The 57063-nt window shown below is 71.4% G+C and carries 54 protein-coding genes and 2 pseudogenes (2 of these 56 only partly in view); 32 read left to right on the top strand and 24 right to left on the bottom strand.

Translation table 11 applies throughout. The features are described 5' to 3' along the window. The 4 genes and pseudogenes from OV079_RS39325 to OV079_RS39310 form a co-directional block, all read right to left on the bottom strand. Positions 1-172, bottom strand: a pseudogene (locus OV079_RS39325) (DNA-methyltransferase) (its annotated part extends 620 nt beyond the left edge of the window); the annotation flags it as partial. Then, positions 63-839 carry an L-threonylcarbamoyladenylate synthase gene (locus tag OV079_RS39320; protein WP_267774792.1) on the bottom strand — a complete coding sequence of 259 codons (777 nt, stop codon included), beginning with the start codon at positions 837-839 and terminating at the stop codon, positions 63-65. The gene OV079_RS39320 and the pseudogene OV079_RS39325, both read right to left, overlap by 110 nt. A 39-nt stretch (positions 840-878) precedes the next feature. After that, positions 879-1913, bottom strand: a complete 1035-nt coding sequence (gene fbaA / locus OV079_RS39315; protein WP_267774791.1) for a class II fructose-bisphosphate aldolase — start codon at positions 1911-1913, stop codon at positions 879-881. A gap of 100 nt (positions 1914-2013) precedes the next feature. Beyond that, positions 2014-2931: a hypothetical protein gene (locus OV079_RS39310; RefSeq protein ID WP_267774790.1), complete on the bottom strand. Its 918-nt coding sequence runs from the start codon at positions 2929-2931 to the stop codon at positions 2014-2016. 107 nt (positions 2932-3038) lie between these two features. On the opposite strand from OV079_RS39310, the gene OV079_RS39305 reads away from it, so the two are divergent. The 12 genes and pseudogenes from OV079_RS39305 to OV079_RS39250 all read left to right on the top strand — a co-directional run bounded on the left by OV079_RS39305 (position 3039) and on the right by OV079_RS39250 (position 18687). Next, positions 3039-3200, top strand: coding sequence for a hypothetical protein (locus tag OV079_RS39305; RefSeq protein ID WP_267774789.1), 162 nt, complete (start codon positions 3039-3041; stop codon positions 3198-3200). Positions 3201-3749: 549 nt separating this feature from the next. Continuing rightward, the gene (locus OV079_RS39300) at positions 3750-5171 is read left to right on the top strand and encodes a hypothetical protein (RefSeq protein WP_267774788.1); all 1422 of its coding nucleotides are present in this window, start codon (positions 3750-3752) and stop codon (positions 5169-5171) included. A 93-nt stretch (positions 5172-5264) separates the two neighbouring features. Next, a complete protein-coding gene (locus tag OV079_RS39295; RefSeq protein WP_267774786.1) occupies positions 5265-6557 on the top strand; it encodes a receptor L domain-containing protein in 1293 nt (430 codons plus the stop codon). Beyond that, entirely contained in the window at positions 6554-7639 is a 1086-nt protein-coding gene (locus OV079_RS39290) for a hypothetical protein (RefSeq protein ID WP_267774785.1), read from the top strand. Before OV079_RS39295 ends, OV079_RS39290 begins: the two co-directional genes overlap by 4 nt. 66 nt (positions 7640-7705) lie before the next feature. Then, positions 7706-9130 (top strand): aminopeptidase P family protein, encoded by a 1425-nt coding sequence (locus OV079_RS39285; protein ID WP_267774784.1) that lies wholly within the window; start codon positions 7706-7708, stop codon positions 9128-9130. A gap of 206 nt (positions 9131-9336) precedes the next feature. Further along, positions 9337-10827: an Ig domain-containing protein gene (locus OV079_RS39280; protein WP_267774783.1), complete on the top strand. Its 1491-nt coding sequence runs from the start codon at positions 9337-9339 to the stop codon at positions 10825-10827. 91 nt (positions 10828-10918) lie between these two features. Beyond that, a complete protein-coding gene (locus OV079_RS39275) occupies positions 10919-12742 on the top strand; it encodes a class I SAM-dependent methyltransferase (RefSeq protein ID WP_267774782.1) in 1824 nt (607 codons plus the stop codon). After that, positions 12739-12936, top strand: coding sequence for a hypothetical protein (locus OV079_RS39270; RefSeq protein WP_267774781.1), 198 nt, complete (start codon positions 12739-12741; stop codon positions 12934-12936). Before OV079_RS39275 ends, OV079_RS39270 begins: the two co-directional genes overlap by 4 nt. Further along, the gene (locus tag OV079_RS39265) at positions 12933-14087 is read left to right on the top strand and encodes an FAD:protein FMN transferase (RefSeq protein WP_267774780.1); all 1155 of its coding nucleotides are present in this window, start codon (positions 12933-12935) and stop codon (positions 14085-14087) included. Before OV079_RS39270 ends, OV079_RS39265 begins: the two co-directional genes overlap by 4 nt. A 628-nt stretch (positions 14088-14715) precedes the next feature. Beyond that, positions 14716-16626, top strand: a complete 1911-nt coding sequence (locus tag OV079_RS39260) for a serine/threonine-protein kinase (RefSeq protein WP_267774778.1) — start codon at positions 14716-14718, stop codon at positions 16624-16626. Continuing rightward, positions 16521-16862, top strand: a complete 342-nt coding sequence (locus OV079_RS39255) for a tetratricopeptide repeat protein (protein ID WP_338089128.1) — start codon at positions 16521-16523, stop codon at positions 16860-16862. Before OV079_RS39260 ends, OV079_RS39255 begins: the two co-directional genes overlap by 106 nt. Continuing rightward, a pseudogene (locus OV079_RS39250) lies at positions 16859-18687 on the top strand (ATP-binding protein). Before OV079_RS39255 ends, OV079_RS39250 begins: the two are co-directional and overlap by 4 nt. On the opposite strand, the gene OV079_RS39240 reads toward OV079_RS39250, so the two are convergent. Next, positions 18684-18980, bottom strand: a complete 297-nt coding sequence (locus OV079_RS39240) for a hypothetical protein (protein WP_267774774.1) — start codon at positions 18978-18980, stop codon at positions 18684-18686. The pseudogene OV079_RS39250 and the gene OV079_RS39240 sit on opposite strands and share 4 nt — an antisense overlap. A gap of 119 nt (positions 18981-19099) precedes the next feature. On the opposite strand from OV079_RS39240, the gene OV079_RS39235 reads away from it, so the two are divergent. The 6 genes from OV079_RS39235 (at position 19100) to OV079_RS39210 (ending at position 27198) form a co-directional block, all read left to right on the top strand. Next, positions 19100-19252, top strand: a complete 153-nt coding sequence (locus tag OV079_RS39235; protein ID WP_267774773.1) for a hypothetical protein — start codon at positions 19100-19102, stop codon at positions 19250-19252. Between the two features lie 6 nt (positions 19253-19258). Beyond that, positions 19259-19714, top strand: a complete 456-nt coding sequence (locus OV079_RS39230) for a retropepsin-like aspartic protease (RefSeq protein ID WP_267774772.1) — start codon at positions 19259-19261, stop codon at positions 19712-19714. A gap of 13 nt (positions 19715-19727) precedes the next feature. Further along, a complete protein-coding gene (locus OV079_RS39225; RefSeq protein WP_267774771.1) occupies positions 19728-21977 on the top strand; it encodes a tetratricopeptide repeat protein in 2250 nt (749 codons plus the stop codon). A 271-nt stretch (positions 21978-22248) separates the two neighbouring features. Next, positions 22249-24717 carry an FG-GAP-like repeat-containing protein gene (locus OV079_RS39220; RefSeq protein WP_267774770.1) on the top strand — a complete coding sequence of 823 codons (2469 nt, stop codon included), beginning with the start codon at positions 22249-22251 and terminating at the stop codon, positions 24715-24717. Positions 24718-25111: 394 nt separating this feature from the next. After that, positions 25112-25789: an FG-GAP repeat domain-containing protein gene (locus OV079_RS39215; RefSeq protein WP_267774769.1), complete on the top strand. Its 678-nt coding sequence runs from the start codon at positions 25112-25114 to the stop codon at positions 25787-25789. Then, positions 25675-27198: an FG-GAP repeat domain-containing protein gene (locus OV079_RS39210; protein WP_267774768.1), complete on the top strand. Its 1524-nt coding sequence runs from the start codon at positions 25675-25677 to the stop codon at positions 27196-27198. The genes OV079_RS39215 and OV079_RS39210 overlap by 115 nt, the downstream gene beginning before the upstream one ends. Here the strand turns inward: OV079_RS39210 and OV079_RS39205 are convergent, their stop codons facing one another. From OV079_RS39205 to OV079_RS39185, 5 genes are all read right to left on the bottom strand, one after another. Further along, complete coding sequence (locus OV079_RS39205) at positions 27199-27363, bottom strand: hypothetical protein (protein WP_267774767.1); 165 nt, start codon at positions 27361-27363, stop codon at positions 27199-27201. It abuts the gene before it with no gap. 29 nt (positions 27364-27392) lie between these two features. Then, complete coding sequence (locus tag OV079_RS39200) at positions 27393-27707, bottom strand: hypothetical protein (protein WP_267774766.1); 315 nt, start codon at positions 27705-27707, stop codon at positions 27393-27395. 50 nt (positions 27708-27757) lie between these two features. After that, the gene (locus OV079_RS39195; protein ID WP_267774765.1) at positions 27758-28021 is read right to left on the bottom strand and encodes a hypothetical protein; all 264 of its coding nucleotides are present in this window, start codon (positions 28019-28021) and stop codon (positions 27758-27760) included. Positions 28022-28177: 156 nt separating this feature from the next. Next, entirely contained in the window at positions 28178-29278 is a 1101-nt protein-coding gene (locus tag OV079_RS39190) for a hypothetical protein (protein ID WP_267774764.1), read from the bottom strand. Continuing rightward, the gene (locus OV079_RS39185; protein ID WP_267774763.1) at positions 29275-30339 is read right to left on the bottom strand and encodes an eCIS core domain-containing protein; all 1065 of its coding nucleotides are present in this window, start codon (positions 30337-30339) and stop codon (positions 29275-29277) included. The genes OV079_RS39190 and OV079_RS39185 overlap by 4 nt, the downstream gene beginning before the upstream one ends. Positions 30340-31416: 1077 nt before the next feature. Between OV079_RS39185 and OV079_RS39180 the strand changes: the two genes are divergently transcribed. Continuing rightward, the gene (locus OV079_RS39180) at positions 31417-32382 is read left to right on the top strand and encodes a DUF2156 domain-containing protein (protein WP_267774762.1); all 966 of its coding nucleotides are present in this window, start codon (positions 31417-31419) and stop codon (positions 32380-32382) included. Positions 32383-32599: 217 nt separating this feature from the next. Here OV079_RS39180 and OV079_RS39175 read toward each other — a convergent pair whose 3' ends face one another. Then, positions 32600-33616, bottom strand: coding sequence for an AraC family transcriptional regulator (locus OV079_RS39175; RefSeq protein ID WP_267774760.1), 1017 nt, complete (start codon positions 33614-33616; stop codon positions 32600-32602). 91 nt (positions 33617-33707) lie between these two features. On the opposite strand from OV079_RS39175, the gene OV079_RS39170 reads away from it, so the two are divergent. Then, on the top strand, positions 33708-34865 hold the full coding sequence (locus tag OV079_RS39170) for an FAD-dependent oxidoreductase (protein ID WP_267774759.1): 1158 nt from the start codon (positions 33708-33710) through the stop codon (positions 34863-34865). Between the two features lie 92 nt (positions 34866-34957). Here the strand turns inward: OV079_RS39170 and OV079_RS39165 are convergent, their stop codons facing one another. Both OV079_RS39165 and OV079_RS39160 read right to left on the bottom strand, forming a co-directional pair. Further along, on the bottom strand, positions 34958-35533 hold the full coding sequence (locus OV079_RS39165; protein ID WP_267774758.1) for a hypothetical protein: 576 nt from the start codon (positions 35531-35533) through the stop codon (positions 34958-34960). Beyond that, positions 35514-35795, bottom strand: a complete 282-nt coding sequence (locus OV079_RS39160) for a hypothetical protein (protein WP_267774757.1) — start codon at positions 35793-35795, stop codon at positions 35514-35516. The genes OV079_RS39165 and OV079_RS39160 overlap by 20 nt, the downstream gene beginning before the upstream one ends. Positions 35796-36011: 216 nt before the next feature. On the opposite strand from OV079_RS39160, the gene OV079_RS39155 reads away from it, so the two are divergent. From OV079_RS39155 to OV079_RS39130, 6 genes are all read left to right on the top strand, one after another. After that, positions 36012-37037: an aldo/keto reductase gene (locus OV079_RS39155; RefSeq protein WP_267774756.1), complete on the top strand. Its 1026-nt coding sequence runs from the start codon at positions 36012-36014 to the stop codon at positions 37035-37037. 63 nt (positions 37038-37100) lie between these two features. Then, a complete protein-coding gene (locus tag OV079_RS39150; RefSeq protein ID WP_267774755.1) occupies positions 37101-37547 on the top strand; it encodes a hypothetical protein in 447 nt (148 codons plus the stop codon). Between the two features lie 125 nt (positions 37548-37672). Continuing rightward, positions 37673-39250 (top strand): bifunctional 3-(3-hydroxy-phenyl)propionate/3-hydroxycinnamic acid hydroxylase, encoded by a 1578-nt coding sequence (locus OV079_RS39145; protein ID WP_267774753.1) that lies wholly within the window; start codon positions 37673-37675, stop codon positions 39248-39250. A gap of 94 nt (positions 39251-39344) precedes the next feature. Beyond that, positions 39345-39635: a hypothetical protein gene (locus tag OV079_RS39140; protein ID WP_267774752.1), complete on the top strand. Its 291-nt coding sequence runs from the start codon at positions 39345-39347 to the stop codon at positions 39633-39635. Then, positions 39622-39990, top strand: a complete 369-nt coding sequence (locus tag OV079_RS39135; protein ID WP_267774751.1) for a hypothetical protein — start codon at positions 39622-39624, stop codon at positions 39988-39990. The genes OV079_RS39140 and OV079_RS39135 overlap by 14 nt, the downstream gene beginning before the upstream one ends. A 450-nt stretch (positions 39991-40440) precedes the next feature. Beyond that, entirely contained in the window at positions 40441-40920 is a 480-nt protein-coding gene (locus OV079_RS39130) for a hypothetical protein (RefSeq protein WP_267774750.1), read from the top strand. Between the two features lie 376 nt (positions 40921-41296). Here the strand turns inward: OV079_RS39130 and OV079_RS39125 are convergent, their stop codons facing one another. Beyond that, the gene (locus OV079_RS39125; RefSeq protein WP_420829576.1) at positions 41297-41881 is read right to left on the bottom strand and encodes a class I SAM-dependent methyltransferase; all 585 of its coding nucleotides are present in this window, start codon (positions 41879-41881) and stop codon (positions 41297-41299) included. A 133-nt stretch (positions 41882-42014) separates the two neighbouring features. On the opposite strand from OV079_RS39125, the gene OV079_RS39120 reads away from it, so the two are divergent. Further along, the gene (locus OV079_RS39120; RefSeq protein ID WP_267774748.1) at positions 42015-42623 is read left to right on the top strand and encodes a hypothetical protein; all 609 of its coding nucleotides are present in this window, start codon (positions 42015-42017) and stop codon (positions 42621-42623) included. 170 nt (positions 42624-42793) lie between these two features. On the opposite strand, the gene OV079_RS39115 is transcribed toward OV079_RS39120, so the two are convergent. Both OV079_RS39115 and OV079_RS39110 read right to left on the bottom strand, forming a co-directional pair. Further along, positions 42794-43597 (bottom strand): hypothetical protein, encoded by an 804-nt coding sequence (locus OV079_RS39115; protein WP_267774747.1) that lies wholly within the window; start codon positions 43595-43597, stop codon positions 42794-42796. A 195-nt stretch (positions 43598-43792) separates the two neighbouring features. Then, complete coding sequence (locus tag OV079_RS39110; RefSeq protein WP_267774746.1) at positions 43793-44512, bottom strand: hypothetical protein; 720 nt, start codon at positions 44510-44512, stop codon at positions 43793-43795. An 87-nt stretch (positions 44513-44599) separates the two neighbouring features. On the opposite strand from OV079_RS39110, the gene OV079_RS39105 reads away from it, so the two are divergent. Beyond that, positions 44600-44986: a VOC family protein gene (locus OV079_RS39105; RefSeq protein WP_267774745.1), complete on the top strand. Its 387-nt coding sequence runs from the start codon at positions 44600-44602 to the stop codon at positions 44984-44986. 64 nt (positions 44987-45050) lie between these two features. On the opposite strand, the gene OV079_RS39100 is transcribed toward OV079_RS39105, so the two are convergent. Beyond that, a complete protein-coding gene (locus OV079_RS39100) occupies positions 45051-45257 on the bottom strand; it encodes a hypothetical protein (protein ID WP_267706004.1) in 207 nt (68 codons plus the stop codon). Positions 45258-45600: 343 nt separating this feature from the next. Between OV079_RS39100 and OV079_RS39095 the strand changes: the two genes are divergently transcribed. The 4 genes from OV079_RS39095 to OV079_RS39080 all read left to right on the top strand — a co-directional run bounded on the left by OV079_RS39095 (position 45601) and on the right by OV079_RS39080 (position 50285). After that, entirely contained in the window at positions 45601-47253 is a 1653-nt protein-coding gene (locus OV079_RS39095) for a DUF1592 domain-containing protein (RefSeq protein ID WP_267774743.1), read from the top strand. Positions 47254-47255: 2 nt separating this feature from the next. Continuing rightward, positions 47256-48617 (top strand): DUF1552 domain-containing protein, encoded by a 1362-nt coding sequence (locus tag OV079_RS39090; protein WP_267774742.1) that lies wholly within the window; start codon positions 47256-47258, stop codon positions 48615-48617. A 599-nt stretch (positions 48618-49216) separates the two neighbouring features. Beyond that, on the top strand, positions 49217-49654 hold the full coding sequence (locus OV079_RS39085) for an SMI1/KNR4 family protein (RefSeq protein WP_267774741.1): 438 nt from the start codon (positions 49217-49219) through the stop codon (positions 49652-49654). A gap of 187 nt (positions 49655-49841) precedes the next feature. Continuing rightward, positions 49842-50285, top strand: a complete 444-nt coding sequence (locus tag OV079_RS39080; protein WP_267774740.1) for an RNA recognition motif domain-containing protein — start codon at positions 49842-49844, stop codon at positions 50283-50285. A gap of 184 nt (positions 50286-50469) precedes the next feature. On the opposite strand, the gene OV079_RS39075 is transcribed toward OV079_RS39080, so the two are convergent. The 7 genes from OV079_RS39075 to OV079_RS39045 all read right to left on the bottom strand — a co-directional run. Next, entirely contained in the window at positions 50470-51645 is a 1176-nt protein-coding gene (locus OV079_RS39075) for a hypothetical protein (protein ID WP_267774739.1), read from the bottom strand. Positions 51646-51792: 147 nt separating this feature from the next. Then, positions 51793-53064 carry a lamin tail domain-containing protein gene (locus OV079_RS39070; RefSeq protein ID WP_267774738.1) on the bottom strand — a complete coding sequence of 424 codons (1272 nt, stop codon included), beginning with the start codon at positions 53062-53064 and terminating at the stop codon, positions 51793-51795. A gap of 131 nt (positions 53065-53195) precedes the next feature. Continuing rightward, complete coding sequence (locus tag OV079_RS39065; protein ID WP_267774737.1) at positions 53196-55733, bottom strand: TolC family protein; 2538 nt, start codon at positions 55731-55733, stop codon at positions 53196-53198. A 3-nt stretch (positions 55734-55736) separates the two neighbouring features. Further along, a complete protein-coding gene (locus OV079_RS39060) occupies positions 55737-55937 on the bottom strand; it encodes a hypothetical protein (protein ID WP_267774736.1) in 201 nt (66 codons plus the stop codon). Then, positions 55937-56128 (bottom strand): hypothetical protein, encoded by a 192-nt coding sequence (locus tag OV079_RS39055; protein ID WP_267774735.1) that lies wholly within the window; start codon positions 56126-56128, stop codon positions 55937-55939. The genes OV079_RS39060 and OV079_RS39055 overlap by 1 nt, the downstream gene beginning before the upstream one ends. After that, positions 56125-56418 carry a hypothetical protein gene (locus tag OV079_RS39050; RefSeq protein WP_267774734.1) on the bottom strand — a complete coding sequence of 98 codons (294 nt, stop codon included), beginning with the start codon at positions 56416-56418 and terminating at the stop codon, positions 56125-56127. Before OV079_RS39050 ends, OV079_RS39055 begins: the two co-directional genes overlap by 4 nt. After that, positions 56415-57063, bottom strand: the 3' portion of a protein-coding gene (locus OV079_RS39045; protein ID WP_267774733.1) for a polyphosphate polymerase domain-containing protein. It continues 125 nt past the right edge of the window; 649 of the gene's 774 nt are visible here — the last part of the coding sequence; its start codon lies off the right edge, out of view; the stop codon is at positions 56415-56417. Before OV079_RS39045 ends, OV079_RS39050 begins: the two co-directional genes overlap by 4 nt.

The raw sequence follows: 57063 nt of genomic DNA, 5'->3' as shown, positions 1-57063 counted from the left end.
GCTCGCCGAGCTTGATCGTGCGGTAGCGCTGGCCCTTGAAGCCGGTGCGGTCGCCGTCGGCGTCACGCACGGTCCGCAGCTGCGCCCGCCGCTGGGTCTGGCCGGTGTTGAACGGCGGGTCGATGTAGATGAGCGAGAAGCCGCCGGCCGGCAGGCCGGGCAGCAGGTCCATGTTGTCGGCGAGCACGATTCGCGCCCGCGGCCGCGGCGGCGCCGCCTCGTCGCTCACGGACGGTAGTCCCCTTGCCCTCGCGCAACACCTCGATGTCGTCGCCGATCATCCGCAGCACCGTCGACGGGTCGGGCCACTGCGGGCCGACGTCGACCGTCACCGCCACCTCGCGGGCGTAGCGGTTCTCGAGCTCCTCGGCGTCCTCGAGCTCGGGCGTCGCGTCCTCGCCCGGCGTGACCGAGCCGGTCAGCAGCGGCTCGCCGAGCTCGCCGATCAACATGCGGCACACCAGGTGGTCGGGCACGCGCAGGCCGACCTCGTGGTGGCGGTTGTGCATGCTCTTCGGCACCTCGGACGTCGCCGCCAGCACCAGGGTGTACGGCCCCGGCAGCAGGCGGCGGACCAGGCGGAAGTGCGTGTTGCCGAGCACGCCGAAGCGGCCGACGTCGGTCAGCCCCGCCACGATCATCGTCAACGGCTTGTGCGAGCGCTCGTCGAGCCCCTTGAGCTTGCGGATCGCCGCGATGCCCTTGGGGCTCGACATGGCGCAGCCGAACGCGTACCCGGTGTCAGTCGGGTAGACGATCACCTGCCCCTTCTTCAGGGCGTCGACCGCGGGCTGCAGCTTGCGCGGGTTCGGGCGCTCGGCGTCGACGTGTACCCGCATGATCGTTTCGTGCAGCTTTCGTGGAGGGTCGAGTGGAGTCTAGCGCTTGAACAGCGAGGTGCCGGTCGAGCGCAGGTCGGCGCAGGCCTGCTTGACGCGCGCCTGCATGCTCTTCTCGGCGGCCTTGAGGTACGAGCGCGGGTCGTATTGCTTCTTGTTGCCGACCTCGCCGTCGATCTTCAGCACGCCGTCGTAGTTCTTCAGCATGTGGTCGGCGATGGGCCGGGTATAGGTGTACTGGGTGTCGGTGTCGATGTTCATCTTGACGACGCCGTACTCGAGGGTCTCGTGGATCTCGCTCAGCTCGCTGCCGGAGCCGCCGTGGAACACGAGGTCGAAGCGCGCGGCCTCGCCGAATTCGCGCGCGACCGCCTGCTGTCCGTCGCGAAGGATAGTCGGCTTGAGCTTGACGTTGCCCGGCTTGTACACGCCGTGCACGTTGCCGAAGGTGGCGGCGAACATGTAGCGCCCGCCCTTGATCTCGCGCAGCGCCCGCGCCACCGCGACCATGTCCTCGGGGGTGGTGTAGAGCTTCGACGCCGGCGCGTGCTCGTTGTTGACCCCGTCCTCCTCGCCACCGACCACGCCGGCCTCGACCTCGAGGATGATGTCGAGCTCGGCGCACTCCTGGAGCAGCTCACGCGCGACCTTCATGTTCTCGCCGAGCGGCAGCTCGGAGCCGTCGAACATGTGCGACGAGAACAGGTTGGGCAGCCCGGCCGCGCGCCGGCGGCGGGTCTCGGCCAGCAGCGGGCGCATGAACTTGTCGAGCTTGTCGGCCGGGCAGTGGTCGGTGTGGATCGCCACGTAGTGCGGGTGACGCTCGGCGACGCGGTGGATGAACTCCGCCAGCGCGATGGCGCCGAAGGCCATGTCCTTCACGCCCTGTCCCGAAGCGAACTCGCCGCCGCCGGTGCTCACCTGCAGGATGCCGTCGCTCTTGGCCTCGCTGAACGCCGCCAGCGCGGCGTTGATGGTGCTCGACGAGGTGATGTTGATGGCCGGGTAGGCGAACTTGTTCGCCCTGGCGTTGTCGAGCATGCGGCAGTAGGTGGCGTAGTCGGCGACGGGCATGGTTCCTCCGGGCTTGGCGCGGCCAAGGGGTAACACACCTCTCGCGCGGCGGCACCGCGAAAACCGCCGCGGCCGCTCGCCCGCGCCCGTGAGCGGCCCTTCACGCCGCCGGCGAGGGCGTGGCGCCGGCCCGCCGGGCCCGCCACGCACGCCACGCCGGCAGGACCACGGCGACCGCGTAGAGCGCGAGGATGATCGACACCGGGTCGTACGGCGTGCGCAGGCGCGGGTCGCCGAAGAAGATCGCGGCGATGATCATGGCCCCCACCAGGCAGGCCGCCAGCACGGCCAGCGCCGGATCGCGCCGGACCCCGCGCAGCGCCAGGCCGACGCCGACCAGCGACGGCAGCAGCACCACCGTGTTGAAGAAGTAGCGGTAGACCTCGGCGACCACCAGCGTGTGCTTGTGGCCCTTGCTGGTCTCGGGCCACTGCCCGGCGACGAACCACTGCAGCATCATGTTGACGAAGCTGTAGCGCACCTGCTCCAAGAGACCGGTGGCCGCGTAGCACTTGGCGCGGATGTCCTTGTGGATGAACGGGTCGCCGATGTAGCCGACGAAGCGGATGCTGTCGCCCTTGAGGGCCGGGCGCAGCGCCAGCGGCGACCACTCGGGCACCCAGTTCTTGAGCGTGCGGAAGCCGGGCAGGGTCACGCGCCGGCCATTGGTCTGGTCGTCCTTGCGCTCGGCCGTCCGCCACTCGCGCTCGGTGCGGTACGCCTGGGTGTTGATGTTGTGGCACCGCCCGGCGGTGAGGTTCATGTTGGCGTTCTCGGCGATCCCGCCCCAATAGCCGGTGTGGTAGTGGAAGCGCCACAGGCTGAAGCCGAGCGCGAGCACCAGCGGCGCGCCGACGCCGACGATGTGGTGCCACTTGATGTGCTGCAGCCGGCGCACGTTGACCAGCCAGATCAGCAGCACGAACACGTAGAACACCGCCGCTTGCGGCCGCAGCATGAACGCGATCGCCGAGGCCACGCCCGCCGGCCAGGCGCGCCGACCCTCCTGGAAGCACACCACCAGCCAGTACAGCGACAGCAGCTGCGCGCAAGAACGGCGTCTCCGAGAGGAAGAAGCCGGTCGTCGACAGGTTCGGGAACCACAGCAGCGCCGCGATCCCGGCCGTGCGCGCCTGCCAGCGCTCGCGCAGCACCCGGCACGCCAGCAGGTACGCCAGCGGCACCGACGCGGCGCCGAGGAGGCCCCACAGCAGCGCCCCCGAGAGCATCGGCGGCGCGGTGCCGAACAGCCGCAGCGGCGCCGCCAGCAGCATGTGCGTGCCGTAGGCCTGCCACGCCAGCGTCCGCGTCGGCGCCGGGATGCCCTTGTCCGCCAGCGCCACCGCCCGCTCCATGTACAGCCGCATGTCGCTGTACAGGTATTCCCCCGGCGGATGCACCCACAGCACCCAGACCAGGCGCGACAGCAGCGCCAGGCCGATCAAGATCCACAACAGACGCCGTTCCGGGGTTGGCCCACGCGCGCGAGGGTACTGGCCCGCGCGGCCGAAGAGAAGAGGCCCAATCCGCGCGAGGAAGGCGAGAGTTATCTCATGACATCGAGATCGTGGGACACACCATTGCAGCGCGGCCTCCAACTCGGATTGTGCATTGCCAACTCTGGTCGGCGTAAATGCTCACGACAATGAGTGACTATCTTCATGACCGGGGTCGCTTCCCAACGCCGGTCTCGGTGCCCCAACTCGAGTTGAGCCTGGTCCTCACAATCGAGGGTGCGCTGAAATGGGTTGAAGACGAGGTCGACGGGTGCTTTACCTGCAGCGCGGGCGAGACGCTATCTCGCCGCGACCGAATCGTAGAAGGAGCCCCGTAGTCATGCAATCCCGTATCATCCATCGTTCCCTCGTCTCGATCCTCGTCCTGGCCTGCACGCTCGCGGGCTGCGGCGACAGCGTGGGGTCGACCGACACCAGCACGCCCAGCGAGACGGGCGGAGGCGCCGATCCCGTGTGGCCGGGCTACGTCGTGGAATGCACGCCCGACGTCTCGGGTGACCAGCTCGTCTGCATCACGCAGGACGACTGGGACTGCTCCGCGCGCGGCCATTACGTGCGCGAGTCGATCTGCGCCGACCTGTGGGGCGGCACACCGGCGGATTACGACGGCAAGCCGCAGCTCTCCGGAGCGCCGTTCCAGGGCGTCGTCGACTGCGCCAACCTGCCGGCCCCGGCGGCCGACGACCCCGACACCGAGGATGACGAGTCGGTGCCGGAGATCCGCGACGGCTGGTTCATGTCGGGGTGCGACGACTGCCGTGCGTGTGGCAACCAGGTGGCCGGCTGGCTCAACGACAACATGCCCAAGGACGCGTGGAACGAGCTGTCGTGGTGCCCGGCCAAGAACGGGCTGAACGACTACGAGGTGCTGGAGCAGTGGTGCGAGGGCGGGACGGATCCGACCGGCGGCCCCGAGGAGCCGCCGTCCACCGGCATCTGGATCTGCAACGGCTCCCCGACGATCTGCGGGGTGATGACCGACACCTTCCCGCCGACGACGGAGCAGGAGCGCTGCATGCCTCCGGGGCTCGTCCCGGATTGCGTCACCGCCGACTCGGAGCAGACCGCGGCGAACAGTTGCTACGAGCTGTGCGTATTCAAGAACCAGGGCCACCAGACCGAGGCCGACAACAGCGAGACGAAGATCTGGAGCCCCACGTTCCCGTGCGGCGACCTCTACAACTTCACCCCGACCGAGGCCACCCATCCCCTCACGATGTGCTCGGGCAGCGGCCCGATGTGGCTGGAAGATCCGCTGTCCTTCGCCGCATCCGCCGAGCTCACGATCGGCGGCGGCTCGGCCAGCACCAACGAGTTGAACGGGGTCCTCGACTTCTCCCTCGCCGCTTGCCCGCCCGGGGTCCTGGTCTGCGACGTCTCGCTCAACGACATCCGCGCCGGCTCCGCCGAGGTGCACGGCCTCTACACCACGAGGGACGCGAACGGGGCGACGACCTCGGTGCCGTTCGCCGTCTCGGACCTCGAGGTCCGGCTGCTGCAGCCGGTGCTCGGTGAGCTGAATCAGCGGACCGGGCTGGTCACCTTCTCCGACGCCGATCTGTTCGCCACCGTCTCGACGGGCGGCGTCACCCTCGACGGCATGCCGCTGAGCGCCGGCGTCGACGGTGCGGTGGTCGTGGTCGACGGCGCCCGCGGTACCTGGAACGGCCAGCAACTCCAGCTCGACCTCAACTGGTCGTCGCAGGGTATGTCGCTCTGGCTGCGTATCACCGGGAGCTGACGCGGACTCGCCCGGTCCGTCGCACCTGCGAGGGCGCGCCGGACCGAGCGCGCGTCACTTGCGCGCAACCCGATTGGACGGGACCTTTTGACTATGCTACGCGAGATCGGGCACGTGACGCACTACCGGGCAACATGGGCGCTGAGCTCCTGCGTCGCCGTCCTCGTGGGTTGCGCGCCCGACGATGCTGCCTGCATCGAGGGCGCGCAACTATGGCAATCGCCTCCCACCGGTCTCCTCTGCGTGCGCGGCGATCTGGTCGTGCAGGGACGAGCGCCGGAAGAACTGACGGTGTTGGCGCGCGTCGAGGCGATCGAGGGCTCCCTGATCGTTCACGACAACCCGGCGCTCGCGGAGCTGCCGGCCTGGCCGGCGCTGGTGAGCATCGGCGGCTCGCTCTCGATCTCGCACAACCCCGCCCTCACCGCCGTGCGTGGCTTCCCTGTCCTCGAGGACCTGTCCGGAGGGCTCTACGTGGCGGAGAATCCGGCGCTGGTCGAGCTGCAGTTGGGCGAGGGCGTGACGGCCGTCGAGACGGCGTTCATCACCCTCAATCCGTCGCTGCTCGAGCTCCAGGGTCTTTCGGAACTGACCGAGATCGCGGGCGACTTCCGCGTCACCCACAACGCCGGCCTGCTCGCCCTCGAGCTCCCCGCGCTCCGCGAGGTCGGCGGCGACCTCCTGGTGACAGAGAACCCGAGCCTGCGCTCCGCCGAGCTGCCGGCGCTCCGAGCGGCCCAGACCCTCTCGCTCGTCAGCAACGCCTCGCTCGAATCCCTGGACGGGTTCTCGGCCCTGGAAACCGTGAGAGCCGCGCTGATCGAAGACAACGACGCCCTCGAGGAGATCCACTGGACCGCGCCCGGCACTTCGTGGCTCACGATCACGGACAACGCGGGCCTCGAGCGGATCGACGGCGCCCCGTCCGCGCTGGCCGCTGACGGTCGTCTGCACATCGCGCTCAACCCCGCGTTGCAGACGGTGACGGGGTTCGGCGCGGTCGAATCGCTCGCCGGCCTGACGCTGGAAGAAAACGAGGCGCTGCCCGAGCTTGTCGCCTTCTCCGCGCTGGCGCGCATCGGCGACCTGGCGGTCGTCCGCAACGCGGCCTTCACCGGTTCGGACGCGTGGTTTCCGGCGCTCGCCGAAGTGTCGGGAAATTTTTCCTTGTATGGCAATGCATCTTTACCACCGTCCATGGTCGACTCACTGCTCGCGCGCATCACCGTAGGGGCCGAAATCCGCGTCGGCGACAACCTTGGCGAGGACACCGAACTGGACCCGTGCCCCTGGCCGGAGGACGGCATTTGCGACGCGGCGATGGGCTGGCTCGGCCGCGGCACCGAACTCTGCGTCATCGACCCGGAAGATTGTGGCAACGTATGACCCAGCGCCGACACGCCTCTCTCGCGCTACAGCTCATCGCTGTCTGGGTGCTCGCTTGCACTCCCGAGCCCGGCGCATCCCACGATCAGCACGTCGAGCTCTCGCTCGAGAACGACGCGCGGGAAGTTTGCGCGGGAAGCATTCCGCACCTCGATCGCTATATCGAGCGTATTTTCAGTTTCTTCGGAGTTGCCGCACCAGCTTATCTGAACGTGCCCGTTCTGGTTGTCGGCACCGAGTCTCCTTGCGCCGACTTGTATGCGTCGTCGTCTTGTTACGTCGCCGCCGAAGAGACTGTCTATCTCGCAGATCTCGACCTGGAGGGACGGAGGACGCTCGGGGTGGTGCGGCACGAACTCGGTCATGCGGTGATCGATCGGCTCTGGGGTCAGAGCGCCCCCTTCTTCAACGAGGGCCTCGCCGAGTCGCTGTCGCAGACCCTCGACCGCGCCACGCCGCCGCCGCCCGCGCCCGTGGGCGACATGCTGGACCGGATCCCCGCCGAGGTCGACTACGGCGCGGCCGCCTACTTCGTCCGATTCCTCGTCGACACACGCGGCCTGGAGCGCTTCAAGCAGGTGTTCCAGCGATCTCTCGGGCGCTCGCGCGCGGAGATCGAGGCGCTGATGGCGAGCATCTACGGCGCGAGCTTCCAGGCGCTCGAGGCCGAGTATCTGTCGGGGCCGGCGCGCTGTCAGTATCAGCTCGACGTCTGCGAGCCGGAGTCTGCCATCGCGGTGGGAGACCGCTTCCACCTCACGCGCGCCGCCTCGTGCGACGATCCCGACTTCTACGGCAGCGCGGGCGAGGACGACCTCGACATCGCCGCGCAGCAGACGATCGAGGTAAGAACCGGGGGGACCTATCGCCTGGAGATCGCCTACGACGTGCCGCCGCTCTCGACGGAATATCCGCGCTCTCAGGTCGTGATGACTCGCTGCGGAGATTGTGAGGAGCAGTCGATTCGCACCTTCCGGCAGGCCGATGAGGAATTGCAGCTCGAGGCCGGCGTTTATGCCCTCGAGATGGTCATGCCATTCGACACCGTGGTGACGATAAACCTCCAGCGCGTCGGCCCGTGACGCCACGCGCACATCGCGCACCGACGGCCCTCATGAACTTCTGCCACCTGCGGTAAGCTCCGGCGCATGTCCGTCCTCGTCCCGCCGCAGCCGGCCGCGGTCTACGCCTCTCGTCGCTCGCGACTGTCGCGCGCCCTCGCCGGCGAGCCCGCGATCTTCTTCGCCGGCGACCTCGTGCCGCGCAACTACGCGGCCAACGTCTACCCGTACCGCGCGCACAGCCACTTCCTCTACTTCACCGGCGTGCACTGGCCGGGGGCGGTGCTGGTCGGCAGCGGGGACGGGTGGGAGATCTTCGCCGCGCCGCCAGCGCCGGACGATCCATTGTGGATCGGTCCGAGCGCCACCTGGGACGAGCTGCAGGCAGCCACCGGGGTGCGGAAGATCCGCCCGCTCGCCGAGCTGCGGACCGCGCTCGACTCCTTGCGCGGCGTCGCCACGCTGCCGGCGATCCACCCGCGCACGCGGGCGCGGCAGGCCTCGCTGCTCGGGCGGCCGTGGGGCGCGCACGACGAGTCCGAGGCCGGGGCCGTCGCGCTCACCGGCAAGGACGCCGAGCTCGCCGACGCGGTGATCTCGTTGCGCCTGCAACATGATGCGCCGGCGCTCGAGCTGCTGCGGCAGTCCGCGGAGGCCGCGCGCGCCGGTCACCTCGCGGGCATGGCGGCGACGCGGCCGGGGCGGCACGAGAGCGACGTGCGGGCCGCGATCGAGGCGGAGTTCGCGGCCCGCGGCATGACCCCGGCCTACGGCAGCATCGTCACCGTCCACGGCGAGGTGTTGCACAACGAGCACAGTCATCACCCGCTGCGGACCGGCGATCTCCTGCTGGCCGACTGCGGCGCCGACTGTCACGGCTGGGCCAGCGACGTGACTCGCACCTGGCCGGTCGCGGGCGCGTGGAGCCCGACCCAGCGGGCGCTCTACGACGTGGTGCTGCAGGCCAACCAGGACGCGACGGCCCTGGTGCGTCCGGGGGTCCGGTACCGCGACATCCACCTCCGCGCCTGCCTCACTCTGGCCCGCGGCCTGGTCGACCTGGGGATCTTCCACGGCGAGCCCGAGGGTTTGGTCGAGCGGGGTGCGCACGCCCTGTTCTTCCCGCACGGCGTCGGGCATCTCCTCGGGCTCGACGTCCACGACATGGAAGATCTCGGCGACCGCGCCGGCTACGCCCCCGGTCGGGCCCGCAGCGGCCAGTTCGGCACCTGCTACCTCCGCCTCGACCGCGACCTGGCGCCCGGCATGCTCGTCACCATCGAGCCGGGGCTCTACCTGGTCCCGGCGATCCTCGGCGACAGGGCCCTGTGCGGCCCCTTCGAGGCCGATCTGGACCGGGAGCGCCTGACCGCCTACGCCGACGTCCGCGGGATCCGGATCGAGGACGACGTCCTGTGCACCGAGGCCAGCCCGGACGTCCTCACGGCCGCCATCCCCCGCGACGCCGACGCGGTCGCGGCCCTGGTCGGCGCCTCGCGGGACGCGAACTGAACCGCCGCCTGGGCCCCTGTTCGGCCGTCCAGCCCCGAATCGGCCGCCTGCGCGCGGCCGCCCGCTTCCGCCCCTCCCGCCGGGGCGCCCCTGCAGCCGCGTCCGCCCGGCGGATGCGCGGTTTGTTTGCCCTGGCGCGTAGTCAGCGCTAACTCCTCGTGTTACTTTGCCCCGGCGCCCCTCGCAGGCGTCCCTAGGAGTCGACGATGCACCTCCGCCCCCTCGTCCTTACCACCGCCTTCGTCACCAGCGCCCTCGTCGGGTGTTCGCGCGACGAGTTCGCCCCGTGGGGCTTCGCCGAGGACGTCTCGCTCGAGTGTGCCAACCCGGCGCGCGGGCAGGTCGGCGTCCCCTACTCGTACACGCCGGCGGTGGACGGCGTGGCGCCCTTCAAGTTCTCGGTCGACCCGTCCACCCCGCTGCCTGACGGCCTGATGATCGACGAGGCCACCGGCACGATCTCCGGCACCCCCACCGCCGAGGGCATGTATCCGCTCAAGGTCGTCGTCGTCGACGGGCGCGACGTGGAGCGGGTCATCACTTGCGGCGACATCATCATCGACGCGGGCGCCGGCATCGACTGCCGCGACGAGAGCGTCGCCCCCGGCGACATCCCCGACGGCTTCGTCGGCCTCGTCTACAACTACGAGGCCAAGGGCGTCGGCGGGCGCCCGCCGTACACCAACTGGACCGACAACGGCACCCTGCCCGCGGGCCTCACGATCGACCCCACGAGCGGCGTCATCTCGGGCACGCCCGAGGTCACCGGCATCTCGAACGTCGAGCTGACGACCACCGACGCCGACGGTCAGGTGATCGTGAGCGAGTGCGGCGTCCTCGAGATCCGCGACCCGATCCAGGTCGACACCGACTCGCTGCTGGCCGCCTATCCCGACGGCTGCATCACCTACGGCGAGGACCTCGACGGCCTGATCGCCAAGGGCATCGTCATCCCGGTCAAGGACGCCACCGTCCCGCCGACCTGCTCGCTGGTGGCCGGCCGCGGCAACGGCAGCCGCAACTTCGACGGCAACGCCGACACCCCCGACAGCTTCCCGCCGGGCATCGCGGTCAGCGCCGACACCTGCGAGCTCTCGGGCACCATCGACACCAAGCTCCGCTACGGCGCCTACGCGTGGATCACCACCATCGAGCAGTCGGGCACCAAGGCCTACCTGCCGTACTGCGCCCCGCAGGACGTCCAGGCCGGCACCGCCTACGACGTGCTGCGCGAGGACACCGGCGCCGACAAGACCCTCTCGCCGGGCCACCTCGTGTTCGACGTCGCGGCCGCCAACCCGCCGACCTTCACCTTCGGCACCGACGTGCCCGACCCGAAGGTCACGGTCACGTACAACGAGGACTGCGCGGGCAGCTGCTTCTACGCCTACATCTTCTCGTACAACGCCCTTTCGGCGGCCGCCTCGGTCAGCGCCAGCCCCTCGGCGAAGTTCCCGGCCATGGGCTTCGACGGCTTCACCCACGCCATCCGCGTCACCGAGGGCGACGAGACCTTCCTGCGCAACTACGGCGACCGGGCCTTCGTCACCAACATCAGCTTCGACTACTGCATGGCGCAGAACGACCAGGACTGCGGCAACAACGAGGCCGACCCGGCCGCCAAGGCGGCGCTGATCCGGGCCAACGGCGGCGGCAGCAACTACGAGTTCGGGCTGATCATCCTGCCCAAGAACTGAGCCCTACCGGGCCGACGCCATCCATCCCTTGAGCACACAAGACAGTCGCGGCGGCGGAGCTTCAGGGCTCCGCGACCGAAGGGTCGCCCGGGTGCTCGACCGCGAGATCTCTCCGGTCTGGCACGACCGTTTCGCGCGGCTCATCGTCCGCAACCTGCCCAACCTGCCCGAGGTGCTCGCGCTCGACATCCACTGCGGGACCGGGCGCGGCACGGGCAAGCTGCTGCATCGGTTGGGCGCGGGCGCGAAGATCCTGGCGATCGACCCCGACGAGGGCGCGCTGGAGATGGCGAAGACGCGGATCCGCCCCGAGTGGAAGAACCGGGTCTACTTCAAGTCCGGCCACTTCGACGACGTCACGGCGATGGCCGACGACAGCTACAACCTCGTCGTCGCCAACCTCGTGCTCGGCGAGTCGGTCGACCTCGAGCCGGCCCTGGGCGAGATGATCCGGGTCGGCAAGATCGGCGGCCGGATCCTCGCCACCGTGCCGCTGCACGGCACCTGGGAAGAGGTCGAGGACATCTTCGCGGAGATCTTGCGCGACGCGGGCATGACCGCGGCGCTGCGCCGGCTCGAGGCGCTGCGGGCGATCCGGCCCACCGGGCCGCAGCTCGGCAAGATGCTGCGCAACCTCGGCGCGGTCGAGGACGACTACGTCATCGAGCACGAGCGCTTCCAGCTGCTGTTCCCCAGCGGCCGCGAGTTTTTGTTCGCGCCGGTCATCGAGCACGGCTCGTTCCGCCCGGCCCCGGTGGCGGTCGACGAGGACGACTTCTCCGACCTCAACAACCCCGACACGCGCTCACACAAGACCGTCTCCGCGGCCAAGACCGCCGAGCCCGCGCCGACCAGCGAGCACGAAGAGGACCTGTCGCGCCTCGCCGAGACCGAGGACGACTTCTCCGAGCTCAACGACATCCCGCTGCTGCCGCGCCGGCAGAACTCCGGCGGCCTGCGGCGCTCGCCGTCCGAGTCGTCCTCCAGCCGCCCGGTCCCCGCCGAGCTCCGCGGCGACGGCGAGAGCAGCGCTCACCGGGCCCTCGCCGAGCTGGCCCTTCGGCCAGGTGACTCCGCCACCGCCGGTCGCCGCCCCAGCGGACCGATCCCCAGCTCCGCCGCAGCGAGCCCTCCGCCAGCCAGCTCCGCCAGCCGGCCGCCGGCCTCGCCGGTTCCGGCAAGCGCCCGGCCGCCGAAGCCGAGCCGAACGCGGACGCCGCTTCCTCCTCCGGCCGGCGCCCGATCGCCGACGCCGAGACCTCCGGCAAGCGCCCGTTCGACGCCGCCGACTCGGCCTCCTCGGGCAAGCGCCCGCTCGGCCCCACCGAGACCTCCGTCGCCCAGCGGCTGCCCGACGCTGCCGCCTCCGGCAAGCGCCCGCTCACCGAGACCTCCGTCGCCCAGCGGCTGCCCGACGCTGCCGCCTCCGGCAGGCGCCCGCTCACCGAGACCTCCGTCGCCCAGCGGCTGCCCGACGCTGCCGCCTCCGGCAGGCGCCCGATCACCGAGACCTCCGTCGCCCAGCGGCTGCCCGACGCTGCTGCCTCCGGGAAGCGCCCCATCACCGAGACCTCCGTCGCGCAGCGGCTGCCCGACGCTGCCGCCTCCGGCAGCCGTGCCCTGTCCGACTCCGCCTCCGGCAAGCGCCCCTTGCCGGACCTGCGCAAGCCGACCTCCGGGCCGACCGCCGCTGCCGAGCGCTCGCCCTCCTCGCCGACCGCGGCCGCGGCCCCCGAGCCGAGCGCGCCGCGTCCGGCCGCCAAGCCGGCGGCCCCGCCGGAGGCCCCCAAGCCCTCGTTCTCGTCGTTCCGCCTGCCCGAGCCGAAGGCCCCGGCCAGCGCCAGCACGAGCGGCACCTCGTTCCGGCCGCCGAGCTTCAAGCTGCCCGGCGGCGAGGACAGCCTGCCGCCGGTGAAGTCGACCTTCCGCCCGCCGCCGAGCTCCGTCGACGAGGACGAGGAGGAGCCGGAGGAGATCGACGAGCTCGAGCCGGTCGACGAGCTCGAGCCCGACGACGAGCCGGCCCCGGTCGTCACCGCTCCGCGACCGCCCCCGCCCAAGGCCCCGCCGCCGCGCCCGCCGAGCCTCAGCCCGGACAAGAAGAAGTGACCCGCCCCGCGCTCGCGGCCCTGGCCGTCCTCCTGCTCGGCTGCAACCAGCCCCAGGGGACAGGTCCGAACAAACATGTCCCGAGCGACATGCCCGCAAAGACAGCCCCGGAGCCGGCCCCCGCGCCCGCCCCGGAGCCCGAGGGCCCGCCCGTGCGCAAGGACGGCACGATCTACGCGGAGACCCAGCAGATGGGCACCCGCGTCTCGATCAACGTCCACGTCGGCGAGCGCAAGCCGGCCGAGGCGGGGGCCGCGATCGAGGCCGCGTTCGCGGAGATCGAGCGCATCGAGCAGATCATGAGCGAGTGGCGCCCGAGCAGCGAGCTGTCGCAGCTCAACGACGGCGCCGGCGGCCCGCTGCGCCCGCTCAGCGCCGAGCTGTTCGAGGTCCTGCAGCGCAGCAAGGAGATCGCCCAGGCCACCGGCGGCGCCTTCGACCCCACCTTCTACGGCGTCGGCCAGCTGTGGAAGTACGACCCCGGCAGCCGCCCGCCGACGCGCGAGGCGATCCTGGAGAAGCTGCCGCTGGTCGACTGGCGCTCGATCGAGCTCGACGCGACCACCCGCAGCGGTCGCCTCGCCAAGCCGGGCATGAAGATGGGCCTCGGCGCGATCGCCAAGGGCTACGCGGTCGACCGCGCCTCGACCGTCCTGCGCGAGCGCGGCTTTTCCGACCACATCGTCGAGGGCGGCGGCGACACCTTCGTGTCCGGCACCAAGGGCGGCAAGACCTGGATGGTCGGCATCCAGCGCCCCGACGGCCCCGGCTCCGTCGCCGCCATCCCCGCGCGCGACCGGGCCGTCGTCACCTCCGGCGACTACCAGCGCTTCATCGAATTCGAGGGCGTCCGTTACTCGCACATCCTCGACCCGCGCACCGGCTTCCCCGTGCCCGAGGAGCGCAGCCTCCAGAGCATCACGATCCTCGCGCCCAACGCCACCGAGGCCGACGCCTACGCCACCGCCGTCGCCGTCCTCGGCGCCGACGCCGGCCTCGAGTTCATCCAGTCGCACCCGGGCCTCGACGCCGCACTCATCACTCACTCCGGCGAGCTGCGCGTCACCCCCGAGCTGGCCAAGATCCTCGTCTACCCGCAAGACAAGCAGCCGGCCCCGTCACAGCCCGCTCCGACGCCGCCCGCTCCGTGATCGCTGGCCCGGTCGCGGCTCGCCCCGAGAGCGCCCGCTCCATCGCCGCCCGCTCCGTCATCGCTGGCCCGGCCGCTACTCGCTCCGAGCACCTGCCCGTCGCCGCCCGCTCCGTGATCGCTGGCCCGGTCGCTGCTCGCTTCGAGAGCGCCCGCTCCGTCGCCGCCCGCTCCGGGGCACCGCGATCGATCCTCGGCGGCGCGCGCCTCGTGTTCGTGAGCCCTCCTGCCGCCACCGATCTCGTCGAGCCTCGCCAGCCATCATGGCCCCGCCGATGCGCCCCGCGGAACTTCGGGCGGACGGCGATCCGGGCCTGCGCGGTCTCGCCGGTGCTCGATCTCGCTGCCCGGCATGGCCTGCGCGGATCCGCACGACGCCCTCCGCCTTCGATCGACAGCCCCTCGGTCGGCGCCGGCAAACTGGCCTAGACTCGTAGCGAAATGACCGAGCCCGGCCGTACCGGCGAGCCCGTTGGGGTCGACGACCCCCGGGCGTCGCGCGCCCGGGCGCGGCGGTCGCGGCCGCGGGTGGATCGGCCGGCGCCACCGAACCTGTCCTTCAGGCCAGCTCGCCCGACATCACCGAACCTGTCCCTGCGGCCAGCTCGATCGACGCCACCGTCGGCACCATGCTCGAGCCGGAGCAGGCTCCTGCGGGCGCGGGCGGCGAGCGCACCCGCGTGCGCCTCGTCAGCGGGCGGGTCGTCCCCGGCACGCGTTACCGGCTCGTGCGCTGGCTCGGCGAGGGCGGCATGGGCGTCGTCTACGAGGCCGAGCACGTCGACATCGAGCGCAAGGTGGCGCTCAAGGTCCTGCGCTACGACCTCAGCCGTCGGGCCGAGATGGCCGCGGTGTTTCGCGCCGAGGCGCGCGCGGCCAGCCGCACCGGTCACCCCAACATCGTCGAGATCTACGACTTCGGCGAGCTGCCCGACGGCCGGCTCTTCATCTGCATGGAGCTGCTCGACGGCAAGGACCTCGTGCCCGCCACCGAGACCGAGGTGCGCCCGCCGGCCGAGGTGATCGCCATCTTCCGTCAGCTGTGCAAGGCCCTGGGCGCCGCGCACAAGGCCGGCATCGTCCACCGCGACATCAAGCCGGAGAACATCATCCTCGTGCGCAAGGGCGGGCGCGACGGCGTCGTCAAGGTCGTCGACTTCGGCATCAGCGCCGTGCTCGGCCAGGAGCGGCGCGGCAAGATCGCCGGCACCCCGCATTACATGGCGCCCGAGCAGATCCGCGGCCACGCCTTCGACGGTCGCCTCGACATGTACGCGGCCGGCTGCGTCGCCTTCGAGCTGCTCACCGGTAGCCCGCCGTTCCCCAGCGAGGCGCTCGAGGAGGTCTTGAACGCCCACGTGCATCAGCCGCCGCCCTCGTTCCGCCAGGTGCGGCCCGACCTCCAGCTGCCCGCGCAGCTCGAGCAGGTCGTCCTGCGCTGCCTGTCCAAACAGCCAGGCGACCGCTACGCCGACATGCACGAGCTCGAGGCCGCTTTGTGCGAGGCGCAGATCGCCTGCGGCCTGCGCACCGCCTGGGACGACCTCCCGCTGCCCGAGTGCGCCCCGGAACGGCTCGAGCGCCTGCGCGCCCGCATGCCGAGCCCGCAGGCCGTACCGCGGCGGTGGCTGTGGCCCGTCGTCGCCGGCGTCTCGCTGATCGCCGCCGGCGTCGCGGTCGCGGTCGCCCTGCGCACCCCCGACCCGCCCGCCGCCGAGCGCTCGCGCATCGACGCCCTCGCCGAGGAGGCGCTGGTCGCCGCCAGCCACACCTTCTACGTCGCCCCGCCGCCGGACCGGCCCGACGTCCCGACCGCCTACACCAAGGTCCTCGAGCTCGAGGCCATCACCGGACCTGCCGCCGGCCTCGCCGACTCTCGCGCCGAGGAGCTGCGCGGCCAGTTCGCCGCCGGCCTCGTCAACCTCGGCGACAAGTACTGGGACGTCGCCGGCGCCCGCCCGTTCGCCGTCGAGTATTACATCTGGGCCCGCGCCTTCCACCCCGACCACCCGCGGGCCGTCGAGCGCAGCGGCATGACCCCCGGCGCCTTCACCCTCTTCCAGGAGAAGGCTCGCAGCGGCAGCTGGTCGCTCGGCGAGCTGCAGGCCCTCGGCCTCGTCAGCGCCCTCGCCGACGACGACGCCGAGCGCCGCCAGCGACGCACCCTCGCCGCCCACCAGGACGCCTCGCAGCTGTCGATCTCCCAGCACCTCGACCTCGACGCCGGCCTCCGCGGCGCCGGCATCCAGCTGCCCCAAAAGCCAGCCGCCAAGCGAACAGAGCCCGAGCCGCCGCCCGAGCCGCCGCCGCCCGAGCCCGTACCTGTCCCCGAGGACATCCCCGATCCCGCCGCCGACGTCGCCCCCACCGCCGACGTCGAGCGGCCCAAAAGGCCACGCTCAAGTCGAACCGCGACCCCGCCAAGGCCAAGAAGCTGGCCGACGACGGCGTCGTCGCGCTCAAGGCCGGCCGGCGCAACGACGCCGAGAGCCTGTTCCACCAGGCGATCTTCTACGACAACCGCAACGCCCGCGCCTTGATGGGCCTGTCGGACGTCTACTTCGACACCGGCGCCAAGCAAAAGGCCGTGCAGTTCGCCGAGCTCGCCGTCGAGGCCGCGCCGCAGTCGAAGTCGTACCACCTCAAGCTCGGCGACGCCTACTTCGTCGTGCTGCGCTACCGCGACGCCCTGACCCACTACGAGAAGGCGCGCGACCTCGGCGACGACGGCGCCCAGGGCCGCATCGACAAGGTCAAGAAGCTGATCGGACCATGACGACCCCCGAGATCCTCGCCACCCAGGTCGACCTCTTCGGCCTCATGACGGTGCTCGGCGAGCACCTCTATTCGACCCCCTTCGTCGCCCTGCGCGAGCTGGTCCAGAACGCCCACGACTCGTGCGTGCGCCGCCGCCTCGAGGACCCCGCCGCGTTCGCGCCGGAGATCCGCGTCGTCTGCGATCCGGGCGCCGGCACCCTCTCGGTCAGCGACACCGGCGCCGGCCTCACGCGCGACGAGATCGTCCGCTACCTCGCCACCATCGGCGCCGGCTACACCCGCAAGCTGCGCGAGCAGCACGGCAGCGACGACCTGATCGGCCTGTTCGGCCTCGGCTTCCTCTCGGCCTTCGTCATCGCCACCCGCGTCGCCGTCACCACCACCTCCTATCAATCGCCGGACACCACCCTCCTCTATCAATCGCGCAGCGGCGAGCGCTTCAGCATCGAGCCCGCCGCCAGCCGCCCGGTCGGCACCACCGTCACGCTGCACCTCAAGGACAACTTCCGCGAGCTGAGCGACGCCTCGGCCCTGCGCGCCCGCCTGCTTCACTACTGCGCCCTCTTGCCGCTGCCGGTCTACGTCGACGACGACGAGCTCGCGGTCAACGCTCAGCCCGCCCCGTGGCGCGCCGGCGACGTCCACCCGGCCCGCGCCCGCGCCCTCCGCCTCGAGTTCGCCCGCCGCCTCGAGCGTCGGTTCGAACCGCTGTGCACGATCGACCTCGGCGCGCGCGAGGGCACCGACGTGCGCGGTCTGTTGTGGATCCACGACGCCGCCACCTACGGCACCTCCGACAACCGCAACCTCCACGTCTACGTCCGCGGCATGCTGCTCGACGACGACGCGCGCGAGCTCCTGCCGCCGTGGGCCGGCTTCGTCAGCGGCGCGATCGAATCGGCCAAGCTGACCCCGACCGCCTCGCGCGAGGACCTCCAGCGCGACCCCGCCTACCGGGCCGTCGCCGCCGCGATCGCCGAGGCCCTCGTCGACGGCATGAAGCAGGTCGCCGAGCGCGAGCCCGAGGCCTGGCGGCGCGTCCTCCTCCGCCACAACGAGGCCCTCCTCGGCGCCGCCCTGTGCGACGACCGCCTGTTCGAACTGCTCGCCGACGAGCTCACCGTGCCCACCAGCGAGGGCGATCTGCCCGTCGCCGTCGTCGCGCGGCGCGGCCAGGGCAAGCTGTACGCCAGCCTCAGCCCGCGCGGCGGCTTCGAGGAGGTCCTGTTCCGCGCCCTCCGCGTCCCCGTCGTCGTCGGTACCCGCTACGGCGCCCTCCCGTTCATCCGCCGCCACGCCGACCGCCGCGGCGGCGCCGTCATCGAGTTAGGCACCGCCGCCGGCAACCGGCGCGTGTTCCTCCCGCCGACCTCCCGGCCGACCAGCAGGCTTTCCTTTCGGACATGCTCACAAGGCCAGGTCAGCGCCTGATCGCCGCCCGCTTCGCCCCCGCCGAGCTCCCGCTCGTGCTCGTGCCCGACCGCGAGGCCGAGCTCAAGCGCCGCGTCGAGAGCGACGAGGCGGCCGGCCGGATCGCCGGCGGCGCGCTCGGCCTCATGCGCATGTTCACCGCCAAGATCGACGCCAGCGTCGACGCCGACCTCTACGTCAACCTCGACAACCCCGCGATCGTCCGCCTGCTCGAGCAGCGCGCCGGCATCGACGTCACGCACCCCGGCGTCAAGCTCCTGCGCGCCCTCGTCGCCTTCGTCGCCGGCGCCAGCGAAGCCGCCGCCAACGAGGCCGAGGGCCTCCACACCGCCCTCGCCGAGTACGGCCGGGCCGTCTGCGAGCTCCTCGACACCCCCCGCCCCGCGCGCTAACCTGCGCAGCGGACGATGCAGCCGCATCCGCAACACTCGCCGCGCAGCAGCGACGCCTGGGCCGAGCCCGACGCGAAGCCGAAGAAGCGAGCCAAAAAGCGGTCGCCAAAGAGAAGCCCGCGGCTCGCAAGGCCGCCGGCAAGAAGGCGACCGCCAAAAGAAGGCGGTCGCCAAAGAAGGCGACCGCCAAGACGGTCGCCGTCGCGAAGAAGCCGCGCAAGAGCTCCGGTCTGTCGGAGAGCCCCCAAGAGATCGTCGAGCGGCTCTTCAAGAAGGACGATGCTGTCATCCACCGGATTGTCGCGCTCATGGCGGCCGAGCAGCCAGGAGCCGGCAAGAGGTCTGCCGACACGCTCGCCGCATTACAGCGCGAGCTCGCCGACAGCCAGCGCAAGCTCGCGACCCTTCGATCGTGCAGTACCACGGCCAGCACGTCGCGCTTCACCCCACCCGCGGCGTCGTCGCGCACGGCGTCGAGCTCGACGCGGTCGTCGCGGAGGTCCGCGCCAGCGGCCTCCCGCTCGACGACATCGTGCTCGACTTCATCTCCGACTCGCCGTTCTGACCCGCCATGAACTCGCGTCACGGCATCGCCCATCCGTTCACGGAGACGGCCGTCTCGGGCTTCGGCGCGCTCGTCCAACCGCTCGTCCATGTCCAGCTCCGAGCCGACCCGTCGCGCGATTGGTCGCTGCAGATCAGGGCGCTCGTCGACACCGGCGCCTCCATCACCCTGATCCAGCGCCCCTACCTCAGGGAGTTGGGCCTCGACCCCGAGCGACTGGGACCGCCGCAGAGCTTCGCCTCGGCGACAGGCGCCGCGACCTGCCATGCCGCCCGCGTCGACCTCCGGATCGGCCGCCGGCGCCAGCCCGATGGGCCGATCCTGTCGCAGCGAACGGTCTACTTCACCGACGCGAACCTCCCAGTCCCGATCCTCCTCGGCCAGCGCGGCGTCCTCGACTCCCTGCAACTGGTCCATAACAACTGCGGCTCGTCTCCCTCTTTCCGTCTCAACATGCCCTAAAGGACATGCCCCCATGGACATCTGGCAGTGGGTCCACGACATCGATCCCGAGCTGCGGCGCGGCGGCCACGTCCGGCTCGCCGACCTGATCCGGCGGATCCCCGCCGCCACCGTCGACGATCACCATGATCGCGTCGACGCCCTCGCCCCCGAGGCGCTCGCGCTGGCCAAGGCCGCCGGTCTCCCGTGGGTCGAGGTGTTCGTGCGCCACTGGCACTTGCAGAGCCGCGTCCTCCACCGCTGTCAGGGCGACATGGCCCTGGGCGAGGCTGTCGCCCTCGTCGACTACGCCCACGGCGAGGCCGCGCGCGGCTGTCCGCAGGCCGTCTGCACCGTGCAGGACCTGGCCGCCTGTTACTCCCAGGTCGACGGCCCCGGGTGGGCGCGCGAGCGGGCCGACGTCTCGCGGGAGACCCTCGCGCGCATCGACCCGACCTGGCCGTGCTTCACCTGCATCAGCTGCGAGTACGCCGGCGCCTTGCGCGAGCAGGGCGACCCGCAGGCCTCGCTCGACTTCCTCGACGCCCAGCAGAAGCAGCTCGTCACCGCCGGTCTGGGCCGCGAGCGCACCTCTCTGTTGCCGGAGCGGATCTCCTGTCTCATCGCGCTCGGCCGCACCGACGACGCCCTCGCCGCTTGTGAGGACGCGATCGCCAACGGTCGGCGCGACGAGAGTCAGCGGCGGGCCCGGCAGATCGACCTCGCGCGGATCTACGCCCGCCTCGGCCGCGGCGAGGACGCCCTCCGCCATCTACCTGTCCCCACGGACATCCTCCCGACCCCCAGCCACTACGAGCCGTACACCGACGCCCTCGTCCACCTCGTGCGGCTCGGCGCTCGGCCCAACGACGTCGAGCTCGGGCGCCTGCTGCAGCGCTTCATCGCCCGCCTGCAGCTCAACGGCTCGCACCGCCTCCCGTTCGACATCGCCGCCGCCGCCGCCGACCTCGCCATCCAGCGCGGCAGCCCGGAGGTGGCCGCCCTGCACCTCGCCGCCATGAAGCGGCTCGCCGCCCGCCTCAATCGCCCCGGCAGCGCCCCCGAGCGGCTCGCCGCGATTCGCCTGTCCCTCGAGACAGCCCTCGCCGCGCCCCGCGACGAGCGGCCCGACGACCCCGAGGAGCGCCTGCGCCGACGCCTCGCCGCCGACGGCAGCGCCGATCCATCGGAGCACGCCCGGCTTCACGCCGTCGCCCTGCTCCAACTCGGCTTCGCGCGCGAGGCCGCCGACCTGCTCGAGCGGCACGTCGACGCTCACCCCGAGGACGACGACGCCGTCCAGCTGCTCGAGATGGCCTACCGCGACGGCGAGGACGACGACCGTCACCGCGCGCTCGGCGAGCGCTTGCTCGCCAGCCCCGATCCGGCCAAGCAGCGCCACGGCCGGTGGGTCTGCGCCCGCCGGCACGCCCGCGCGCGCGACTGGGACGCCGCCAATCGCCTGCTCGAGCAGCTCGCCGCCGATCCCGCCGACGCCCTCGCCGCCCGCCTGGCCCACGTCAGCAACGCCCGCCAGCAGGCCGACTGGCCGACCCTCCTGCGCCTCGTCGACGAGGCCCTCGCGCTGCAGCCCGACCTCCCGCCCGGCGCGCACGACTGGGACCGCATGGTCGCCGCCACCCTCCTCGGCGCCTGGGACCGTGTGCGTCACAGCGCCGCGCGGCTCGCCATGGAAATCGAAGGCGAGGGTCCCATCGACCTGCGCTGGGAGCTGTGCCGGATCCGCCTCGAGCACCCGAACGGCAAGCGGCAGGACCTCTACGCCGCGCGCACCGGCCCGGTGACCGCGCGGCTCCTCCAGATCTCCCGCATCGACCAGCCGCAGCGGCTGTTCGACCAGGTCGTGTTCGACGCGCGGCCGCTGGGCAGCATCGACGACGGCGACGGCCAGCCCGTCTACCTTTACGCCGAGGTCGAGCCGCTGCACCGCGCCGGTTATCGCGCCTTCAGCATCGACGGCGTCCACCCCGGCGAGGCCGTGCTCGGCGACCTCCGGCGCGTCGTGCAGGCCCACCGGGGCAGCTTCCAGGTCCAGAGCGGCGACGCTTATCGCCTCACCTCGCCCGCCGGCGAGGAGCGGCCCGGCCTCTACGCCTTCGCCGCGTTCGCGCCCGACACCGACCTCCGCGTCGCCTCCGACGCTCTGGCCGCCGTCGTCGCCGGCCTCGCCGATCCGCTCGTATGGCCCGAGCTGGCCGCCGCCGCCGGCGACGACGCGCGGACCGAGCAGCACCGCGAGCTCGCGCGCGCCTGGGCGCTCTGAGTCTCTGGACGCCCAGGACCGCGAGCGCGCGCGCGACTGGGCGCTCCGGACTGCGACGTCCTCACGTCGGCCCGGCCGGCGATCGGCGACCTCCGGTTCGCCATCGTGCGATTTGCCTGTGGCGAATCCACGGCCGCCTCTCGCGCTGACGTCGGCGCGCGAGCCGTTGCGCGCATCGCCTCGCGCAGACGTGACCTTCGACCTCGCCCCGACCTTCGCGGGCCCTGGGCTATCATCGGCCCCCCTCTCTCTTGCCCCGATAGGTGGTCTCATGGCCCGCGCCTCGCGAACCTGCGTCTCGATCCTCTCCTCGTCCGTCCTGCTCGCGATTGCCTGCGGCGACGACTCGCGCGTCGACAGCGAAAGCGGCGTCGCCGGCACCCAGGGCACCTTGCCCATCACCAGCGGCCCCACCGAGGCCACCGCCGGCACCGACGGCACCGCCACCGGCGGCCCCACCGAGGGCACCGGCACCGCCACTGCCACCGCCACCGCCACCCCGACCGGCACCGACACCGCCGCGCCCACCAGCGGCCCCGACACCGTCGGCACTGTGAGCGACACCGGCAACACGACCTCCGGGACATGTTCCGAAGACCAGCTGTGCAGCGGCGCCTGCTGCGGCGACGGCGAGCTGTGCGACAACGGCCAGTGCGTGCCCGACTGCGGCGGCCCGCCTCCGTGCGGCGAGGCCAAGGAGTGCTGCGGCGACGGCCAGCTGTGTTACCTCGGCGCCTGCGTCACCCCCGGGGCCGCGTGCAGCGACCAGGCGTGCGCCACCAAGCCCGCGCAGGACACCTGCGAGGACGGCTTCATCTGCGACCCCAACCTCGGCCTGTGCTTGCCGAGCCAGGCCGACCCGACCTGCCAGTACATCCCGCCGGCCAACGTCTTCAAGCCGACCCCGCTGTTCACCTGGGGTCGGCGCAAGGTGATCGCGTGCAACGCCGACACCGACTGTCAGGTCGCCGAGGTGTGCACCGACAAGGTGTGCACGCCGACCTGGAATCACCTGATCCCGGCGGCCGACGACATGCCGAATCACTACCAGAGCTCGTCGATCCCGATCGTCGTCGACCTCAACGACGATTGCGTGCCCGAGATCATCTTCAACACGTACACCGGCACCAACATCACCGCCGACGGCGTCTTGCGGGCGATCCGCGGCGACACCGGCGCCAAGCTGTGGACCGTCACCGACCCGATGTACCGCACCAACAGCACCTCGAACATCGCCGCCGGCGACATCGACATGGACGGCCGGGCCGAGATCGTCGCCAGCGGCGCGGGCAAGTACTTGATCGCCATCGACAGCGACGGCACCCCGCTGTGGAAGTCGGACAACTTCGCCGGCACCAACTCGAGCGGCTCGGTGGCGATCGCCAACATGGACAACGACGGCGCCCCCGAGATCTTGTTCGGCCGGGCGATCTTCAGCAGCACCGGCAAGCTCCTCTACGAGGGTCCGGGCGCCCAGGGCCAGGGCCTCAACGGCCAGGGCCCGATCTCCTGCGTCGCCGACCTCGACGGCGACACGCGGCCCGAGCTCATCGGCGGGCGCACCGCCTACAAGACCACCGGCACCGTCGCCGGCAACGACTTCGCCGGCTCGGTGCTGTGGACCTCCAACGTCGCCACCGACGGCTTCTGCGGCGTCGCCGACTTCGACGTCGACGGCAAGCCCGAGGTCGTGCTCGTCACCCAGGGCACCCTCCGCGTCCTCAACGGCCAGACGGGCGTGCAGATCGCCACTGCCAACATTCCGCAGCAGGGCACCGGAGGCCCGCCGAACATCGCCGACTTCGACGGCGACGGCGTGCGCGACATCGGCGTCGCCGGGTCCGCGCGCTACACCGTGTTCCAGTTCAACGGCATGGCCCTGTCGCAGCTGTGGACCGCCGCCACCGAGGACGACAGCTCGCAGGTCACCGGCTCCTCCGTGTTCGACTTCGACGGCGACGGCCGGGCCGAGGTCGTCTACAACGACGAGGCGTACATCCGCATCTACCCGGGCGTCGAGCCCGACTGCGCGATGAACCCGCCCGGCCCCGGCTGCAACAAGAACATGACCGACGCCGAGGTCCTGTTCCGCGACCGCAACTCCTCGCGCACGCGCACCGAGTACCCGGTGATCGCCGACGTCAACGGCGACTTCAAGGCCGACATCGTGTTCACCACCAACAACGACAGCCAGGCCTCGCTCGTCACCGACGCCGGCCTCGAAGTCTTCAAGGATTCGCTCGACAACTGGGTCTCGACCCGCCCCGTCTGGAATCAGCACTCCTATCATATCACCAACGTCGGGTTGGTCGGCGAGATCCCCACCGTCGAGGACAACAACTGGAGCTCGTATAACAGCTACCGCAACAACGTCCAGGGCGCCGCCGACTTCTGCGCCCCCGACCTCGTGCCCTACGATTTGACCTTCGACGCCCAGGTCTGCGCCACCGGCCTCAAGCTCTCGGTGTGGGTCGCCAACCAGGGCTGCCTCGGCGTCGGCCCCGGCGTCAACGTCGCCTTCTACGAGGAGAACCTCGGCCTCCTCGGCGTCGTCGCGACCCAGGGCCCGCTGGTGGCAGGCGCCGCCGAGCAGGTCACCCTCGAGTACCCCGGCATCTTCGACTCCGTCACGGTCTGGGCCGCCGCCGACGACGACGGCATGGGCAACGGCGTCCTCAACGAGTGCGTCGAGGACAACAACAGCTCGCCGATGGACAAGGTCTGCATCCCGCCGGGCTGAGCCCGAACGCCGCCGCGCGCCGCGACTCGCCCGGGCCCACGACGGGCCGCGGCGCGCTCGAGATCCCACGGGAGAGACACCTTCGCCCCATGCGGCCTCGACCGTCCGCGCAGTCGGCGAGCTCGGCCTGTGCTAGGTTGGAGCGGCCGTGCAGGTACGAATGACGGACCGACGCGGACCGACGAGGCGGGCGCTGCAAATCGCCGCGGTCGCGGTCCTCGCAGGTTGGCCGGCGCCGAGCGGCTGCGTGCGAAGTTCGGAGTCGGCGCGGTCGCGCGACCCGGTCGTCGCGCCGGACTCGACAGCGGGGCCCGGGCGAAAGCGGAGCCAGTTCGCGCGGTGTCTGCCAGACGACCGCTCGTTCGCGGTCGGCGAGGGGCCGGTCGATCTCGCGGTGCTCTCGCGCGCCGGCGGATCGCCGGCGCTGGTGGTGGCGAACGCGAGCTCGAACGACCTCTCGCTGATGCGCCGCGACGGCGACCGCTGGCGCGAGGTCCAGCGGGTGAGCACCGCGCCGGCGCCGTTCGCCCTCGCGATCGGCGACGTCGACGCTGACGGGAACCCCGACGTCATCGCGATTCATCGTGACCTGCCCGCGGCCAGCCTGCACCTCGGCGCCGCCGACGGGACTCTGGGGCCCGCGCGGACGCTCGCTCTGGACGAACCGGCGCTGACGCTGGCGGCCGGCGACCTCGACGGCGACGGCGCCGTCGAGCTGGCTTTCGGGTCAGGTTCCGAGACTCGAGACGGCAACTTGCGGGTGCTCCGCACAGACCGCGAGGGTCACGTTCACGACGTCTGGCGTGCCCTCGTGGGTCGGCGCCCCAGCGCGGTGGCTATCGGTGACATCCGCAGCGACCCAGGATCCGAGCTGGCGGTCTTTCACTATCGCTCGTGGGCCCAGACGATCACGAGCCTGGGTCGCCGCCGCCGCGAGGAGATGTACCGCGATGGTATTTGCTGCAAGACGAGCAGGACCACCGGGGAGCGCTCGCCGACCTCCTCGGCGACGGCCGCCTCGAGGCGGTCGGCGTCTCTCTGGGAGAACGGTCGGAGGACGCGGGCCGGCTGACGATCTACCGCGACGAGGGCCTGGAGATCTTCATGCCCCAGCGCTTCACGAAGGTCGCTCCGTCACCGCATCGCGTCCTCGTGCGCGACCTCGACGGCGACGCGGCGCCCGAGATCCTGGTCTTCGCGGGCGTCGTCTCGACGATGGAGCGGTTCCCGGACACGCGAGCTCCGGTCCCCTTGACGCCGCTCGACCCGACCGAACGCGTCGATTCGCCGCGGCTGCAGATCTACGGCCTGCAAGGAGACACACTCACGTTGCGCGGCGAGCACCCGATCGACGGTCTCGGCTTCTCGTCGAGGACCTCACCGGCGATGGTGTGCTCGACGTCGCAGCGTTGCAGAGGCGGTTACGTGCATCCCACGGTGTTCCCGCTGCGCCCGGCCGGGCCGCGACCGGCCGACGGGATCCGGTCGATGCTCGCGTTCGACGTCGATCGAGACGGCGACGACGAGGTGGTGGTCGAACGGGAGGGCGGCTGCATGCGCCTGGTCCTCGAGGAAGGCGCGCTGCGGCTGCGACCGCTCGGGCGCGGCGAGGCGGCGCCGAGGGTCCCGTGCGGGCCGGATCGCGGCCAGGTCGCGCCCGCTGGCCCCCCGCGACGGAAGGAGCTCGGCGTCGGATTTGGCCGTGCAAAGCCCGCGGAGCGCGTCGAGACCGAGCCCCCGCGAGACGGCCCCGAGCTCGTCGCGCCTCCGCCGATCCCGCGAGGCCACGACGACCTCCTCGCGGTCGCGCGCATGCACGGACCGATGCGGCGACGCGGGGGCGGTCCCGACGACTATCTGATGTCAGTGCGCGACGCGCATCGAGAGTCGTTCGACGGCGCGGACTTTGCCCAGGACGAGTCCGAGCTCGCGCTCTATCTCGTGCGTGCAGGTGAAGCGCCGATCCGGCTCGGGAGCTTGACCGACGACCCTGGCGAGTCCGCCGGCTCTTACCTCGTCGATATGAGGCGCACGACCAAGGAGATCGCCCATTCGAGCGACGTGGCCGCGCTCGCGTCCGGCGACCTCGACGGCGACGGAGACATCGAGCTCGTCGTGGTCGATCGGCGGCGCCACCTCCACGTCCTGTGGGGGCGCAGCGACGCCGAGTTCGCCCCGCCGGTGCGCTGGCAAGTCGGTCACGTGCTGGCGGTGGCGGTAGGGGACCTCGACGGCGACGGCGCCGACGAGCTCGTGACGCTCTCCGACCGCGAGGCGGCGCTGAAGATCTTCACGCCCACCGACGCGGCGGGCCCCGGGCCGGCGGTGGTCTTCGGCACGAGCGCAGGCGCCCATCGGCTCGTCGTCGCCGACGTGGACGACGACCGAAGGCCGGAGATCGTCCTCGCCGACCGCTTCACCGGCACGCTCGAGGTGCTCCCGTTGCGGTCGTGCGAACGCGCTCGAGCGAGCTCGCCGTGATCACCGCAGCCGCTCGATCTGATACTCGCGGCGAGCGAAGGGCGGTAAGTACTCGGCGGGAGCATCCTTGTCGCTGGTTCCGAACTGTACGCCCGTCGCGGGATCCGCCGGGCTATCGGCGTACAAGATCTCGAACGAATCGCCGTGAACGACGGCATTCGCCATGTCGAGCTCGGCGTCCTGGACGGACAGGATCAGGAGTTGATCAATTCGACACGCGTCGCCGGAGCCGACGCCGGCCTCGACCCGGAGTCGAACATGATCTCGGGATGAGACTCGGCCGCTCCCTGCGCCGCGAGACCCGGCTCCAGCCCCCTCGTCCGCGCCGGGATCTGCGTCGAGCCGAGGTTCAGCAAGCGAGTCCCGGACGGCACCAAGCCGAGCACGAGCTGCGGCGGTATCGCGCTCGGGACCGCTGCGAGCGCCGTGGTCGTCGCGGCGAGGTACGTGTTGATCGCCTTGATCGTGCGTGATCTCGACTTCCTGCGGTATTCCTGCAGGATCTCCACCTCGCAGGCCATGGACTCCGCGGCTGTCCTGGACTCGTCGGGACCTCCGCTCATTCGGCACTTACGGAGCTGCCCTCGGCTCGAACGCCATAGCGAGGGAGCGTGCCGGTCCACAGGACGTACACCGATTCGTTGAATGCGTCGATGGCGGTGCGCATGTACTCGAGGTAAGCGAGGTCGCGCCCGTGGAGCGGACTCGCAGGGTCCGCGACCGCCTCGGAGAACGGATTTTTGCCCGACAGCTCCTTGTACTCGCGCCACATCGATTTCTTGTCGAAGTCCCGCGGGCCGAGCTCGCTGGTGAAGAACGGCATCCGCGTGCCGGGGGCGAAGTGGTGGCTCGCCAGCTCGCCCGCGAGCTGGGCCTCGCCCAGGTTGTGCTGCTTGACCAGCTCGGGCCGCTCCGTCCTCCACCCACTCGAGGTCGTCGTTGTTGACGATGAGCGTGGGGAGGCCGTCGCCCCCGCGGATCACCAGGGCGAAGTGGAACGGCAGCCGCACGAAGTGGAACGTGAGGCCGAGCTCCTTGCGCACCAGCGACAGCATATAGGCCACGCGCAGGGCGTAGACCCCGCAATCGTGGATGAGCTGGCCGGACAGCGCGCGCGGAAATCGCGATCGATGTAGCTGTCGCCGAAGTCCTCGATATTGTACGGACTATGGACCGCGAACGTGGCGAAGTAAATGCGGACCGTCTCGACCAGGTCGCGATAGGCCACCTCGTCCGTGGCCCCCGTCTGCCGATGCTCGTGGAGGCGCTTGAGAAGGTACTCGCGCCAATCCGAGTCGCTGTGCAGATCGAAGCCCCTGCCGTCGAGCTGCGCCAGTTCGGCGCGGACCTTGTCGGTCGCGTCCGTTTCGTCGGACCGATGGAGCCGGTTCCCGTAGATCTCGGCCAGGAACTCGACCTGTTTGATCCGCGACCGCGTGAGCTCCAAGATGGAGAGTTGTAGCTGGCCCTGGTCGAACCCGCCCTCGACGCTGTAGGGGTAGACCTTTACGCTGGCCTTCGTGCCGAAGAAGTCGTCATGTCGGCCCTCCGAGGCATCGAGCGGCCCCTTCGTGCTGTCGACCTGGAGCGACCCGAGCCGCACGTTGCGTTCGGAGTCGGACGGATCCGGGATCTCGCGGAAGACCACGCCTTCGAGGCGCTTCAGGACGACGAACAGCCGCCGCAGTTCCTCCCTGATGGCTTGTTTGCTGGCCGCCCGCCGGACGAGCTCGTCGATCGCGGCCTGCACGAACGGCTGGAGGTGCACGAAGTAGTTCTCGATGGGTTGTCCCTGGCGAGAATGCTCGCGCAGGGCTTTGCGGCGCAGCTCGATGGCCGTGACCAGGTCTTCCACCGCCTGGAGGTTGCCGTCCAGGTCCGCGGCGCGGACGGCGTGCTGTGTCAGCACGAAGTCGGCAGTGAACGCGCGGATATCATGAGGCGTCGGTTCGCTCGCCGGAGGTCTGCCGAGCTTGGACGTGTCCATCCGGTGCTGCCAATCGATCAAGACCGTGGACGCGGCCGTGGCCGGGTCGTCTCCTTCTCGCCGCAGCTCGATCGTCCGCAGGCGCACGATCATGGCCCTGAGGAGCATCTCGAGGCGCTCCTCGCCGAAGACGCCCCCTTGTCCGGCGGCTTGTACGGCGTCGGCTTCTCGGGCCCCGCTGCGACCACGGCCGTCGCCTTGTCTCGCAGCCCCTTCATCGCCGATTGCGCCAGCTTCGAGGTCGCCGCACCATCGCCGCTCCAGCCCTCGCTCTCGCGCAGCTCCGCTTCGACCCGATCGATCTCGCGGGCCAGCTCGCGGAGCGCCTCGAGCTGGACATCGCGCGCAACAGTGGTCAGGTCGACCTGCTCGCAAAGGACGGCCGCCCAGGGGCTGCACACCTCCTCGCCCGGCTGCTCCTCGACGGATGGCGGAGCCATGCGCGCCTGCGCGTGCGTCGGCGCGCGCGCGACGGGCAGAGCGTTCGACATCGGTCGTGACGCACGCTGCTGGATCGTGTGGACGAGCTCGTGCGCCAGGAGGTTGAGGCCCTCGGGCGTATCGGGGCGGTAGCGATCGCGGGCGAACACGACATCGTTGCGCGACGTGAAGGCCTCGGCGCCGAGGCCTCTGGCGACCCGTCGTGCCAGCGGGCCGGTGTGGATGCGTACGGAGGAGAAGTCGTGCCCCAGCATCGATTCAAGCGGAGCGCGCACCCGCAGCGGGATCTGCCGCCCGCCTTCGGCCCTGACTTGCGCCAATGACGACAGCTCCACCGCACGCCGAGCGGGCTGGAGCTCGCTCGCGCGCCGCTGTAGTGACATTCCCACTTCGTCCTCGTCTCGCTGCGAACAGGCGGCACAGGAGCGTTGCAGCCTGGACTCGCGAGTCGAAGAGATCGAGGGTCGCAACCCCGGTCCGTCGCCGTCGGTGCCCGCGAGGCGCTGCGTCACCACCTCGGCGACCGCGTCGGCCTCTTCCTCGAGCGGCGAATCCGCCGGTCCGACCTCGAGCCGCGGTTGCACGGCGACTGCGGGCTTCGCCGCGTGGATGTGCGACTCGCTGTCAGCCGCCCCGACGTTCGAGAAGTCCGCGCCGAGCGGGTCGTTCGACTCGCCGACGACGAGCTTGGTTCGAGGATCCGATGCGTGCACCGGACCGAGCCCCATTCCCTTGAGCGTCGATGGCTTCTTATGCGGCTGTCGGGCCGCCGGGGCGACGATTCGCGGCTTCAGGGGTGCGTATGTCATGGCGTCGATATCCGGTCACCGGGCGAGGCAGTATCGCATTGCGCGGCCTCGAACGAGCCTACTCGCGGCGGCATCTCACGACAAGAGACGATTGCGCGCGGCTTGAGAGCGAGCGCCGGGGCGACGAGCTCGCTCGAATGCCCACGGCGAGGGGCCGTGAAGGCGCCGAGGAGAGGAGAGCGTCGCCCGCACAGGTCACCGTCCGGCCCGCGGGCCTCGCCGACGACCTCGACGCCCGTACCTGTGAGTACGAAGCGATCCCTCCGTTGACGTCCGAATGTCATTCGTGCAGCGCCGAACTCACAATGAGCACGACCTCGTCCCTCGATTCCACTCTCCTCATTCCGCGATACCTGCCGTCCGATCGGCAATCGACGCTCGACCATCGACCTTCGTTGAATCAAGTTCAACGCCTCTGAAGAGACCACTCGCATACCCGACTTCGCGGTCCGTCCTCGTTCGCGCATTCGAGCGTGGCCGGCCGTCCCGGCGTCATGCTGTCCGCTCCCCTGCGCCAGTATCTCACGGTCGAGAACGGCAGCATCCGAACTCGTCCTCAGCGCCCCCCCGCGCAGGCTGCTCGAGAGCGGCGGCTCGCGCAGGAAGGCGCCCAGGTGCCCGTGCCGAGGGATTCCGGTGCTGATCCGCGAGAGCGACCCGAGCCCGCCGAGCAGGTGCAGCAGGCCGCCCGCTCCCAGCCGATTCGCATCGAGCCCGCGTAGGTCACACCACCGACCCCCGAATCCGGCGGCGACTGCGATGAAACACATTTCATAATACTACCCGCAATCGCCCTCCCACTCCCACCAATCGCCCCGGCCGCGGGCAGCCTCGCGCCGGGGCAATGACCCGAGGGCAGGTCTGCACCCCCCGGTCTTCCGCTCGCGGCTCGCGCCGCGGCCGACCGGTTCACCCTCCCCGTGACAGCCGACAGACACGGTGCTAGGGTCGCGATCCAGCCGCCCCTGTGTCGGCTCCTGCATGCCTGACCCCAGTCGACCCCTCGACACCCTCTTACAACCTGCTCCCTGGACCATCGAGCCGCTGGCGCTCGACCACAAGCCTGCCTTCGACCGGGCTCTGGCGGCCGCCGGCGTCTCGCTGTCGGACTACAGCTTCGCCAACAACGTCTGTTGGCAGCTCAGCCAGCGCCTGTTCATCGCCTCGGTCGCGGGCTCGCTGGGGCTGTTCGGCGAGCGTGACGGCGTCCTGTCGATGCAGCTGCCCCCGCTGGGCGCGCCGTGGCAAGAGGCCGCCGCGTTCGAGGCGTGCGTCGCCCTGCTCGAGCGGGCCAACACCGGCCCGGTCGTCGGCGAGCTGCGCTTCGTCGCCCCCGAGTGCGTCGCCCGCCTGCGCGAGCACGGCGACGGCTGGCTCCGCGGCCACACCCTCGAGCTCGTGCCCGGCAGCCCCGACTTCCTCTACCGCCGCAGCGAGATGGTCGAGCTCCGCGGCGCCCGCTACAAGTCGAAGCGCAACGACATCAACCAGCTGCTGCGCACCTACCCCAGCGCCCGCGCCGAGCCGCTGCGCCAGTGCGACGCCGACGCCGTGGCCAGGCTGACCCGCCTGTGGCTGAGCCAGCGCGGCGGCGAGCAGGACCACGCCCACGACGAGGAGGCCTTCGCCCTCGCCGCCGCCATGCAACACTTCGACGCCCTGGGGCTGTTCGGCGTGCGCCTCATGATCGGCGACACCCTCGCCGGCATCACCCTCGGCGAGCGTCTGCCGACCGGCGTCGTCAACGTGCTGTTCGAAAAGACCGACCTCGACGTCCCGGGCGCCTCGCAATTCATCTTCCGCGAGTTCTGCCGCCTCCTGGACGACGACGCCCTGATCAACACCGGCGACGGCGCCGGCTCGCCCTCGCTGGTGCGCGCCAAGGAGAGCTACCGCCCGGTCCAGCTCGGTCGAATCTTGCTGCGGATCTGGCGAGCCACCCCCTGAACCCGCGAAGCCGGCGCCGCACCCCGACGCGCCCGCGCGCCCACAGCCGCGCGGGCCCGCGCTCCCCTCAATGGTCAGTTCCGCGCAGTATTTTATTCAGGGTGTGGACTGCCTATAATGGCAGTCGATTGACGGCACCCGCGCGTTTCGCCGCCCCATGCATTCGCACGGCAATGCCACGTCCCGCGTGAATGTTCACTGCGATCATTCCGCCCTCTCAGCCCGTCTCGCCGCGCCGACGCCAGCCCTGCGGCGTCTCGCCGGTCCAGCGCTTGAATGCGCGGAAGAACGCCGCCGGCTCGGCGTAACCGAGCAGCACCGCCACCTCGGACGCGCTGAGCGAGCGGTCCGCCAGCAATTGCAGCGCCCGCGCGTGCCGGGCCTCCTCGACCAGCCCGGCGAAATTGGTCTGCTCGTCGAGGAGTCGCCGGTGCAGCGTCCGCTCCGACACCGCCAGGCGCTTCGCCACCGCTTGCAGCCGCGGCTCGCCCTCCGCCAGGGCCGCGCCGATCTCTCGCCGCACCCGGTCGGCCCAGCTCGCGTCGGCAGGCATTCTTTCTGAAAGAAGCATCGACTCGGCGCGCCGCGCCAGGTAACCGAACAGCTGCGGATCGGCGCGCGGCAGCGGCACTGCCAGCAATTGCGCATCGAACCCGATCTGCAGCAGCGGCGCCTCCCAGGCCACCGGGCAGGCGAAGTACGCCTCGACCTCGCGCGGATCGCCGGGCCGCGACAGCGGCAGTGCCACGAACGCCGGCCGCGCCGCCCCACCCGCCAGCGCGCGCATCATCGCCACGATCGACGCCGCCTGGGCGAAGATCGGCTCGCGCAGCCGTGCGAACGCCGGCACCATCGCGCGCACGAACACCATATAATCGCCCGCCGCGTCGCATCGTCGCTCCAGCTGCGGCACCAGGCCCGGGTACAGCACCGCGCCGACGCGCTGCTGCCATTCGAGCGCGTCGCCCACGGTCGCCTCGTGCTGCATCGCGTAGCCGATCACCCCGAGCGCGGCGATCCCGATCCGCGCGCCGATGTGCAGCCCGTCGCCGCGGCGCGACAGGATCTCCCACATCCTCAGGTGTCGCTCGAGCGGCACCCGGGCGTCCGGGTCCGCCAGCAGCGACGGATCGATCCCCGCCTCGCGCACGATCGCCGGCACCTCCGCCCCGAGGCTCTCCGCCGCCGCCAGCACCTGCGTCGTCATCGCCGCCAGGACCGAGGGGCTCGCCATCCGCGCGGATTGTCGACGATGGCCGGCAAAGCCACAAGCTTGGCGACCGCGGTCAAGGCGGCCTGCGGCGCCGCGCCTCATCCTCCTCGCCATGAACCTCTCGCAGCTCCACGTCCTCGTCGTCGGCAGCGCCACTGGCGGCGCGGCCACGGCCCTCCTCCTCGCGCGCGCCGGAGCCCGCGTCACCTTGCTCGAGAAGGTCGCCCAGCCGCGCGCCGTCGGGGCCGGCATCGGCCTCGCCGAGAACGGCCTCGCAGTGCTCGAGTCGATCGGCCTCGGCCCTGCGATCGCCGCGCACGGTCGCGCCGTCGACTCGCCCGCGATCGTCGACGGGCGCAGCCGGCTCATGCTCGCGCCCCCGCGGCCCACCCCGCGCGTGCGGATGATCCGGCGCAGCGACCTGCAGGGCCTGCTGCTCGACGCCCTCGCGGCCGAGCCTCGCGTCGAGCGGCAGTTCGGCGCCGAGGTGATCGGCGCCGAGCGGGACGGCCGGGTGATCGCTCGCATCGACGGTCGGACCGTCGAACAGCGCGCCGATCTGGTCGTCGGCGCCGACGGGGTGCATTCGCGGATCCGCACCGCCGGCGACTTCGGCGCGCGCGTGCGTCCGCCGGGCATCGCGTACCTGCGGGCGCTCGTCGACGTCGAGGCCGCCCAGGGCGTCGAGGCCTGGACCGGCGCCGGCATCTTCGGCAGCTTCGCGGTCGACCGCGGCACCTATTTCTTCGCCTCCGCGGGCGCCCGCGCGTGCCGCCACGCGATCGCGGCCCGCGACCTCGACGCTCTGCGCGCAGTGTGGGCCCGCGCCTATCCGCCGTCGATCCCCCTGCTCGGCGCGGTGCGTCGATTCGACGACCTCATCTTCAATCGCGTGATCCGCGTCGATTGTCAGCGGTGGGTCGACGGTCGCCTCGCCCTGCTCGGCGACGCCGCCCACGCCATGTCGCCCAACCTCGGCCAGGGGGCCAACAGCGCCCTGGTCGACGCCGCAGTCCTGCTCGACGAGCTGCGCCGCGCCGCCGACCTGCCGAGCGGCCTCGACGCCTATCAGCGGCGGCGCCGGCCCGCGGTGCAGCGAGTCGCCCGCGCTGCCGGCAGCATGGGCGCGCTCGCCGAGATCACGAGTCCCGTCGCCCGCTGGCTGCGCGACCGCCTGCTCCTCCCGGTGGCCGCCCGCCTCGGCGGCGACGCCACGGCGATCGTGATGCAGGAGCCGCCCGCGACCTTGCTGGCGATCGGCCGCGCCTGACGCGGCCGCCTCAATGACCTCGAGGACATGCCCATGAAGACATGTCCCATAAGCATTTCAGAAAAGACATGCTCTGAGAGACATGTCTTTCATCACCGCGACAGCCGCGTCACCGCCTTCGCCCACGCCTTCGGGTGGTGCGGCTGCGCCTGCAGGTACTCGTGCCACGTCTTCGGATCGTCGAAGCGATGGCGCACCCACAGGCTCCACGCGTCGGCGTAGCTGTCGTGTTCGTCGAACTTCTCGCGCAGCGACCCGGCCTCCTCGCCGAGCGCCCACGGGGCCGGCAGCGTGGCGTGGGCCGCCAGCAGCACCCCCGCGCGCTCGTACACGTGGCTGCTCGGCGGCTCGACCGGCGTCCCGGATTCCACCGCCTCGCGCACCGCCCTCCACGGCTCCGGCGCTGGCGCCACCGCGGCCAACCAGGCTGCCAGTGAACCCTCGGCGCGACGCTTCGCGCACCAGCGGGCCCAGAAGTCGAACTCGCGCGTCCCGTAGCGGACCGCGTGGGCCGGCGCCTCCTCGCGGCTCGCCCACGGCGCAGGCGGGCTCGCCCCGTGCAGCCGCTCCCACGCCACGAGCCCGACGTCGTCGCCGATCACCCCCGCCGCCTCGAGCTCCGCCGGCAACGCGTCCGAGAGCGCCTCGCTAGCACGCAGCTTCGGCATCACCGTCGACATCACCGACCCCACCCAAGTCCGAGGCGCCGGCGCGTGCCTTTAAATAGGCCAGACGCCACGCGCGATCACTCGGCGCCCGCGACAGCCACTCGTGCCATACCTCGGCCCAGCTCTCGCCGTAGCCCATGCGCCAGCCGATGCTGCGCGCTGGGATCTCCGGGTACCGCGCCCACGGCGGCGCCACGTCACCGTGCTCGTCGCGGGCCTCCGCGATCGCCTTGGCGAAGAATGCCTCTCGGTCGAACCCCATCGCTCCTCCGGTCCTGCCCGAGCATACGACCTCGACCGCCGGCGCGAGCCCCCGCGCCCCCCGCTCGCACGTGCGAGTCGTGTGTAAGCTTCTCGGCGCGAGCGAGCTTCGCGCTGACCGTCGCGCTGCACTGTGGCCCGCGGTCGGCCCGCGCGCGACCTCTCGTCGCTCGAGCCCGGTCAGACCCGCGCGGTCCGGTGTTATGGATCGCTCATCATGGAATACCGACGACTCGGAGCATCCGGTCTCAAGGTCCCCGTGCTGAGCTTCGGCACCGGCACTTTCGGCGGCGTGGGCAAGCTGTTCAGCGCCTGGGGCGACACCGACGTCGCCGCCGCGCGGCGGCTCGTCGACATCTGCCTCGACGCGGGCCTCACCCTGTTCGACAGCGCCGACGTCTATTCGGCCGGCGCCGCCGAGTCGATCCTGGGCGAGGCGATCAAGGGCCGGCGCGAGCAGCTCCTGATCTCGACCAAGGCCACCTTCCGCGCGGGCGAGGGGCAAAACGACGTCGGCAGCTCGCGCTTCCACCTGATCCGCAGCGTCGAGGCCGCGCTGAAGCGGCTGGGCACCGATCGCATCGACCTGTTCCAGCTCCACGGCTTCGACGCCGTCACCCCGATCGAGGAGGTGCTCTCCACCCTCGACGACCTCGTGCGCGCCGGCAAGCTGCGCTACGTCGGTTGCAGCAACTTCTCCGGCTGGCACCTGATGAAGTCGCTGGCCGTCGCCGATCGCTACGGCTATCCGCGCTACGTCGCCCACCAGGCCTACTACTCGCTCATCGGCCGCGACTACGAGCACGAGCTCATGCCGCTCGGCATCGATCAGGGCGTCGGCGCCGTCGTGTGGAGCCCGCTCGGCTGGGGTCGTTTGACCGGCAAGATCCACCGCGGCAAGCCGCTGCCGAAGGACAGCCGCCTGCACGGCTCGGCCGAGTTCGGACCGCCGGTCAGCGACGATCACCTCTTCCGCGTGCTCGACGCCGTGGAGGAGATCGCCCGCGAGACCGGCAAGACGGTGCCGCAGGTGGCAATCAACTGGTTGCTGCAGCGGCCGACGGTCGCCACGGTGGTGCTCGGCGCGCGCAACGAGGAGCAGCTCGAGCAGAACCTCGGTGCGGTCGGCTGGAATCTCTCGGCCGAGCAGGTCGCCCGGCTCGACGCCGCCAGCGAGCAGACACCGCCCTACCCGTACTGGCACCAGCGCGGCTTCGAGGAGCGCAACCCGCCGCCGGTCTAGCGCGCCGGCGCTCCGGGCAAACATGCCCCGCGACCCTGCGGGGCGGACGTGAGCATCCCCGGCATGCAAGAGTGGTTGTACCGCGCGAGCAATGCCAGGGCTGATTCTTCCACCACGCAGGAAATCGCCGAGAACTTCGGCTTCATCTGCCGCAGCGCCTTCGCCGACGTCGCCCACGCCCAGATGATCGCCAACGTCGCCAAGGTCGACTTCGGCGACGTCATCCACCTGTACTTCGTCGACGGCGAGGGCGGCGGCCGCTCGCTCGGCGCCTACCGGGTCGTCGGCCCGCATCGCCACCCCCAAGGCGCCCTGTTCGGCGCCGCTGTCCCCAAGACCAAGCTTCGCACCGTCGCCGACGACGAGCTTCGCGGGAAGCTCCGCCCCGACTATGCCGTCGACCCGCGCGTCGGCGAATTCTGCGGCTGGCCGGTCGTCCGCGACGAGCACCCCTCGCCGAGCTACGTCAAGGACCTGTTCGTCGGCCGCAACACCCTCGTCCCGCGCTGAATTCGGCCCCTCTGCGGGCCTCGGCGCGGCTGCGCCCCGAAGACACCCGGCTGGCCGATTCGGTGCCACCGGGTGTCTTCCTGTGAACATTCCCCGGCGGCTCGAGTGCGCCTATTTTCCTCGGAATGTCCACACCGTCGTTCGACGTCGCGATCCTCGGCTGCGGCCCGACCGGGGCCGTCCTGGCCAACTTGCTCGGGGGCCTCGGCCTGCGGGTCGTCGTCTGCGAGCGCGAGCCTGCGGTCCACCCGATCCCGCGGGCCACCCACATCGACGAGGAGACCCTGCGCAATTTCCAGGCGACCGGCCTGCTCGCCGAGCTGTGGCCGCACACCTGCGAGTTCGGCGAGGCCGAGATCGTCGACGAAGGCGGCGAGCTGCTCCTGGCCGACCGGATCGGCGAGCGCGACAGCCCCCACGGTTACAGCGGCTCGCGCTTCTTCGACCAGCCGGCCTTCGAGCAGATCCTCCGCGACGGCCTGCGACGTTATCCGCAGGTCCGGCTCGAGCTCGGCCTCGAAGTCGTCGACATCGACGTCCGCACCGATCACGTCGTCCTCGCCGCCCGGCGCCAGGATGGCGAATCACTGCACCTGCGCGCCACCTGGCTGGTCGGCTGCGACGGCGGCCGCAGCCTCACCCGCGCCGCTCTCGGCGCGACGATGACCTCGCTCGCCCCGCGGCGTCACTGGCTGATCGTCGACACCCTGCTGCGCGACCTCGCCGACGCCGCCGCCCTGCCCGGCCGCTTCCGCTACCGCCTGGGACGCGAGCGGCTCAGCATCTACGCCCACGGCATCGGCCGCAACCGCCGCTGGGAGTTCGAGCTCGGCGAGCACGAGGACCCGCCCGACGAGGCCACCGTGCGGCGCTGGCTCGCCCGCGACATCGACCCCGATCGCCTCGAGATCACGCGGATCGCCAAGTACGCTCACAACGCGCTCCTGGCCACGATCTGGCGGTCCGGCCCGGTCCTCCTCGCCGGCGACGCCGCCCACATGATGCCGCCCTCCGCCGGCCAGGGCATGTGCGCCGGCATCCGCGACGCGGTCAACCTCGCGTGGAAGCTCCAGCGCGTGATCACCGGCCGCGCATCACATGACCTTTTGGCCAGCTACGAACGCGAGCGCCGGCCGCACGTCGAGCAGGTCCTGCGCGGCACCCTGTTCCTCGGCAGGCGCCTGCAGGCCGACGACGCGGTGCAGCGCTGGTGGCGGCGTCGACTCCTGCGCCTGATCGGCCGCGTCTCCCCGCTCCTCGCCCTCGCCCGGCGCCTCTCCTTGCGCCGCCCGCGGCTGCGCGACGGTTGCTTCGACCTCGCCTCGCGCTGGCACGGTCACCCCCTGCCGCACGTCCGCGTGCGCCACCAGGGCGCCGACCTCTCGCTCGACGACCTGCTCGGCTATCGCTTCGCCCTCGTCGTCCGCGCCGAGTGCCTCACCTCGCGCCTGCGCGAGTGGGCCGCCGGTCACGACATCGTCCTCGTCCGCCCCGGCGTCGAATTCGAGGAGCACGCCGGCGCCCTGCTCCGCTTCCTGCGCGCGCGCCGGCTCGACTTCGTCCTCGTCCGTCCCGACCGCCAGATCTTCGGCGCCGGCGACGTGACCGCCCTGCCCCGCGTCCAGGCCGCCTTCACCGCCCGCTTCACCCCCGCGATGCCGGCGGCGCACGACCGCGTGACCGCGACCGAGCTGTCGCGGTAGACGATCCCTGGCTCCGCGCCCGCGATGAACATTCCTCGCTTCACCCTCGAGCCCGCTCGCAACCCCGCCCACGCCGACTGGGACCCGCACCTCCTTGCCGCCCGGCCTCGTCGCGCTCGAGCTCGGCCTCGTCGAGGGGCCGATCCTCGACGACATCGACTACATCACCGATTACTCCGGTTCGGTCGGCGACGGCGTCGGGCGCTACCGCGGCCTCGCCGATGTCCTCGCCGAAGACGCTCTGGCGGCCTGGCGCGCGCGCCTCGTCGATCTGCTGGCGGCGCTCCTCGACCCCGGCGAATCCTGGTACCTGTTCTTCGCTGGCCAGCTCACCCGACCTGTCCGACGCCGACGAAGTCTTCGTCGGTCGCGTGCTCACCGGTGACTTCGAGCTGAACGGCGCCTTTGCGATCCTCGAGGTCACCGCCGCGGCCCTCGCTGCCCACGCCGCCCTGTTCGGCGCCTGGGATCGCGTCGCCGGTCTCGTCGCCGCCGAGGGCGACCTGCGGGCAGTGCTGGCCCGGCTCAACCTCGCCGAGGCGCTGCCCACCGGCCAGCGCTACCGACCTGCGTCGCCCTATTACGTCCGCGACACCGCTGCAGTGGCGCGCCTCCTCGAGCTCGGCCGCCTCTTCGCCGAGGAGACCGACAACGGCACCCGCCTGCGACTCGTCACCACCGCCGTCGCCGCGCCCGAGCTGCGTACGCGCCTGAGGCGCATCACCGACGACCTGCGCTGAGTCTCGCCGGCTCCGGCGACGCTTCTGCCCAGGAGCTTCGAGCCGAGGCCCTCGCGGGCGCGCTCGTGCTCGCGACGCCACCCATGCAGATCTCGCCGAGAGCTCGATGAACCGGTTCGTCGCCTCCAGCCTCGAGATCTGCGTCCTCCGTGCTGTGCAACATCGATCCTCGATCTCGGCCGGCTCGCGGGGCAGCTCGCAGGTTTTAAACCGGCCCGCGCCTGGCGTGCGAGATCTCCTCGATCCGCCCCAGAGCCTTCGCATCGGTCATACTGACGGCCTTGCTGCGATTCACGAGGACCGCCTCGCCGTCTGGGCGAGCGCCTTTCGAGGCCGGGGCGCGGATTCGCGCGGCGGACTCGAACCTCGTTACCGTGCAGCGTTTGAACTCCTATTCACGGTCGACGCCTCGATCTGTCGGCCCGTTCGTGTCGCTAACAGGACCCGCTTATGTCTGTGCCGAAGCTCTTGCTCGTCGTCCCGCCCGCGACCGCCGTCGCCCACGCGGCCGCCCGGTTTCCCGCTGTTTCCTCAGCCCGCCTTCGTTTTCGCGCCGACGACCAGCCCGATTGCTTCTACATCGAGGTCCACACCGGCGCCGCCCCGCGCTCCTATCGCGTGTATGTCTCCTCGGCGCCGGGCGGCTCGCAGCTCGAGTTTCCGCGCGACCTGGGTGACGCCGCCAGCGTCGTCACCGGCATCTTCGTCGTCGGCCTGGTCGTCGCCACCTGGCACAGCCTCGGCCTCCTCTCTCTCGTGCTCGCCCTCCCGTCCGCCGTGCTCTTGCGGGTCGCCGCCGAGTCTTCTGCCAGCGAGGCCGAGCAGGCCGAGGTCTTCTCCGCCCTCGTCACCGCCTTCGAGCCGCTGCGCCGCCCCGGCTTCCCCTATCGCGCCGTCCGCGACCCGCGACCGGTGCGCAACGGCGCGTGAGCGGCCCGCGCTCTCGCGGCCGCCTCGCTGCTCCCTTGGGCCTCGTCGGTCTCGAGTCTCGGTGGGCGGAATCACGGTAGTTCATCGCCGACGCGGATGTGGGTGTACCGCGCCCTCCGGCGACATGGGCCGATCCTCGTAGTGATGAATCACGAGTGCTCACCGACACCGATCGGGTCGAGCGACAGGGCCACCATTCTCGGCCCGGCGAATCACGAGTGCTCACCGACACCGATCGGTTCGAGCGACATGGCCACATTCTCGACCCGGCGAATCACAGGTGAAGATCGCTACTCGCCGCGCACCGGGCTCATCCATGGCGCCTCGTTCCGCGAGCGCCGGCGATCCTTCGACCTGCGGTTCGTCGCCACCTGCATCAGCGCGCCACTCCAGTCAATGCCACGAATTCGCGTTCGCGGTTCGAGTACGCCAGCTTCTTCGCCCACGTCGTCGGCAGCTCGCCCACCTCCTCGCGGCTCGTCGCGCGGGCCGTCACCGTGAACCCCGCGCTCGCGTACGCCTGCACCAGCGCCGCCGCGCGGGCCTCCGCCTGCAATCCGGGCAGCGCCTGCACTGCCAGCGGATCGCCGGGCCCGTAGCCGAACACGATCTGCAGCGACGCCCCCGGCTTGCACAGCCCGCGCAGCCGCACCAGCCCCTCGGCCTCCGGCAGCGCCACCGCGCGCAGCAGCGAGCCCCACGGCAGCAGCACCGTCAGCGAGTCGACCAGCCCGAGCAGCTCGCCTGGCGCGCGCTCCAGCGGCAGTACTCCGAACATCGCGTTCGCCAGCCCGCCGCGCGCCGGCTTGGCTGCCGCGCGGCGTGACGGCTCGCGCAGGCCCTCCGCGCTCGCGTCGACCCCGATCACCAGCGTCGACGGCTCGCTGCGCGCGCGGCGGAGCGCGAACGCCCCGTCACCTGTCCCGAAGTCCAGGTGGACCGCCGCGTGACGAGCCGCCAGCTCGGCCAGTCATCAGCGGTCGACCCAGTGCTCTTTGCTCTCGACGCGGTGCATCTGCCGCCCCAACCGCCCCGCGACTGCTCCTATTCCCGGCCTCGACACCTCGGCGCGCCTCGGCGATCCTGCCTCTGCGATGGCCGACCCCGACATCTTCGCCGAGTCGCCCGACGGCGTGTGGCGCTTCGAGGCCGGCCACCTGCGCGGCGGCTCGCGCGTCGTCGACCTGCCCACCATCGACTTCTTCGACCGCTGGACCTTCGCCCGCTTCTGTCCCGGGGGACAGCTCATCCTCGGCTTCGAGTCCGGCCAGCCGTGGACCGACTACGGCTCCTACGGCGACCGCTACGGCGGCCTGCAGGTGTTCGCCCCGACCGCCGATCCGTCGCGCTGGCACACCGTCGCCATCGAGTACGACTCCCGCAGCCACGACGAGCACTTCGTCCCCGTCGACGCGATCTGGCACCCGCGCGGCGTGCTCGCCTGGCTGCATGACGGCTGTCTTATCGGACAGGTCCTCCCGTCCCCGCGCCCCCCGACCGACGACCTGATGTGGAACCCGCGCGACAGCGATCGCGGCCTCGAGTACCGCTTCGAGCGCTGGGGCGCCTGGCGCCGCCTCGAGCTCGACGAGCCCGGCCACCTGCTCACCGCCCACGATCCGGACGGCCGCGATCGCTTCGACCTCGTCCACCGCCGCACCGCCCGCGACGACGCCGACTGGAGCGAGCTCGCCGTCTACTGATCGTCGGGCGACCGGCTCGCCCTCGTCCTGTGAGCATCGACGAGAGCGACCTCGGGTTCGGCGACGACGACGAGCTTCGCGGCGGGCGAGCAGCTCCTCGGGTCAGCAGCTTGACCGCAGCCGATCTCGGTCCCTCGCCCGCGAATCGTCCCCGCGAGGGCTCCTCGCGCTCACACCCAGCCGCGCACGCGCATGCGTCGGGCCGTCGCGTCGTGCCAGCGGAACGTCGCCGCGCAGGGTGCCACCGCGATGGCCGGGTGCGCCACCAGGTTGTGCACCACCCACCACAGCCGCTCGCCGATCTGCGGCGGCGATGAGGGCGCGAGCGACGGGTCGCGGTTGAGCCCGCGGCTGGTCCAGTCGTGCAGCGCCACCGCGGCCCGGCCCGGCCACAGCGCCAGCAGCGGGTGCGCCACCAGGTTGTGCAGCAGCCACCACCCGCGGTGGCCGAGCGCGCCGGCGAGCCGGCTGCGGACTCCGCCGTGACCTGTCCACAAGGACAGCCGGTCACGATAGCGCAGCGCCGCCGTGTCTGCGATCGCCACCCGCACCGAGCCCGGCGTCTTCGTCACCGGCACCGTCGCCGGCGCCGGCTCTGCCAGCAGGCTGTCGGCCGTCACCTCGCGCCCCGGCATCCCGAGCCCGGCTGCGGCCCAGTCCGGCCAGACCTTGTGATCGGACGAGCGGACCCAGCAGCACGGCTGCATCCCCGCCACGAACGGCAGTCGCGAGACGTCGCGCTCCTTCACGTCGCGGTCGTACCACCAGCCGCCGTGCATCACGTCCGGGCGCTCGACCTGCAGCACCAGGTAACCCGCGAACGATCCGTTCAGCCAGCGGAACTTGGCGTAATACTGGCGGCCGTCGAAGTACCAGTCCTCGTACACCCCCGTCAGCTCGTGATCGCCGCCCGAGCAGTACACCACCCGCGGCGGGCTCGTGCGAGCGTCGATGTACATCGTCGAGTGGCGCATCTCGTCGATCCACCGTCCGTGGAGGAACTCGAGCGCGCCCGGTCGCGAGCGCCGCCTCCGAGTTCGGCCTCGACCGGATCGCGATCATCCTCGTCATCCTCGTAGCGTTGCCATCGCATGGCCGAGCGCTCCTGCTCGCCGCAGGATAGCCCGCGGCTCCCGCGGCGATCCAGGTCGCGGCTCGAAGGAACGCCGCTACGACGACTCGCCGCTGCCCGTCGGTCCGAGCCGCAGCCCGCGGCACGCCAGCACCAGCTTGGCCCGCTGCGAGCCCTCGGCCGCCGCCTCCACCCGCTCCACGTCGATGCCCGCGATCTTGAACTCCACCCGCGCCAGCACCGGCCCTGCGTCGGCGGCCACGTACTCGAGCGCGCCCTCGCGGTCGACCAGCGCCTCGGCCGCCTCCCAGTCCGCCTCGCCCTCGACCGCCAGCTTCACGCGCTGCAGCCCGCGGCGGCCGAGAGTGATCGTCAGCGCGTCGATCTCGCGGACCTGCTGCGGCTCGGGGCCGTGCAGGTGGACGCGGCAGCCCGCGATCGTCGGCGCCTCGCCGCGCGCCTCCGCCGTCGCGGCTCCGCCTTGCATCTCCGCCGTCTTCGCCTCGACCTGCAGCCACAGCGCGCCCACGCCCTCGGCGTCGAGCGACGGCAACCCGAGCTCGGCCACTCGCGCCCCGCCGAGGACCAGCCGCTCGACCTCGCGCCCCTCCGCGTCGAACGCCACTATCGCCGCCTCGCGCCGCTCGTCGTACAGGCTGCCCTCGACCCAGTCCCAGAACGGCGGCGCCGGCTCGACCAGCAGCGCCCCTTCCTTCGTACGGAGCCACGGATCGAGGTCGAAGTAACCGTCGCCCGGCGCCCGCACCCAGCCCGCGTGCAGCGCCTCGTCGAGCTCCAGCGCGTATCGCTTCGCCATCTCCGGCCCAGGTTACCACGCTCTGCCGCGGGCGAGCGCGCGCGTGGGCCTCGCCCGGCGCGCTCCATTCCGCGCTACTGTTCGCCCATGCAGCTCAATCAGGTCACCTTGCCGTCGGCCGATGTCGCACGCGGCGCCGCCTTCTACCGCCGGCTCGGCCTGCGCCAGATCGTCGCCAACCTGCCGAAGTACGCCCGCTTCGAGTGCCCCGACGGCGGCAGCACCCTCTCGCTCCACCACGCCGATCGCCTCCTCGGGCCGACCGGCGTCGTCGTCTACTTCGAGTGCCCCGACCTCGACGCCCGCGTCGCCGCGCTCAAGCAGCAGGGCCTCGAGTTCGACTCGGACCCGGTCGACCAGGCGTGGCTGTGGCGCGAGGCCTACCTGCGCGATCCCGACGGCAACGTCGTTTGCCTGTTCTGGGCCGGCGAGAATCGGCGTAATCCGCCGTGGCGCCTGGCCGAGCAGCCCTAGCCGCGGCGCCCGCGCCCAATAGGGCATCTATCCTTCGGGACATGTCCGGAGTGACACGTCCTCGCTATCCCCGGCGGGGCTTCTTCTCGATCACCCGGAACGTCACTCGCACCTTCCCGGGGCCGAGCGAGCGCCGCGCGTCCATCGCCAGGATCTGCTGGTGTTCGGCCTCGTGAGCGGCGCGGAACGCCGCGATCTGCTCGTCGAGGTGGGCGTCGCTGGTGAACGCGAAGTCGTGGTTCAGGGTGATCTTCTCTGGCTTCTTCGGCACCCGTCGTCCTCGTCGGCGAACGTAGCCGGCGGCGTAAAAGCGCGCAAGCACCTTGGCGGACGTCACGGCCCGTGCGCTCGCGGACGGCCGTCGTCGAGCGGACCACACACCGGCCCCGCGGTCATGACAATGCAAATCTCACGGTGTTATCAATCGACCCGCGGGCGGGCGCTGCGCGATCGGTCGACGAATGAACGAATGTCCGGACAGCCGCCGCGGCGGACCCTCTGCGCGGGTCGGCTGCGCGGGCCTCGGCCGCGATGCTGCAGCGCACAGCCTGTCGGTCCTCATGCCCGTCAAGGATCCAGGTATGAATGTCAGAGGGATCGTAGTGTGGGCGATCGTGGCCGCCGCTGCGGGCGGCTGTCAGAACGGCTCCGGAGGCGAGGGGGCCACGACCGGGGACAGCGACAGCGACGGCACCACGGACGGCGTCGCGGTCGACACCGAGGGCGGTGAGGCGGCCGAGTGCAAGGGCATCGAGCCCGGTCCCTCGCCGATCCGGCGCATGAACCGGCGCGAGTACGACAACACCGTCCGCGACCTGCTGGGCGTCGACAGCCGGCCGGCGCAGGCCTTTCCGGCCGAGGAGGAGGCGCTCGGGTTCAACAACAACGCCGACGCCCTCGTCGTCACCTCGCTGCTCGCGGAGGGCTACCTCGGCGCCGCCGAGGCGCTCGCCGAGGAGGCCGTCAAGGACCTGCCGGCGCTGCTGCACGGCTGCGACGTCAAGGTCGAGGGCGAGGACGCGTGCGCCGGGCGGTTCATCACCGAGTTCGGGCGCGCCGCTTATCGCCGGCCGCTGAGCGGCGACGAGGTCTCGCAATTGCTCGCGGTGCATCAGACCGCCGCCGACGAGTTCGACTTCGCCACCGGCGTGCGGCTGACCCTGACGGCGATGCTCCAGTCGCCGCACTTCCTCTACCGCGTCGAGTTCGGCGAGCCGGTCGAGGGCAGCGACGCGCTCAAGGTCGCCCCGTACGAGCTCGCCTCGCGCCTGTCCTACTTCTTGTGGGGCACCATGCCCGACGCCGAGCTGTTCGCGGCCGCCGCCGAGGGTCGGCTCGCGGAGCCCGAGGACGTGGCGAAGCAGGCCACGCGCATGCTCGCCGACGCGCGGGCGCGGGCCACCGTGCGCGACTTCCACGGCCAGTGGCTCGAGCTGAGGCGCATCGAGGAGCTGGAGAAGGACGACGAGGCCTTCCCCGAATTCGACCCCGACCTGCGGCCGCTGCTGCGCGCCGAGGCCGAGCAGTTCCTCGACCACGTGATCTGGGACGACAAGGGCGACCTCGATTCGATGTACCTCGCGCCCTACACCTTCCTGAACGGCGCGCTCTCCGAGTATTACGGCCTCGAAGGCCCCAGCGGCGACACCTTCCAGAAGTTCGACCTCCCGGCCGGCCAGGCCTCCGGCTTCCTGACCCAGGGCGGCCTGTTGTCGGTGCTGGCCAAGCCCAACCAGACCTCGCCGATCCACCGCGGCAAGTTCGTGCGCGAGCGGCTGCTGTGCCAGGTCGTCCCGCCGCCGCCCGACAACGTCGACATCACCCCGCCCGAGGTCGACCCGAACCTGCCGACGCGCGAGCGCTTCAAGCAGCACTCGATCGACCCCGCGTGCTCCGGCTGCCACGGCATGATGGACCCGGTCGGCTTCGGCTTCGAGCACTTCGACGGCATCGGCCGCTGGCGCGAGGTCGAGGCCGGCCAGCCGATCGACGCCACCGGCGAGATCCTCGGCGGCACCACCAAGGGCACCTTCGACGGCGTCCCCGAGCTCGCGTCGTTGCTCGTCGATTCACCCGAGGTCGAGCGCTGCATGACCCTGCAGTGGTTCCGCTACGCCTACGGCCGCGCGGACGCCAAGGAGGACGCCTGCACCCTCGACGACCTCACCCGCCAGTTCGCCGGCTCGGGTCGACGGATCCAGGACCTCATCGTCGCGCTCACCCAGAGCGAAGCCTTCCTTTTCCGCCGCGCCCCCGAAGGAGAATGACCATGAAACGCTCGACTTTGTCCCGCCGCACCTTCTTGCGCGGCGCCGGCGGGGCTTGCCTCGCCCTCCCGCTGCTCGACATCATGCAGGGCTGCGACGCCCCGCCCGTCAGCGCCCTCCCGCAGCAGTTCCGCGGCGCCGGCGGCCCCAAGCGCTTCGTCGTGTTCTGGACCCCGAACGGCACCATCATGAACGACTGGCGGCCGAGCGGCAGCGCCGACGCCTACTCCTTCGGGCGGATCCTCCAGCCGCTCGAGTCGCACAAGCAGGACGTCCTCGTCCTCGACGGCGTCGACGAATTGTCGGCCTACAAGGGCCCTGGCGACGCGCACCAGAAGGGCACCGGCCAGGGCCTCACCGGCACCGAATTGCAGGAGGGCGACTTCGCCGGCGCCGACGGTCTCTCGGCCGGCTGGGCCGACGGCATCTCCGTCGACCAGGCCATCGCCGACGCCGTCGGCCAAGAGACCAAGTTCCGCTCGCTCGAGTTCGGCGTGCACGTCTACGGCGCCAACGTGGGCTCGCGGATCTCCTACCGCGGCCCCGCCCAGCCGATCCCGCCGGAGAACGACCCCACCGCCGCCTTCGACCGGATCTTCGGCGACCTCGAGAGCGACCCGGCCGCGCAGGCGCGCAAGATCGCCGAGCGCAAGATCGTCCTCGACGCCGTCGCCGACGACTACCAGCGCCTCGTCAAGAAGGTCGGCGCGGCCGACAAGCTCAAGCTCGAGGCCCACCTCGACGCCGTGCGCGACATCGCTATGCGGCTCGACACCGGCGGCACGATCGGCGGCGCCTGCCAGCCGCCGGTGCTGGGCGAGGTCGACGATCCGAGCAAGGTCGGCAACATCCCCGCGACCGGCAAGCTGCAGATGGACCTGCTGGCCATGGCGCTCGCCTGCGACCTGACGCGCGTCGCCTCCTTGATGTGGATGAACAGCGCCACCGCCAAGCCGTTCCCGTGGCTCGACATCCCCGAAGGTCACCACGAGCTGGCCCACCGCGGCGACGGCGACGCCGACGCCCAGGAGAAGCTGACGCGCATCAACATCTGGTATTGCGAGCAGTTCGCCTACCTGATCGAGAAGCTCAAGGCGATCCCCGAGGGCGACGGCACCGTGCTCGACAACACCCTGCTGATTTGGGTCAACGAGCACCAGAAGGGCAACGACCACGACCGCCACGAGATCCCCTACGTCCTCGCCGGCAAGTGCGGCGGGGCCATGAAGACCGGGCGGTGGATGCAGGTCCAGGGCGACGTCCCGCACAACAACCTGCTGGTCGGCTGCATGAACGCCATGGGCCTCGAGACCACCACCTTCGGCAACCCCAAGTACTGCACCGGCCCCCTGAGCCTCGCGTGAGCGCGGCGACGTCGACGAGCCGTCGCATCACCTGTCCCTCGAGACACTTTCACGATCACCGCCGCGCGCCGGGGTCGGACCGCCCTCGGCTCCCGGCCGAGCTCGCTCGTCTTTACGATCGCCCGGCGTGCCGCTGGCCGAAGCGTTCGTCGACCGCGAGCCTCACCGGCGCGGAGGTCCGCGATCGCCTCGACTGCGCCTCGATCGTGCGGGCTGCGCACCTTCTGGGAGAACGCGTCGAGGGCCTGAAAGTCGAGGGCGACCTGATGCGCGGCTGCGCCGAGGCGCACGGCGGCGGCGCAGCGTCGCTCGAGCTCACGGGACGACGTTCACCACGGCCCTGCATCTCGATGCGAGGTCTTTGCGAGCCGCGTGATTCGGCCCGCGGTCCTCACCTGCGTCGCGAATCACGAAGGGCCTCGAATCGTCGGCGCGCGGGAGACACGCGGGCGATCACGTGCTACCGTGGTCCGTCTTGTTCACGATGATCGTCGAACGGCGACGACGGAGCCTCGAATCGTCGCGCGTTCAACATTCTCACGCCCGCGTCGCCGCGCCTGCGCCGCCTCGCCGAGACGGCGGCGCGCGGGCCTGAGCCGATGCAGATCAACGGACTCGACCTGCCGGCCGCCTTGACGCAGGCGATCGGCGAGCGACGGTGGCGCCATCCCCCGGTCGACGCCCTTCGACGCGTCTTCCGCGAGAGCCCGATCAAGGTGCGGCTCTACGATCTCGACGCCCTGCACGCGGCCAATCACCGGTGGTTGAACGAGAAGGATCCCGCTTACTTCGGCCGCTCGGACGACAAGAAGCCGCCTGGCAACATCGACCCCGCGCGCTCGTTGCTCCTCGGGCTCCTCGGCCCCCACATGCCGTTCGCGCTCGATTATCGCGTCTCCGGCGCCAGCCCTCGCGTCCTCTACCTGCACTCCGGCGGCGACCAGTGGATCACCGTCGCCGACGACATCGAACAATTGCTCGCTCGCCTGCAGCTGAGCGGCCTCGATTCGTGCGCTCCCGCTCGCCGCGTGCGCTAGCGCGGCGGCCCCGACGCGGGCGCCTCGCTTCATCCGTCGAGCTCGGGCGCGAGCGCCGGCCGCGTTGCCATCGCCGCGGTGCCGTGCTATCTCTTCGTCGTCATTCGTTTCTGGCGCACTTGCACGCTCGGGCACTCGGTCGACTTTGCGTCGACTGAAGGTTTTGGGGTCATTTCCGGCGACGTTGATGGTGCAGCACCTGCTTGCTGCGGTCTTCGCTCGAGCGCAGGCTCTTCGACCGAGAATTCCCCCACACCGGCGCGTCGCGCCGAGAGCCCGATCCAGACGAATCAAGACAATGGGTAACCGACTCTTCGTAGGCAATCTCTCCTTCCAGATCTCCGACAGCGACCTCCAGCAGGCGTTTCAGCCGTACGGCGCGGTCAAAGAGGTCAAGCTGATGACCGATCGGGAGACCGGTCGCTCGCGCGGCTTCGCGTTCGTCGAGATGACGAGCGCAGCCGACGCCCAGCGCGCCATCGAGGCGCTGCACGGCGCTTCGCTCGACGGCCGCCCGCTGCGGGTCTCGGAGGCCGAGGAGCGGCGCCCCAGCTTCTCGGGTCCGCCGTCCGGCGGCGGTGGCGGTGGCGGTTACGGCCGCAAGCCGAGCCGCGGCGGCGACCGCTACTGACGACCCCGCGAGCGCGAGCGCTGCACCTCGGGGCGCAGCGTCAAGCGCTTCGCTGTGCGGGCCGCCGGCACGCTTCGCCGGACAAAGGAAGCGAGTCACCGCGATAAAGCGGGGTGCACCGGCCCCCACCGTATGCACTGGAGAACGAGCCGGGACGACGCCTGCGGCGCCTCCGGTCACCCGCTCACGCGTCGCTGTGCCGCGTGAGCGTCGGCCCGCCGCCGGCGACGACGTCGATCGCCGGATCGAGCCCGAGCAGCCGCGCGTGGTGGATCCACCACACCCAGCACAGCATGCCGAACGGCAGGTAGCCGAAGTACCCGAGCAGCGGCATCTCGTACACGTGCAGCACGCCCACGTACGGTACGTCGTACTTCCAGAAGTTCGGGTTCTGCGGCGTGCTGTAGAAATCCCACATCTCGCCGACCAGGTAGTTGAGCGCGGTCGCCAGGCCGATCAGCACCACCGGCGCCCAGTTGCCGCGGCGGATCGGCGTGAACGGCGTCCACGCGCCGGACAGCGACACCGCCGCCGCCAGCACCACCAGCGGGCTCAACCACAGCAGCGGGAACAGCGGCGCCGGCCACAGCACCAGCGCCGCCAGCGACCCGAGGCCGAGCCCCAGCAGCTTGCGCACCGCCCCGCGTGACAGCTCGATCTGCGGCCCGTGCTCGAAGCGGGTCCGCAGCGGCGCGATCGTCGTCAGCAATTGATAGACCACGAAGATCGACGGCAGCACCGTCGTGAACGCCAGGCCGAACCACAGCAGGTAGCCGCCCTGCGAGAAGATCGCGTCGTTCGGGTAGTACCAGTTCGAGCGCGTGAAGTAATTGAGGTACTCGAAGAAGTACCAGCTCACGCACGAGGTCGCGGCGATCGCCAGCATCGTCCACGGCCGGCGCGCCACCAGCGACAGCCCGCCGGTGCGGCGGTAGACCACGCCGTCGAGCGCGAGGATGAAGCCCCACCACAGCGGCACGAAGCTGAACGGCACCAGCGGCGCCGCCGCGGCCGGCAGCTCGCCCCACATCAGCGCCCACGAGGCCATCGCCAGCAGCGCTCCCGGCACGCACCACGGCGGGAACCGGACCTGCGGCACGTACTCCTCGCGGGCGGCCGCCGGCGGGGCGAAGCCGAACCGCTGCGGCGCGCGCAGGAACTCGAGGATGCCCAGCGCCAGCGCGACGCCGAGGCCGAACACCAGCCAGCTGAAGCCCGGCACGTCGGGGCTCTTCGGCGGCGGGAACTTGCCCCACGTGTCGGGCATGTCGCCGTAGACCCGCAGGCGGGTGACGAGCGGCGTCGCCACCAGGGCGACCAGGCCGAGGACGAGCGGCAGCTTGCGGACCTTCGCGGACATGGGCGGCCGCGACGTATACCACGGGCGCCGGCGGCCGTCTCCCGCCGCCGGGCGCAGCGGCGGGCGAGCGGCCGCGCCCGTGGGCGGACCCGAGCCGGCCTTTTGTCAATGCTCCTTCGGACATGCTCCTTCGAGCATGTCTTATCATTACTTCGAGTTGGCGGCGCCGAAGGTCGGCTTGCAGCCGGACGACCAGCTGCCCTGCGGCCCGTCGGCCAGGCGGCAGAACGACAACGCGGCCTGGTCGGCGCCGTAGGTGACCTGCGACACCGGCGTGAGGTCGGGCTTCAGCAGCGTCACCGTGTCGCCGTTCGAGCTGAGGCCGAACGGGTGCTGGCCGGCCGCCTCGCCCTTGCCCACCACCAGGAACTGGCCGGGCGCCAGCTTCGTGCCGGCGGCGAACACCAGCTTCTCGTCGTCGACCGCCGGGTCGTAGGCGGCGTCGAACGCCTGGTCGGTGAGGATCCACCCGGCCATGTCGATCATGTCGCCGCCGGCGTTGAACAGCTCGATCTCGTCGTTGGTCGACTCGAGCTCGTTGATCGCCGCCGCCGGGTCCGACATGCACATCGACGTGTCGAGGTTGCACTTCGGCGTGCACGTCATCGCCCCGGCGGTGAAGCCCCGGTCGGCGCACTTGGCCGCGCCGACGTCCAGGCCGTCGCAGGCCTCGTCGGCCTCGCGCACGCCGTTGCCGCAGATCGTCAGCGCCTCGATGTTCGGCGCGCCGAGGGTCTGCTCGCAGTGCCCCCACGAACCTGTCCCATCGGGCAGGCGGCACCACGACACCATCGCCGCCACCCCCTCGACCGTCAGCGCGTCGATGACCTCGTCGCCGCCGTCGACCAGCGTCAGCGTCTCCTCGTTGCTCGAGGAGATCCCGAACGGCAGGTCGCCCTCGCCGGACACCGGGTCGAGCTCGACCAGCACCAGGCGCTCGCCGGGCATCAGCGTGGTGCCCTCGGGGAACACGTAGGTCTTGTCGGCCGGCAGCGTCGGGTCGTCGGACAGCCGCCAGCCCGACAGGTCGGCCGGCGCGCCGCCGGCGTTGAGCAGCTCGACCGCGTCGCCCTTGCCGGCGAACGGCCCCGACTCCGCGCCCTTCGACGTCAGCTCGTTCAGCGCCACCAGCCACTCGATCGGCGCGCCCTCGCAGTCCGCCATGTCGAACGCCAGGCAGTCGGCCGCGCACGCCAGCGCCCCGGTGAAGCCCGGGTCGATGTCGGCGCACGACATCCCGCCGACCTCGGCCCCGTCGCACAGCTCGTCGCCCTCGACCAGCCCGTCGCCGCACACCGGCTGGCCCGGCCCCTCCGAGGTCACCGCCGGGTCGTCGCCGCTGCTGGTGCCCGGCGCCGGCTCGTCGCCGGTCTCGCTGGAGCCCGCCGGGGGCGCGTCGTCGGTGGTGGCGTCGTTCATACCGCCGCCCTGATTGCAGCCCAGGGCCGCCGACGCCGAGATGAAAAATAGTGACAGGGATACTCCTACGATTCGACGATCGAACATGACACCTTCTCGATGATGGCAAAGGGGCGTGAAGACGTGCCCTGTCAGCGAGGCAGCGGCCCCCCGACCGCGGCCTCGAGCTCGATGAGCGCGTCCCGGCGCTCGAAGCGGGCCGCCAGGTGCAGCCGACGCGCGGCGACCCGGCGGGCCTCGATATCGAGGACCTCGACCACGTCGAGCGTCCCCGCCAACAGCGCCGCGTCCGCCTGACGCGCCGCCGCATCGACCTGCGGCAGCAGGTCGTGCTCGATCTCCTGGACCCGCGCGTCGGCCCGCTGCGCGCGCGCAATCGCCTCGTCGACCTCCCCGGCGATCGCCGCGACCTCGGCCCGCTCCTCGACCTGGCGCTGGCGCATGACCGCCTTGGCCGTCTTGATCTTGCCGCGATTGAGGCTGAGCAGCGGGACATCGACCGCGAAGCCGACCCCGAACGACGACGGCGTCGCCGGGCCCGGGCCGAAGAAGTAATTGACCTGAGCCCAGCTGATCCACGGCGCCGCCTCGACCTTCGCCAGGGTGATCGCCGAGCGCGCCTGACCGACCTTCGTCTGCACCGCGCGCAGCTCCGGGCGCGAGCGCAGCGCCTGCTCCGTCAGCGCCGCCGGGTCGAGCACCAGCGCATCGATGTCGAGCTGGGCCTGGTCGACGCGCACGCTGAACGCCGGCCCCGGCCCGACCACTCGCGCCAGCTCGGCCTCCACGCGGGCCAGCTCGGCGCGCAGCTTGCGGACCTCGTCGGCCGCCTCCGCGCGGGCCACCTCGGCCATCGCCAGCGCGACCTCGGTCGCCACCGCGCGGGCCACCCGGGCCTGGAGCTGGCGCTGCCGCTCCTCGCACAGCGACACCGCGCGCGACACCTCCTCGAGGTCGGCGGTGAGCCAGGCCAGGCGGGCGAACAATCGATACACCTTCGCCCGCAGTTGCCTGCGCGCCGCCTCGGCCTCGCCGTGCGCCCCGGCGGCCGCGTGACGGGCCGCATCGGCGCGCGCGCACGCTCCCGGGTCGGGGATCGGCGCACGCAGGCCCAGGTTGAAGCCGATCCGCCCCGGCAACGAGTCGTCGACGCCCACGTTCGACACGCGGACGGTCGGGTTCTGCAGCTGCCGCGCCGCCCCGATCTCCGCCGTCGCCACCTCCGCGCGCGCCTCCACCACCGCCAGCTCCGGGTTGTTCGCCAGCGCCAGCGCGTAGGCCTGCTCGACCGTCAGCGCGTCGCCGCCCGCCAGCGCCGCCGCGGCGCTCTCCGGCAGTGCCCCGCGCGGCTGGCCGACCTGCATCTCGCGCCAGGTCGCGATCGCCCGCTCGGGCGAGACCGCCGGCGCGCTCGCGCAGCCGACTATCGACATGGTCGCGACCACCATCCAGCCCGCGCGAATCATGGCACCCCCGGCTTCTCCGGCGCGACGGCGCGGGTCGGCTGAATCATCGCATCGACCAGCGGCGCCGCCAGCACCTGCTCGTCCGTCGCCGCCTCGGGCTCCCCGCCGCGCACGGCGACGGATAGCCGAGGAAGCTGACCGCGAACGCCTGGCCCGGCAGCAGCGGCGCGTGCTCGTCGAGGGCGACCGCGACCTCGCGGCCCCACTCCGGCAATCCGGGCTCCGGCGGCAGCGCTGCGGCAATTCGGCGATCTGCGGCCCCAGCCGGGTCACGTGGGCGGCCACCGCTCGCCCGCCGGACCCGCGCGAGCGCAGCGCCACCGCCTCGCCGACGCGGACCTGCCCGGCCTGGTGCTCGCGCAGGCACACCGTGATCTCGTCGTCCTCGCCCGGGCCGCGGCCGACGATCGTCAACACCGGCGCGTCGGGCCCGGCGACCTGTCCGGCGCGCGCGTGGATCTCCGCCACCTGGCCGTCGGCCGGGGCGCGCAGCACCGTCTGCTCGCGGCGCACTGCCAACAATTGCTCGCGACCGGCGACCACTGCCAATTCGGCGCGGACCGGCCGCAACGCCAGCTCGGTCGCGTCGGTCGGCAGCCCCGCGCGCCGGGCCCGGGCCGCCGCCGCCTGGCGCACCAATTCGGGCACCAGCGAATCGGCGGCCTCGACCTCCTTGCGCAGCGCCGCGCGCTTGACCCCGAGCGCGTCGAGGTCGCGGCGGTCGGCCATGCGCTCCTGGACCAGCCCGGCGAGCGTGTCGAACTGGCTGCTGATCGCCCGCAGCTCGGCCGCCCGCACCTCGCGATTGCTACGAGCCGAGCGCACCGCCATCTCGGCCGCCGCCACCGACTCGTCGGCCTCGCGCGCCTTGTCGTCGATCTGCATCGTGGTCTCCGAGCGGACCGCCCCGACCGACGCCTCCAGCCGCGCGCGCTCGGCCGCCAGGATCGCCTGCTCCGCGTCGAGCTCGGCCGTGTCGAGCAATGCCACCACCTGCCCCGCGCGCACGTGCTGGCCCGGCGCCACCTCGATCGTCTGCACGCGTCCGGCGGTCGCCGGCTGCACCGCGTATTCGACCCCCAGCGCGAACCCGACCGCGCTGCCCTCGGCGCGCACGTCGAGCCACAGCCAGCCGGCGCCGGCCATCGTCCCGGCCCACACCACCCACGGGAGAATGCGAGTCCTGATATACCCCGTCATCATGGCTCAGATCTCCACCGTCGGCTCTTGCAGCAGCAACGAAACGTCCTGGACCCCGGGCAGCTCCTCGAGCGCGCGCACCAGCGCCGCGCGGTGGCGCGGGTCGCCGAGGCGGACCTGATAGGCGTGCTCCATCGCCTCGCCCTGGGCCACCTCGCGCAGCGTCACCAGCGCGAGGAAGCGGCTGTACTGGCGCAGCAGCTTCATCACCGGCGCCTCGTCGGCGCCGATCGGCGCTGGAAGCGGAGCAGGCCGTCGAAGCGGCGCTGGCTGCCGAACTCCGACAGCGTCAGCAGCCACACCGCCAGGCAGAACAGCGCCGTGCCGCAGAAGGCCGCCGCGTGGGCGCCGAGCCCGGCGGCGATGCCGGTGCCGAGCCCCGCGAACACGAAGATCATGTCGCGAGGTCGCGCAGCGCGGTGCGGAAGCGGACGATCGCCAGGCCGCCGGCGATGCCGAGCCCGGCCGCGATGCTGCCCCCGATCGCCAGCATCAACATACAGGCGATGATGCTGCCGAGCACGATCGCGTGGACCAGCCCCTGCGAATAGGACATCCCGCGGAAGGTCCACACGTAGACCGCGCCGAGCACCTGCGTGAGCCCGAAGGCCAGCAGCAGCGCCAGCGCGGCGCTCTTGAGCGCGAACGGCTCGGCGTCGCCGGCCAGCAGCATGTCGGTCGGGTTCATCGCCAGCCTCCCGCGAACCGACAGGTCCGCGCGTCCATCGCCCCGTAGAACGCCTTGATCGACGTCCCGTACTTCGAGAACGAGCGCCGCGTCAGGTCGAGCCGCTCGACGATGTTGTGCAGCCACAGCGGGACCTGCGTCGTGAACTTGAGCTCCAGCACGATCAGCGACTCGGGCGATTTCATGGTCACCCCGTCGTCGAGCGCCCGCCAGTTGCGGGGCGGCGCGGTGAACGTCCACTTGTCCATCGCCTGCGCGCGGATCCGCGTGTCCATCGTCACCCGCACGTAGTCGTCGACGCGGCTGAAGTACGGCTCGCGGTCGTAGCGGACCAGCGTGAACGGGCGCAGGTGGAGCGTGCGCGACAGCGCCAGGAAGCGCTCGACGGCCATGCGGTCCTTGCCGGCGATCTCGGCGGGGATCGGCGCCGCCGGGTCGGACAGCAGCGCCGCCCAGCACGCGCGCGGCACCCTGCCGCGGGTCTTGGTGATGACGTCGTTGATGCGCCGCTTGACCTCGAAGAACACCGGGCTGCCCGGCGACTCCGCGTAGCCGCGCACGCGCATCTTGATGCGGTCGACCTGCTCGTGCTCGTTGGCCCAGTAGAGCCCCATCAGCGGTGAGTCGAGGTAGAGGCTCTCGATC

The organism is Nannocystis pusilla (assembly GCF_026626665.1).
GTDB classification, from domain to species: domain Bacteria; phylum Myxococcota_A; class Polyangia; order Nannocystales; family Nannocystaceae; genus Nannocystis; species Nannocystis pusilla.
Note: the sequence above shows the minus strand (reverse complement) of the source record. Positions and strands in the feature narration are given on the sequence as shown.

Bases quoted from the DNA above. Each gene is read 5' to 3' on its own strand.
- OV079_RS39320 (WP_267774792.1), bottom strand. From the start codon at position 839: ATGCGGGTACACGTCGACGCCGAGCGCCCGAACCCGCGCAAGCTGCAG.
- fbaA (WP_267774791.1), bottom strand. From the start codon at position 1,913: ATGCCCGTCGCCGACTACGCCACCTACTGCCGCATGCTCGACAACGCC.
- OV079_RS39300 (WP_267774788.1), top strand. From the start codon at position 3,750: ATGCAATCCCGTATCATCCATCGTTCCCTCGTCTCGATCCTCGTCCTG.
- OV079_RS39295 (WP_267774786.1), top strand. From the start codon at position 5,265: ATGCTACGCGAGATCGGGCACGTGACGCACTACCGGGCAACATGGGCG.
- OV079_RS39290 (WP_267774785.1), top strand. From the start codon at position 6,554: ATGACCCAGCGCCGACACGCCTCTCTCGCGCTACAGCTCATCGCTGTC.
- OV079_RS39285 (WP_267774784.1), top strand. From the start codon at position 7,706: ATGTCCGTCCTCGTCCCGCCGCAGCCGGCCGCGGTCTACGCCTCTCGT.
- OV079_RS39280 (WP_267774783.1), top strand. From the start codon at position 9,337: ATGCACCTCCGCCCCCTCGTCCTTACCACCGCCTTCGTCACCAGCGCC.
- OV079_RS39260 (WP_267774778.1), top strand. From the start codon at position 14,716: ATGCTCGAGCCGGAGCAGGCTCCTGCGGGCGCGGGCGGCGAGCGCACC.
- OV079_RS39230 (WP_267774772.1), top strand. From the start codon at position 19,259: ATGAACTCGCGTCACGGCATCGCCCATCCGTTCACGGAGACGGCCGTC.
- OV079_RS39225 (WP_267774771.1), top strand. From the start codon at position 19,728: ATGGACATCTGGCAGTGGGTCCACGACATCGATCCCGAGCTGCGGCGC.
- OV079_RS39220 (WP_267774770.1), top strand. From the start codon at position 22,249: ATGGCCCGCGCCTCGCGAACCTGCGTCTCGATCCTCTCCTCGTCCGTC.
- OV079_RS39205 (WP_267774767.1), bottom strand. From the start codon at position 27,363: ATGGCGAATGCCGTCGTTCACGGCGATTCGTTCGAGATCTTGTACGCC.
- OV079_RS39195 (WP_267774765.1), bottom strand. From the start codon at position 28,021: ATGCCGTTCTTCACCAGCGAGCTCGGCCCGCGGGACTTCGACAAGAAA.
- OV079_RS39190 (WP_267774764.1), bottom strand. From the start codon at position 29,278: ATGATCGTGCGCCTGCGGACGATCGAGCTGCGGCGAGAAGGAGACGAC.
- OV079_RS39180 (WP_267774762.1), top strand. From the start codon at position 31,417: ATGCCTGACCCCAGTCGACCCCTCGACACCCTCTTACAACCTGCTCCC.
- OV079_RS39175 (WP_267774760.1), bottom strand. From the start codon at position 33,616: ATGGCGAGCCCCTCGGTCCTGGCGGCGATGACGACGCAGGTGCTGGCG.
- OV079_RS39170 (WP_267774759.1), top strand. From the start codon at position 33,708: ATGAACCTCTCGCAGCTCCACGTCCTCGTCGTCGGCAGCGCCACTGGC.
- OV079_RS39165 (WP_267774758.1), bottom strand. From the start codon at position 35,533: ATGCCGAAGCTGCGTGCTAGCGAGGCGCTCTCGGACGCGTTGCCGGCG.
- OV079_RS39160 (WP_267774757.1), bottom strand. From the start codon at position 35,795: ATGGGGTTCGACCGAGAGGCATTCTTCGCCAAGGCGATCGCGGAGGCC.
- OV079_RS39155 (WP_267774756.1), top strand. From the start codon at position 36,012: ATGGAATACCGACGACTCGGAGCATCCGGTCTCAAGGTCCCCGTGCTG.
- OV079_RS39150 (WP_267774755.1), top strand. From the start codon at position 37,101: ATGCAAGAGTGGTTGTACCGCGCGAGCAATGCCAGGGCTGATTCTTCC.
- OV079_RS39145 (WP_267774753.1), top strand. From the start codon at position 37,673: ATGTCCACACCGTCGTTCGACGTCGCGATCCTCGGCTGCGGCCCGACC.
- OV079_RS39130 (WP_267774750.1), top strand. From the start codon at position 40,441: ATGTCTGTGCCGAAGCTCTTGCTCGTCGTCCCGCCCGCGACCGCCGTC.
- OV079_RS39120 (WP_267774748.1), top strand. From the start codon at position 42,015: ATGGCCGACCCCGACATCTTCGCCGAGTCGCCCGACGGCGTGTGGCGC.
- OV079_RS39115 (WP_267774747.1), bottom strand. From the start codon at position 43,597: ATGCGCCACTCGACGATGTACATCGACGCTCGCACGAGCCCGCCGCGG.
- OV079_RS39110 (WP_267774746.1), bottom strand. From the start codon at position 44,512: ATGGCGAAGCGATACGCGCTGGAGCTCGACGAGGCGCTGCACGCGGGC.
- OV079_RS39105 (WP_267774745.1), top strand. From the start codon at position 44,600: ATGCAGCTCAATCAGGTCACCTTGCCGTCGGCCGATGTCGCACGCGGC.
- OV079_RS39090 (WP_267774742.1), top strand. From the start codon at position 47,256: ATGAAACGCTCGACTTTGTCCCGCCGCACCTTCTTGCGCGGCGCCGGC.
- OV079_RS39085 (WP_267774741.1), top strand. From the start codon at position 49,217: ATGCAGATCAACGGACTCGACCTGCCGGCCGCCTTGACGCAGGCGATC.
- OV079_RS39080 (WP_267774740.1), top strand. From the start codon at position 49,842: ATGGTGCAGCACCTGCTTGCTGCGGTCTTCGCTCGAGCGCAGGCTCTT.
- OV079_RS39075 (WP_267774739.1), bottom strand. From the start codon at position 51,645: ATGTCCGCGAAGGTCCGCAAGCTGCCGCTCGTCCTCGGCCTGGTCGCC.
- OV079_RS39070 (WP_267774738.1), bottom strand. From the start codon at position 53,064: ATGAACGACGCCACCACCGACGACGCGCCCCCGGCGGGCTCCAGCGAG.
- OV079_RS39065 (WP_267774737.1), bottom strand. From the start codon at position 55,733: ATGATGACGGGGTATATCAGGACTCGCATTCTCCCGTGGGTGGTGTGG.
- OV079_RS39060 (WP_267774736.1), bottom strand. From the start codon at position 55,937: ATGAAGCTGCTGCGCCAGTACAGCCGCTTCCTCGCGCTGGTGACGCTG.
- OV079_RS39055 (WP_267774735.1), bottom strand. From the start codon at position 56,128: ATGATCTTCGTGTTCGCGGGGCTCGGCACCGGCATCGCCGCCGGGCTC.
- OV079_RS39050 (WP_267774734.1), bottom strand. From the start codon at position 56,418: ATGAACCCGACCGACATGCTGCTGGCCGGCGACGCCGAGCCGTTCGCG.